The sequence below is a fragment of the Chryseobacterium sp. UNC8MFCol genome (genome assembly GCF_000482305.1).
Classification (GTDB): Bacteria; Bacteroidota; Bacteroidia; order Flavobacteriales; family Weeksellaceae; genus Chryseobacterium; species Chryseobacterium indologenes.
Map to the genome: position 1 here is coordinate 173015 of NZ_AXUZ01000004.1, position 57671 is coordinate 230685.

General features: G+C 38.9%; 56 protein-coding genes and 1 riboswitch (2 of these 57 running past the window's edge). Of the genes, 14 read left to right on the forward strand and 42 right to left on the reverse strand.

What is annotated here, in order from left to right:
* From M030_RS0103945 to M030_RS0103955, 3 genes are all read right to left on the reverse strand, one after another.
* Positions 1-82, reverse strand: partial view of a ferritin-like domain-containing protein gene (locus tag M030_RS0103945; protein WP_027372354.1) — the 5' portion only. 734 nt of this gene lie to the left of the window's left edge; the window shows 82 of its 816 coding nt (coding positions 1-82); it begins with the start codon at positions 80-82; its stop codon lies beyond the left edge, outside the window.
* A 25-nt stretch (positions 83-107) separates the two neighbouring features.
* Positions 108-821 carry a ferritin-like domain-containing protein gene (locus M030_RS0103950; RefSeq protein ID WP_027372355.1) on the reverse strand — a complete coding sequence of 238 codons (714 nt, stop codon included), beginning with the start codon at positions 819-821 and terminating at the stop codon, positions 108-110.
* 64 nt (positions 822-885) lie between these two features.
* Positions 886-1455, reverse strand: a complete 570-nt coding sequence (locus M030_RS0103955; protein WP_027372356.1) for a fasciclin domain-containing protein — start codon at positions 1453-1455, stop codon at positions 886-888.
* Between the two features lie 388 nt (positions 1456-1843).
* Between M030_RS0103955 and M030_RS0103960 the strand changes: the two genes are divergently transcribed.
* On the forward strand, positions 1844-2320 hold the full coding sequence (locus tag M030_RS0103960; protein WP_027372357.1) for an RNA polymerase sigma factor: 477 nt from the start codon (positions 1844-1846) through the stop codon (positions 2318-2320).
* A gap of 1 nt (position 2321) precedes the next feature.
* On the forward strand, positions 2322-3131 hold the full coding sequence (locus tag M030_RS0103965; RefSeq protein ID WP_027372358.1) for an anti-sigma factor domain-containing protein: 810 nt from the start codon (positions 2322-2324) through the stop codon (positions 3129-3131).
* Positions 3132-3316: 185 nt separating this feature from the next.
* On the opposite strand, the gene M030_RS0103970 is transcribed toward M030_RS0103965, so the two are convergent.
* Complete coding sequence (locus tag M030_RS0103970) at positions 3317-4099, reverse strand: enoyl-CoA hydratase-related protein (RefSeq protein WP_027372359.1); 783 nt, start codon at positions 4097-4099, stop codon at positions 3317-3319.
* 47 nt (positions 4100-4146) lie between these two features.
* Positions 4147-5034: a 3-hydroxyisobutyrate dehydrogenase gene (gene mmsB, locus M030_RS0103975; RefSeq protein WP_027372360.1), complete on the reverse strand. Its 888-nt coding sequence runs from the start codon at positions 5032-5034 to the stop codon at positions 4147-4149.
* A 114-nt stretch (positions 5035-5148) separates the two neighbouring features.
* Here mmsB and M030_RS0103980 point away from each other — a divergent pair, with 114 nt between their 5' ends.
* Entirely contained in the window at positions 5149-5508 is a 360-nt protein-coding gene (locus M030_RS0103980; RefSeq protein ID WP_027372361.1) for a four helix bundle protein, read from the forward strand.
* Here the strand turns inward: M030_RS0103980 and M030_RS23695 are convergent.
* From M030_RS23695 to prpB, 6 genes are all read right to left on the reverse strand, one after another.
* Positions 5485-6606: an enoyl-CoA hydratase/isomerase family protein gene (locus tag M030_RS23695; RefSeq protein WP_051584877.1), complete on the reverse strand. Its 1122-nt coding sequence runs from the start codon at positions 6604-6606 to the stop codon at positions 5485-5487. The genes M030_RS0103980 and M030_RS23695 overlap by 24 nt on opposite strands.
* A gap of 83 nt (positions 6607-6689) precedes the next feature.
* Positions 6690-7853: an acyl-CoA dehydrogenase family protein gene (locus tag M030_RS0103990; RefSeq protein ID WP_027372362.1), complete on the reverse strand. Its 1164-nt coding sequence runs from the start codon at positions 7851-7853 to the stop codon at positions 6690-6692.
* Between the two features lie 88 nt (positions 7854-7941).
* Positions 7942-9438 (reverse strand): CoA-acylating methylmalonate-semialdehyde dehydrogenase, encoded by a 1497-nt coding sequence (locus M030_RS0103995; protein ID WP_027372363.1) that lies wholly within the window; start codon positions 9436-9438, stop codon positions 7942-7944.
* Positions 9439-9559: 121 nt separating this feature from the next.
* Positions 9560-11011: a bifunctional 2-methylcitrate dehydratase/aconitate hydratase gene (locus tag M030_RS0104000; RefSeq protein ID WP_027372364.1), complete on the reverse strand. Its 1452-nt coding sequence runs from the start codon at positions 11009-11011 to the stop codon at positions 9560-9562.
* A 79-nt stretch (positions 11012-11090) separates the two neighbouring features.
* Positions 11091-12245 (reverse strand): 2-methylcitrate synthase, encoded by a 1155-nt coding sequence (gene prpC, locus M030_RS0104005; protein WP_228375182.1) that lies wholly within the window; start codon positions 12243-12245, stop codon positions 11091-11093.
* Positions 12232-13140 (reverse strand): methylisocitrate lyase, encoded by a 909-nt coding sequence (gene prpB, locus M030_RS0104010; RefSeq protein WP_027372366.1) that lies wholly within the window; start codon positions 13138-13140, stop codon positions 12232-12234. Before prpB ends, prpC begins: the two co-directional genes overlap by 14 nt.
* A 386-nt stretch (positions 13141-13526) precedes the next feature.
* Positions 13527-13719, reverse strand: a riboswitch (cobalamin riboswitch).
* 454 nt (positions 13720-14173) lie between these two features.
* Here prpB and M030_RS23700 point away from each other — a divergent pair.
* Positions 14174-14437 (forward strand): transporter suffix domain-containing protein, encoded by a 264-nt coding sequence (locus tag M030_RS23700; RefSeq protein WP_051584879.1) that lies wholly within the window; start codon positions 14174-14176, stop codon positions 14435-14437.
* Positions 14438-14509: 72 nt separating this feature from the next.
* Here the strand turns inward: M030_RS23700 and M030_RS0104020 are convergent, their stop codons facing one another.
* Positions 14510-14992: a hypothetical protein gene (locus M030_RS0104020; protein WP_027372367.1), complete on the reverse strand. Its 483-nt coding sequence runs from the start codon at positions 14990-14992 to the stop codon at positions 14510-14512.
* A 165-nt stretch (positions 14993-15157) separates the two neighbouring features.
* Here M030_RS0104020 and aroQ point away from each other — a divergent pair, with 165 nt between their 5' ends.
* The gene (gene aroQ / locus M030_RS23705; RefSeq protein WP_081806290.1) at positions 15158-15724 is read left to right on the forward strand and encodes a gamma subclass chorismate mutase AroQ; all 567 of its coding nucleotides are present in this window, start codon (positions 15158-15160) and stop codon (positions 15722-15724) included.
* Between the two features lie 30 nt (positions 15725-15754).
* Positions 15755-16414, forward strand: a complete 660-nt coding sequence (locus tag M030_RS23710; protein ID WP_185097379.1) for a prephenate dehydratase domain-containing protein — start codon at positions 15755-15757, stop codon at positions 16412-16414.
* Between the two features lie 59 nt (positions 16415-16473).
* Here M030_RS23710 and M030_RS0104035 read toward each other — a convergent pair whose 3' ends face one another.
* The 4 genes from M030_RS0104035 to M030_RS0104050 all read right to left on the reverse strand — a co-directional run bounded on the left by M030_RS0104035 (position 16474) and on the right by M030_RS0104050 (position 20997).
* Positions 16474-17796 (reverse strand): phosphatidylserine decarboxylase family protein, encoded by a 1323-nt coding sequence (locus M030_RS0104035; protein WP_027372368.1) that lies wholly within the window; start codon positions 17794-17796, stop codon positions 16474-16476.
* A gap of 175 nt (positions 17797-17971) precedes the next feature.
* Positions 17972-19366 carry an alkaline phosphatase gene (locus M030_RS0104040; protein WP_027372369.1) on the reverse strand — a complete coding sequence of 465 codons (1395 nt, stop codon included), beginning with the start codon at positions 19364-19366 and terminating at the stop codon, positions 17972-17974.
* Positions 19367-19449: 83 nt separating this feature from the next.
* A complete protein-coding gene (locus M030_RS23715; RefSeq protein ID WP_034722083.1) occupies positions 19450-20652 on the reverse strand; it encodes a GTP-binding protein in 1203 nt (400 codons plus the stop codon).
* A gap of 6 nt (positions 20653-20658) precedes the next feature.
* Positions 20659-20997 (reverse strand): MerC domain-containing protein, encoded by a 339-nt coding sequence (locus M030_RS0104050; protein WP_027372370.1) that lies wholly within the window; start codon positions 20995-20997, stop codon positions 20659-20661.
* Positions 20998-21086: 89 nt separating this feature from the next.
* On the opposite strand from M030_RS0104050, the gene M030_RS0104055 reads away from it, so the two are divergent.
* Positions 21087-21479, forward strand: a complete 393-nt coding sequence (locus M030_RS0104055) for a Fur family transcriptional regulator (protein ID WP_027372371.1) — start codon at positions 21087-21089, stop codon at positions 21477-21479.
* A 176-nt stretch (positions 21480-21655) separates the two neighbouring features.
* Positions 21656-22744 (forward strand): alpha/beta hydrolase, encoded by a 1089-nt coding sequence (locus tag M030_RS0104060; protein WP_051584883.1) that lies wholly within the window; start codon positions 21656-21658, stop codon positions 22742-22744.
* Here M030_RS0104060 and M030_RS23720 read toward each other — a convergent pair.
* Entirely contained in the window at positions 22716-23261 is a 546-nt protein-coding gene (locus tag M030_RS23720) for a GNAT family N-acetyltransferase (protein ID WP_051584885.1), read from the reverse strand. The genes M030_RS0104060 and M030_RS23720 overlap by 29 nt on opposite strands.
* Positions 23262-23418: 157 nt before the next feature.
* On the opposite strand from M030_RS23720, the gene M030_RS0104070 reads away from it, so the two are divergent.
* Entirely contained in the window at positions 23419-23913 is a 495-nt protein-coding gene (locus M030_RS0104070; protein ID WP_027372373.1) for a hypothetical protein, read from the forward strand.
* A gap of 92 nt (positions 23914-24005) precedes the next feature.
* Here M030_RS0104070 and M030_RS0104075 read toward each other — a convergent pair whose 3' ends face one another.
* From M030_RS0104075 to M030_RS0104185, 22 genes are all read right to left on the reverse strand, one after another.
* Positions 24006-24233: a hypothetical protein gene (locus M030_RS0104075; protein ID WP_027372374.1), complete on the reverse strand. Its 228-nt coding sequence runs from the start codon at positions 24231-24233 to the stop codon at positions 24006-24008.
* Between the two features lie 210 nt (positions 24234-24443).
* Entirely contained in the window at positions 24444-24902 is a 459-nt protein-coding gene (locus tag M030_RS0104080) for an NUDIX hydrolase (protein ID WP_027372375.1), read from the reverse strand.
* Positions 24903-24951: 49 nt separating this feature from the next.
* On the reverse strand, positions 24952-25566 hold the full coding sequence (locus tag M030_RS0104085) for a hypothetical protein (RefSeq protein WP_027372376.1): 615 nt from the start codon (positions 25564-25566) through the stop codon (positions 24952-24954).
* Between the two features lie 58 nt (positions 25567-25624).
* Positions 25625-26428 carry a hypothetical protein gene (locus tag M030_RS0104090; protein ID WP_227533078.1) on the reverse strand — a complete coding sequence of 268 codons (804 nt, stop codon included), beginning with the start codon at positions 26426-26428 and terminating at the stop codon, positions 25625-25627.
* A 187-nt stretch (positions 26429-26615) separates the two neighbouring features.
* A complete protein-coding gene (locus M030_RS0104100; RefSeq protein ID WP_027372378.1) occupies positions 26616-28124 on the reverse strand; it encodes a TSUP family transporter in 1509 nt (502 codons plus the stop codon).
* A 7-nt stretch (positions 28125-28131) separates the two neighbouring features.
* A complete protein-coding gene (locus M030_RS0104105) occupies positions 28132-31008 on the reverse strand; it encodes a TonB-dependent receptor (RefSeq protein ID WP_027372379.1) in 2877 nt (958 codons plus the stop codon).
* Positions 31009-31377: 369 nt separating this feature from the next.
* On the reverse strand, positions 31378-33057 hold the full coding sequence (locus tag M030_RS0104110; RefSeq protein ID WP_027372380.1) for an NADPH-dependent assimilatory sulfite reductase hemoprotein subunit: 1680 nt from the start codon (positions 33055-33057) through the stop codon (positions 31378-31380).
* A gap of 39 nt (positions 33058-33096) precedes the next feature.
* Positions 33097-34809, reverse strand: a complete 1713-nt coding sequence (locus M030_RS0104115) for a sulfite reductase flavoprotein subunit alpha (RefSeq protein ID WP_027372381.1) — start codon at positions 34807-34809, stop codon at positions 33097-33099.
* Positions 34799-35644, reverse strand: coding sequence for a uroporphyrinogen-III C-methyltransferase (gene cobA, locus M030_RS0104120; RefSeq protein ID WP_027372382.1), 846 nt, complete (start codon positions 35642-35644; stop codon positions 34799-34801). The genes M030_RS0104115 and cobA overlap by 11 nt, the downstream gene beginning before the upstream one ends.
* A 23-nt stretch (positions 35645-35667) precedes the next feature.
* Entirely contained in the window at positions 35668-36579 is a 912-nt protein-coding gene (cysK, locus tag M030_RS0104125; RefSeq protein WP_027372383.1) for a cysteine synthase A, read from the reverse strand.
* Positions 36580-36606: 27 nt separating this feature from the next.
* A complete protein-coding gene (gene epsC, locus M030_RS0104130; RefSeq protein WP_027372384.1) occupies positions 36607-37437 on the reverse strand; it encodes a serine O-acetyltransferase EpsC in 831 nt (276 codons plus the stop codon).
* A gap of 5 nt (positions 37438-37442) precedes the next feature.
* Positions 37443-38681, reverse strand: coding sequence for a sulfate adenylyltransferase subunit 1 (locus M030_RS0104135; RefSeq protein ID WP_027372385.1), 1239 nt, complete (start codon positions 38679-38681; stop codon positions 37443-37445).
* Positions 38682-38783: 102 nt separating this feature from the next.
* Positions 38784-39692: a sulfate adenylyltransferase subunit CysD gene (gene cysD, locus M030_RS0104140; RefSeq protein WP_027372386.1), complete on the reverse strand. Its 909-nt coding sequence runs from the start codon at positions 39690-39692 to the stop codon at positions 38784-38786.
* Between the two features lie 11 nt (positions 39693-39703).
* Positions 39704-40417 (reverse strand): phosphoadenylyl-sulfate reductase, encoded by a 714-nt coding sequence (locus M030_RS0104145; protein ID WP_027372387.1) that lies wholly within the window; start codon positions 40415-40417, stop codon positions 39704-39706.
* 82 nt (positions 40418-40499) lie between these two features.
* Positions 40500-40916, reverse strand: a complete 417-nt coding sequence (locus M030_RS0104150) for an RrF2 family transcriptional regulator (protein ID WP_027372388.1) — start codon at positions 40914-40916, stop codon at positions 40500-40502.
* Positions 40917-41202: 286 nt separating this feature from the next.
* Complete coding sequence (locus tag M030_RS0104155) at positions 41203-41688, reverse strand: GNAT family N-acetyltransferase (RefSeq protein WP_027372389.1); 486 nt, start codon at positions 41686-41688, stop codon at positions 41203-41205.
* A 290-nt stretch (positions 41689-41978) separates the two neighbouring features.
* Positions 41979-44132: a zinc-dependent metalloprotease gene (locus M030_RS24870; protein ID WP_051584886.1), complete on the reverse strand. Its 2154-nt coding sequence runs from the start codon at positions 44130-44132 to the stop codon at positions 41979-41981.
* 269 nt (positions 44133-44401) lie between these two features.
* Entirely contained in the window at positions 44402-45667 is a 1266-nt protein-coding gene (locus M030_RS0104165) for an NAD(P)/FAD-dependent oxidoreductase (RefSeq protein WP_027372390.1), read from the reverse strand.
* A gap of 8 nt (positions 45668-45675) precedes the next feature.
* On the reverse strand, positions 45676-46674 hold the full coding sequence (locus tag M030_RS0104170) for a 4-hydroxyproline epimerase (protein WP_027372391.1): 999 nt from the start codon (positions 46672-46674) through the stop codon (positions 45676-45678).
* A complete protein-coding gene (locus M030_RS0104175; protein ID WP_027372392.1) occupies positions 46671-48155 on the reverse strand; it encodes an aldehyde dehydrogenase (NADP(+)) in 1485 nt (494 codons plus the stop codon). Before M030_RS0104175 ends, M030_RS0104170 begins: the two co-directional genes overlap by 4 nt.
* 14 nt (positions 48156-48169) lie before the next feature.
* Positions 48170-49075: a dihydrodipicolinate synthase family protein gene (locus M030_RS0104180; protein WP_027372393.1), complete on the reverse strand. Its 906-nt coding sequence runs from the start codon at positions 49073-49075 to the stop codon at positions 48170-48172.
* An 88-nt stretch (positions 49076-49163) separates the two neighbouring features.
* Positions 49164-50048, reverse strand: coding sequence for an AraC family transcriptional regulator (locus tag M030_RS0104185; RefSeq protein ID WP_027372394.1), 885 nt, complete (start codon positions 50046-50048; stop codon positions 49164-49166).
* 185 nt (positions 50049-50233) lie between these two features.
* On the opposite strand from M030_RS0104185, the gene M030_RS0104190 reads away from it, so the two are divergent.
* From M030_RS0104190 to M030_RS0104200, 3 genes are all read left to right on the forward strand, one after another.
* Positions 50234-51637, forward strand: a complete 1404-nt coding sequence (locus M030_RS0104190; protein WP_027372395.1) for an aminopeptidase P family protein — start codon at positions 50234-50236, stop codon at positions 51635-51637.
* A 5-nt stretch (positions 51638-51642) separates the two neighbouring features.
* Positions 51643-53814, forward strand: a complete 2172-nt coding sequence (locus M030_RS0104195) for a S9 family peptidase (protein ID WP_027372396.1) — start codon at positions 51643-51645, stop codon at positions 53812-53814.
* Between the two features lie 94 nt (positions 53815-53908).
* Complete coding sequence (locus M030_RS0104200; protein ID WP_027372397.1) at positions 53909-54127, forward strand: hypothetical protein; 219 nt, start codon at positions 53909-53911, stop codon at positions 54125-54127.
* A 621-nt stretch (positions 54128-54748) separates the two neighbouring features.
* Here M030_RS0104200 and M030_RS0104205 read toward each other — a convergent pair.
* Positions 54749-55081 (reverse strand): lipocalin family protein, encoded by a 333-nt coding sequence (locus tag M030_RS0104205; protein WP_027372398.1) that lies wholly within the window; start codon positions 55079-55081, stop codon positions 54749-54751.
* 210 nt (positions 55082-55291) lie between these two features.
* Here M030_RS0104205 and M030_RS0104210 point away from each other — a divergent pair, with 210 nt between their 5' ends.
* Entirely contained in the window at positions 55292-55897 is a 606-nt protein-coding gene (locus tag M030_RS0104210; protein ID WP_027372399.1) for a DNA-3-methyladenine glycosylase, read from the forward strand.
* A 463-nt stretch (positions 55898-56360) separates the two neighbouring features.
* Entirely contained in the window at positions 56361-56681 is a 321-nt protein-coding gene (locus tag M030_RS0104220; protein ID WP_027372400.1) for a DMT family transporter, read from the forward strand.
* A gap of 91 nt (positions 56682-56772) precedes the next feature.
* On the opposite strand, the gene M030_RS0104225 is transcribed toward M030_RS0104220, so the two are convergent.
* On the reverse strand, positions 56773-56985 hold the full coding sequence (locus tag M030_RS0104225) for a hypothetical protein (protein WP_027372401.1): 213 nt from the start codon (positions 56983-56985) through the stop codon (positions 56773-56775).
* A 283-nt stretch (positions 56986-57268) separates the two neighbouring features.
* A protein-coding gene (locus M030_RS0104230; RefSeq protein WP_034722088.1) for a LytR/AlgR family response regulator transcription factor crosses the window boundary here: on the reverse strand, positions 57269-57671 show its 3' portion. 299 nt of this gene lie beyond the right edge of the window; the window shows 403 of its 702 coding nt (coding positions 300-702); the start codon falls outside the window, past its right edge; it ends in the stop codon at positions 57269-57271.

Below are 57671 nucleotides of genomic sequence, written 5' to 3' on the forward strand. Positions count from 1 at the left end.
TGGTGATAGCGTCTAATCTTGTGGCTTCCGTGGTAAAGAATTTATCATGGGAAAGCTTATCTAGTAATTTAAGAATATTCATAATAATAAGATTTAAGGGTGAATGATTAATTAATACCTCTTTCTTTCCATGTGAAAGGTGTTTTGATAAATCCTCCTGCAGCCATCACGATGTCTTTAGGTTCTTTGGCCAGATCCAGCCCGTTGGCGTCAATGACATCATCTCCGGAAAAATCCGCAGATCCGGGATTGATCAGATTTCTTATAGCTGAAGCGTGCCTTGCTTCTACTGAAACTATTTTTCCGGCAATCACCAGGTAATCCGGATTGGAAATATATTTTCCGGCCCCGTTATAAGCGGCTACTCCCGTGTCTTCCAATGCTTTTGAAGTTGCTAATACAGAATTCCTGTCGTTAAAATTGACGTTAGAATACTGAAATTCCAGTTTAGGAAGTACATTTTGAGTCACACCACTAATGGCTGCCTTAAAGAAATCACGATGCACTACCTCATGATGATAAAGATCTGTAAAGATCTCTTTTTCAATACTGGAAATCCCTGAATAAAAATTATTGACCACTTTCGTATAGAAATCTGCTTCCAGTTGCTCCAGAGCATAGGCATAATTTAATATTGCCACATCTCCTGTTCCGAGGTCGAATACTGCACTGTTGCCCGGATCCTGAAAATTATCATCATCTGTACAGCCTATGATGGTAAGTCCCGCTACAGCCAGACCTATTCCACTTAATTTTAAAAAGTTTCTTCTGCTGGTATCCAGGGTTGCACCCTGATTAGAAACCTGAATTGTTTTTTTCATAATATTTATTTTTTAAGTGTTTGATATAAGAAAAGCAGCATAAACATTATGCTGCTCAAAAAAACTATGGCATTAACACCGTATCTATCACATGAATCACACCATTAGATTGGTTCACATCAGCGATGGTCACTTTTGCATTATTTCCTTTGGCATCTTTGATATAAAGATCTTTACCTTTTGTCCAGAATGTAACATCCTCTCCTTCTACTGTTTTCATCATACTTTTTCCTTTTCCTGCAGCTACCGCAGCCCATATGTCTTTAGCACTGTACTTTCCTGATAAAACATGATAAGTCAGTATTTTGGTAAGCGTGGCTTTATTTTCCGGCTTCACCAGATTTTCTACGGTTCCTTTCGGAAGTTTGGCAAATGCAGCATCTGTAGGTGCCAAAACCGTGAATGGACCCGCGCCTTGTAATGTTTCTACCAGACCGGCAGCTTTTACAGCAGCAACAAGTGTTTTGTGGTCTTTGGAATTCACCGCATTTTCAATAATATTTTTAGACGGATACATGGCAGCTCCACCTACCATTACCGTTTTTTCTTTCATCGTTTGTGCATTTACCTTCCCGCTAAAAGCAAATGATAAAGCTACCATTGCTAAAACTGTGATTTTTGATTGTGTGTTCATTGCGTTGATTTTTTTAATTAATATGAAATTTTGTGTTCTTAATTTCATTTACGAGGAAGGTTTTTATTTAGATTTAAAAAATGCAACTATTTATTTAAATAACTGAAAAACAGTTATTTATTTTTACATCCAACATCCAAAACATTATTTTTTTAATTAACTATTAAAGGTTACGGCATATTTTTATTGTTACTTCAGATAAAAAACACGGGATAGAATTAACATTTTTAATGAAAATGGAATTAAACAAAAGAATTTTTAAAATTTATTGGTCATATCTATAATTTTATTACATTTGGAATGAAAAACAAGAACTATTAAAACAAACTATTCTGAAGAGGAACTTATCGTTTTACTTAAAGAAAAAAACGAGGCAGGTTTTCATCATTTGTATGACCACTATTCCGGGGCATTATATGGTGTGATCCTTCGAATTGTTCAGTCTAAAGAATACACTGAAGAAATCATTCAGGATGTTTTTGTAAAAATCTGGAATTCCATTCACCAGTATGACGCTGCCAAAGGCAGATTTTATACCTGGATGATCAATATTGCCCGCAATACCGCCATCGATTATTTAAAATCAAAAGGTTTTCAGAACGAATTGAAGAACCAACCGCTTCCGGATTTCGTATATAATACCACAGAGCTTTCTACCACCAACCAATCATCCGACTATATCGGATTTAATAATGTGCTTGAAGGACTGGAAATTGATAAACAGGAACTTATCAATCTGGCTTATTATCAGGGATACACCCAAAACGAAATATCCGAAAAACTGAAGATACCGCTGGGAACGGTAAAAACGAAAATGCGGAATGCATTGATGAAATTAAAAGATTTGCTTAAAGATTATCAATAAATTGAACACTAAAGAATACATATCATCCGGAATTATAGAATCTTATATTCTAGGCCATGCTTCTCCTGAGGAAGCGGGGATTTTGGAGTGTGTGATGAAGAATAATGCTGAAGTAAAAGCGGCTTTTGAAGAAGCTCAACTCACTTTGGAACATCTTGCTACAGCGCAGGCTGTAACACCTCCAGGCGATTTAAAATCTAAAATCTGGAATAAAATCCAACAGGAACAGACGACTGAAGAAATAAAACCTGTCGTTTCTACAGATATTCCTGCAGCAAAACCTCAGGAAGAAATTAAAATTCAGGGGAACAGCAACTGGAAAATCTTTGCTATCGCTGCTTCCGTATTATTTTTATTAAGTATTGGAGGCAATCTTTTCTGGATGAATACCCAATCCGAAACAAAAGAGGAAATAGCAAAAATGAAGGCTGAAAAGCAATCTCAGGATATTGCCATGCAAAAGATGAACAGGAAAATGGAAATGTTTTCTAATCCTGACATGCAGATGGTAATGCTCAAAGGCGTAGAAAAACACGCCGATTCAAAAGCGATGGTTTTCTGGGATAAAAAAACAAAAGAGGTCTACCTGAATGCTGAAAATCTCCCAAAAGCACCTGAAGGAATGCAATACCAGCTTTGGGCAATCGAAGACGGAAAACCCGTCAATGCAGGAATGTACACCGAAGAAAAGGATACCAAAATTGCACTGGCCAATATTCCAAAAGCTCAGGCATTCGCCATTACTCTCGAGAAACAAGGCGGAAGCGCAGTTCCTACGATGGAAAACATGTACGTAATGGGCGGAATTTAGCATTGACAAAATAAAAACCCGGAATTTCTTCCGGGCAATCAAATATCGAATGGTAAAAAATGGAAAATCTGTGACCTGCAATCTGGAATTCTATACAATTCCAATAATGTACAAATTTCAGTTTCCATAATTTTTAAGATTTATTTTCTATTTTTTCTACTGTTAAAAAACAAAAAATACTGTATTTATTCTCCTTTAAAATGAGGCTCTCTCTTTTCTATGAAGGCACTTATCCCTTCGTGATGATCTTCTGTTGAAAATAATTCTCCAAACAAGGCGGCTTCCTGTTTCAGCCCGTCGTTAATGTGCAATTCAAACCCGGTATTTAGGGATTGTTTTGCCTTTGCAACGGCTACAGGTCCTCGGGAAGCAATTGTTTCAGCCAATTTCTGCGCTTCGTTCAAAAGATCTTCCGGGGCAATCACTTGATTGACAAAACCAAATTCCCTGCATTGCAGGGCAGAATAAAATTCTCCCGAAAACACCATCTCTCTTGCCTTATAAAGTCCTACTGCTCTTGGAAGACGTTGTGTCCCTCCAAAACATGGCAGCAATCCCAGACTAACTTCAGGAAGTCCGAATTTTGCTTTTTCGCTCGCTAAAATAATATCACAGGACAAAGCAAGTTCACATCCGCCGCCCAATGCAAAGCCATTAACGGCTGCAATCACGGCAAATGGCAGAGATTCAATGGCATTAAATGCTGTTTGGGCTGTGATTGAAAATTCTTCCGCCTGTTGAGGAGTCATCTTCTGCATCGCTTTAATATCGGCTCCTGCTACAAAAGCCTTTTCTCCGGAACCGGTAATGATCAGCACACGGATATTTTTATCAGATTTAATATGGCCGGCCAATAAAGCAAGCTCCTGTAAAACCTTTTCGTTTAAAGCATTTAATGCCTGTGGCCGGTTGATGGTTACAACACCGACATGGTTGTTTTGTTGGTATATTAATGTTTCAAATTCCATGATGTTAAGTTGAAAGTTATATATTGAACATGATGAAGGAAGCTCCTTTAATTCCCAGCTTTATGTAAGAATTGAATGATACTTGAAAAGTCAATTTTCCCGTTTCCGGCATCGCTCCACATTCTGTAAAGATTCAATGCCGTGTTTCCTAAAGGAGTTGATGTTTTGCTTTCCAATCCTGCTTCTGCGGCCAGTCCGAGGTCTTTGGTCATAAGATCTACAGCGAAACCTCCTGAATATTCCCTGGATGCCGGAGCATTTTCCATGACTCCCGGATAAGGATTATAGACTTCCAGAGACCAGTTTTTACCGGAACTTTTCTGCATAATCTCACTTAGAATCTTCGGGTCCAGACCATTCTTGATTCCCAGATTAATTGCTTCTGAAGTGCCGATCATATGAATTGCCAGGAGCATATTATTACAGATTTTAGCCACCTGACCGGCTCCTGATGTCCCGGCATAAAAAATATTTTGTCCCATACATTTCAGAACGGGACGTGCTTTTTCATAATCTTCCTGCTTTCCTCCCACTATAAAAGTAAGGGTTCCGGCCTGAGCACCACCGGTTCCCCCGGAAACCGGCGCATCAATCATTCTGCAACCTTTAGAAGCCGCCAACTGAGCTACAGAACGGGCCGTAACGGCATCAATGGTACTGCTGTCGATCAATAAAGTATCGGGTTTCAGCTGGCTTATAAACTCTTCTGTATACAATTCCGCAACATGCTTACCGGAAGGCAGCATCGAGATTATAATATCTGCCCCTTTTGCTGCAGCCACCGCTGAATCTGCGGTTTGTCCTCCTGCGGAAGCCAGTAGTTGTAATGCTGAATCTGAAAGATCAAAACCAATAACGTGATGCCCTTTTTTTATAAGGTTGGCAGCCATCGGGCCACCCATATTTCCTAATCCTATGAATGCTATATTTGACATGATTATTTAATTGAAAGTTAAAAGTTGAAAATTGAAAATTATAGACTTGAAGTTAATAGTTGAGATTGATGGAAATCATAACGGGTTATTTTTTAAATTTGAGAAAAACCAAATATGAAAGAAAATATTATTTTGAATAAATCCTATTCATTTGCCTTAGAAATAATCAAAGTATATCAATATCTATATTCTGATAAAAAAGAATTTATCCTGTCAAAACAACTTCTACGTTCAGGAACAGCCCTTGGGGCTTTGATACGGGAAGCAGAGCATGCACAGAGTACTAAAGACTTTCTCCATAAAATGAATATCTCTCTCAAAGAGGCAAATGAGACATTATATTGGCTACAATTATTAAAAGATAGTGGCATACTTGATATATCAATTTATCATTCAATATTTCCTAAATCCGAAGAATTGGTCAGGCTACTTGTATCCATTGTAAAGACCTTAAAAGGTCAGTCTGATAATTAAAATTGACCAAAAGTTCTTAAATTTTCCATTATCAATTTTCAATTTAAAATACGAGTTAATCCATTCCTCAGTGATTTCATTCCATGTTGCAGGGTGCCATTTGGGTGAAAGGTCCTTGTCTACCAGTAAAGCCCTCACCCCTTCTGCAAAATCAGGATGAAGACAGCATTGGCAGGAAAGATTCAGTTCCGATTGGAATACTTCTTCCAGGCTTAAGCTTTTTCCTCGCTGCAGCTGTCTGAAAATAACGTGTGCAGAGCTTGGTGAACCGGCCTCAAGACTTTTTAAACCATTATTGATCCATTCATCTTTATCGGAATAATTGGAAAGCAGTTCTTTAAACTGCTCTGCAGAACTTACGTCTTCAAACAAACGGATAAACGGCTCATGAGCCTTTGCCTGAGATTCCGGAATAACAAATTCACGGGAAACGGTGGTAAGAATTCCAGAAACGGTGGTATGAGGGTCATTTTTCCAGTCTGTATGTTCTAAGGCTTTGATAATGGCTTCTTTTGAAGAGGATTCCACATAATAGTCGGCCAGTCCCAGAAAAACACAGTCGGGACCGTCTAATCGGGTTCCGGTCAGTCCCATATACATCCCATAGGCAGAAGGCATTTTATTTAAAAACCAGGTTCCGCCTACATCAGGATAAAGTCCGATGGTAATTTCAGGCATGGCCAGTTTACTTTTTTCCGTTACAATGCGATGTGAAGCACCAACCATCAGGCCTATTCCTCCTCCCATGACGATTCCGTGTCCCCAGACAATTACCGGTTTGGGATAGGTATGAATATCAAAATCTACCTTATATTCCCTGGAAAAGAAATCATAGCAATCTTTGGGAACCTGCGTCGAATCAATACTTCTCTGATGGATAATGGCTTCATAGAGTTTTCGTACATCCCCACCGGCACAGAAGGCTTTCTCGCCTGCTCCCTGGAGGAATATACAGATCACTTCATCGGAAGTTTTCCAGGCAGTCAGGATTTTCTGCAATTCTTTGATCATCGGTAATGAAAGAGAATTGAGCGTTTTCTCTGAATTCAGGGTGATAAACCCTACTTTATTTTTTATCTCGGTTAATACTAAATTCATTTTTTTAATTGAGAGTTGAAAGTGGAACATTGAGTTTTATTGGTCCAAACGATTTCCTAGGCTGCTCATTTTTCCACTATTACTTATCTGATTTGTAAAGTAGCTCCTTCTTCCAGCATTTTACGTGAAATAACGAGCTTCATAATTTCGTTGGTTCCTTCTACCACCTGATGTATCCGTGCATCACGCATCAGCCGTTCTACAGGAAAATCCTGGGTACATCCATAGCCTCCGAGTATCTGCAAAGCTTCATTACAAATATTAAAAGACATATCTGTAGCCAGTCTTTTGGCCATGGCACAATACGTTGTCGCATTCGGATCCTGAGAATCAAGCTTAAATGCTGCAAGGTGCACCATCTGACGGGCAGCGACAAGTTCAGTGGCCATATCTGCTATTTTAAACTGAAGAGACTGAAACTGGGAAAGTGATTTTCCAAACTGCTGTCTTTCATGCATATATCGCTGTGCCTGATTGATAGCTCCCTGGGCTGCTCCTACTGAGCATGTTCCGATATTGATCCTGCCACCGTCCAGACCCTTCAATGCAATTTTGAAACCTTCTCCCAGTTTACCCAGCAGAAAATTTTCATCGATTTCTACGTGATCCAGAAATACGAAACGGGTCGGCTGTGTATTCCATCCTAATTTTTTTTCTTTTTCACCAAAGCTGATTCCTTTTGTCTGTGCCGGTACAATGAAAGCGCTGATTCCTTTGGCTCCCGGTTCATCACCTGTACGGGCCATCACAATGAGGATATCACTTTCTCCGGCTCCTGAAATAAAAGCTTTTGTTCCGTTGATGATGTATTTGTTTCCTTTTTTTACGGCTGTTGTTTTCAATCCGGCAGCATCAGAGCCCGATCCCGGTTCTGTAAGGCAATAGGAACCTAAGAGTCTTCCAGAAGCCAGTTCAGGACATAGCTGCTGCCTTACAGGGTCTTTTCCAAACTGATCAATCATCCATGAAACCATATTATGAATGGTGATGTAGGCTGTAGTGGACGGGCACGCAGCTGCTAATTCCTCAAAAATAATGGCGGCATCTAATCTGGACAATCCCAGCCCTCCGTTTTTCTCTCCGGTATAAACCCCGCAAAATCCGAGCGCTCCGGCTTTGGTAATGGCTTCCCGTGGAAATATCTTCTTCGCATCCCATTCAGAGGCAAATGGAAAGAGTTCTTTTTCGGCAAATCTTCTGGCTGCATCCTGGAATGCCCGCTGGTCTTCATTTAGGTTAAATTCCATCTTTAGGTTTATTGAAATTAAAATATTAGCATTAAAATCCGGCTACGAGCGTTGAAAAACGTGACTATTATTCATTTTAAATTTTCAACTACTTAAGGTTGATTGTCATATTGACATTACCTCCCGGTACGTCTTCTTCAAACCATCGTGCCGTAATGGTCTTGGTTTCTGTATAAAAACGGACTCCCTGCTTCCCGTAGGAATGCAAATCGCCAAAGAATGATTTTCGCCATCCTGTAAATGAGAAAAACGGAAGCGGAACGGGAATAGGAAGGTTCACCCCTATTTGCCCTACTTCAATTTCGTGCTGGAATTTTCTGGCTGCGGCTCCCGAATTGGTAAATATGGAAGTCCCATTGCCGTAGGGATTCGCATTGATGATCCGAATAGCTTCATCTAAAGTTTCTGCTTTTAAAAGCAACAATGCCGGTCCAAAGATTTCTTCTTGATAAATATCCATTTCTGCAGAAACATTATTAAACAAGGTTGGACCTACAAAATATCCGTTTTCATAGCCTTCAACATGGCAGTCGCTTCCGTCTAACAGGACTTCAGCACCCTGATCGTAGGCCGATTTTATTAATCTTAAAACTTTTTCTTTAGATTGTTTATTGATTAAAGGACCGTATGCTGCAGATTCATCCGACCATACGCCAGGTTTGATCGTGCTTAACGCTTTTTTGATATCATCAGCCCACTGCTGTGCCTCACCTACCAAAACAGCAACGCTGATCGCCATACAACGCTGGCCGGCTGCTCCACAAGAAGCTCCCACCAGATTATTGATCACCTGGGTTTTATTGGCATCAGGCATTACCACCATATGATTTTTAGCCCCTCCAAAAGCCTGAACTCTCTTCAGATTGGCAGTTCCCGTACGATAAACATGTTCTGCCACCGGAACGGATCCTACAAAGGAAATTGCTTTGATTTCAGGATGGTTGAGGATATGATTGACCTGGTCTTTCGAACCATGAACAATATTCAAAACGCCCTTTGGAAAACCTGCCTGTAAAAACAGCTCGGCCATTTTCATGGAAGTCATGGGAGTCTGCTCAGAAGGTTTTAAAATAAAGGTATTTCCACAGGCAACAGCCATCGGGAACATCCATAACGGAATCATAGCCGGAAAATTAAATGGGGTAATTCCTGCACAAACACCCAATGGCTGGATGTAACTGTAGGTATCCACTCCCCTTGCTACATTTTCTACGGTTTCTCCCATCATCAGGCTTGGAATATTGCAGGCATGTTCCACTACTTCAATTCCTCTCCAAACATCTCCCATAGCATCGGCAAAGGTTTTTCCATTTTCCTGGGACAGAATTTCAGCAATCTCTTTTTGATGTTCTTTCAAGAGTTGCTGATATTTAAGAAATAATCTGGCTCTTTCCGGTGTGGCTACTTCTTTCCAGGTTTTAAAAGCTTCACGGGCCGCTTCAATAGCTTCGTCTATCTCCTCTGTGTGGGTTAAAGGAACCTCTGCAAGAATCTCCTGTGTAGCAGGATTTTCTACCGGAAGATATTCAGTTGCTTTACTGTCCTGAAAATTTCCGTCAATTAATATTTTTATTTTTTGCGACATAGTTTTTTGAATTGAATGTGGAGAGTCGAAAGTTGAAAATGATAGTAAAATACTATGTTTTTTGTACAGTTCCATATAGATTCATCATTTTCAACCTTCAATTTTCAACTCTCCATTAGTATTAAATTACCAGCAGGTCAACAAATTCATTGACATCAAGGCTGATGAGTTTGTCATATTCCAAAGAATTTTCCAATACCAGTTTCTGTTGCTTTTCCGGGAAAATACGGGCAAGATTGACTTTATATTTTTTGATCAGTTCGGGAATTCCCTCTTCTCTTCTCCGTTTGTGACCGATAGGATATTCTACCACAATTTCATTCAACACCGTTCCGTCATGAAGTTCTACGGTTACCGCATTAGCGATGGAACGTTTTTCAGGATCGTGATAATCTGTGGTAAACTGAGTGTCTTCCACACATTCTATTTTATCACGAAGAAGATCAATTCTAGGATCCGAAGCAATATTATCTTCATAATCTGCTGCCGTCAGTCTTCCGTGAATCATAGGCACTGCTACCATATACTGAATACAGTGGTCACGGTCTGCAGGGTTATTTAAAGGTCCTTTTTTATCGATAATTCTGATAGCCGCTTCGTGAGTACGGATCGTTACTTTTTTAATATCATCTGTTGTTTTTCCAAGGTCTTTTAATTGCTGATGTAATGTCATGGCTGCTTCTACGGCAGTTTGTGAATGAAATTCGGCAGGGAAAGAGATTTTAAATAATACATTTTCCATGACGTAAGAACCGTATTCTCTCTGGAATTTAAATTCATTTCCTTTGAATGAAACATCATAGAATCCCCATGTTTTAGCAGTTAGAACGGAAGGATAACCCATTTCTCCGGTTTTGGCGATGAGTGCCAGACGTACGGCTCTTGAAGTCGCATCACCTGCAGCCCATGATTTACGGGAACCGGTGTTCGGGGCATGACGGTATGTTCTTAATGACTGTCCGTCTACAAAAGCCAATGAAACAGCATTAATCAATTCATCGCGGGTTAGGCCGATCAATTTTCCCACTACTGCTGTAGAAGCCAGTTTTACCAATAACACGTGATCAAGACCTACTTTATTGAAAGAGTTTTCCAGCGCCATCACGCCCTGGATCTCATGCGCCATAATCATTGCTTCCAACACCTGCTTCATTTTTAAAGGGGTCTTTCCTTCCGCAATCTGCGTTCTGGATAACCAGTCTGCTGTGGCCAGGATACCTCCAAGATTATCGGAAGGATGCCCCCATTCAGCAGCCAGCCATGTATCATTAAAATCCAGCCAACGGACAATAGCACCGATATTGAAAGCTGCCTGTACGGGATCTAACTGAAACTGAGTACCGGGAACCTTTGCCCCATGAGGAACCACGGTTCCTTTTACGATAGGTCCTAAAAGTTTGGTGCAGGCTGGATAAGTGAGTGCTTCCAACCCACACCCCAGGGTATCTAAAAGACAGTAATGAGCCGTTTTCCAGGCCAAGTCGTTTTTGATTTCATAGTTTAGTACATAATCCGCAATATCTGCCAATACTTTATCCGGTTGCGGTCTTTCATTTGAAATGTGTGAACTCATTGTATAGTTTTAATTTTATAGGAAAATGGAAGGTTTAAAGTGGTCAACTTTAATGTGCTTCTCATTCTTTATTTTTTAATTATTTTCTGTTGCTGATCGGGACAAATTCTTTGTTTTCAGGGCCTGTATAGTTGGCACTCGGGCGGATTATTTTTCCATCCTGTCTTTGCTCGATAATATGGGCACTCCATCCGGTTACTCTTGAAATAACAAATAATGGAGTGAACATCAGGGTTGGCACTCCCATTAAATGATAAGAAACAGCAGAGAACCAATCCAGGTTCGGGAACATTTTCTTTTCGTCCCACATAATGGTTTCCAGTCTTTCGGCAATATTGAACAGCAGCATATCTCCGGCTTCATCGGAAAGTTCCTGTGCAACCTTTTTAATGACAACGTTTCTAGGGTCTGATATGGTGTAAACCGGATGTCCGAATCCAATGATCACTTCTTTATTGGCAATACGTTTACGGATGTCTTCTTCCGCTTCATCCGGAGAATTGTAACGGCTTTGAATCTCAAAAGCAACCTCATTGGCTCCTCCGTGTTTTGGTCCCCTTAAAGCACCGATAGCTCCTGTGATAGCAGAATAAATATCAGAACCTGTTCCGGCAATAACGCGGCTGGTAAAAGTAGAAGCATTAAATTCATGCTCTGCATACAGGTTTAAGGAAATCTGCATAGCCTTGGCCCACGAATCAGAAGGTTTCTTTCCGTGGAGTAAGTGAAGGAAGTGCCCTCCGATCGTATCGTCATCGGTTTCCACATCAATTTCTTTTCCATTGTGGGTGTAATGATACCAGTATAATAATCCTGAACCGAAAGAAGCGAGTAATTTATCCGCAATATCCCTTGCTCCGGCAATATTGTGGTCATCTTTTTCCGGCTGGATGCTTCCGATCGCAGATACCATAGAACGCATAACGTCCATAGGATGGGCAGCAGCAGGGATACTTTTTAAAATATTTCGTACAGAATGGGGTAAACCTCTTAATGATTTTAGCTTGGCCTTGTAATTTTTCAGCTGGGCTTCTGTGGGCAACTGACCATAGATTAAAAGGTAAGCGACTTCTTCAAACTGTGTTTTTTCTGCAAGGTCCAATATATCATAGCCTCTGTAGTGCAGATCATTGCCGCTTTTTCCGACACTGCAAAGTGCTGTATTACCGGCAGCTACCCCCGAAAGTGCTACGCTTTTTTTTGGTTTAAACGTAGGTTCATTACTTGTTGACATCATTATTCTTTTTAAAAAGGTTATCTAATTTTTGTTCATAATCATGGTATCCGATGCTTGTGTAGAGTTCTTCTCTGGTTTGCATGGTATTGAGTACATGAGCTTGTGTACCGTCTTTGCGGATGTGCTCAAAAACATTTTGAGCCGCTTTATTAGCCGCCCTGAAAGCTGATAGGGGATAAAGAATAAGCTCTACTCCAGCTTTTTTAAGCTCGTCGACCGTATACATCCGGATCATCCCAAATTCTGTAATGTTTGCCAATACAGGAATTCCGGTAGCATCTACAAATTTCTGATACAAACTGATATCAGTAACGGCTTCTGCAAAAATGAAATCTGCACCGGCATCTTTGTAAGCAATGGCTCTTTCAATTGTTTTATCCAAGCCTTCAACTGCAAAGGCATCTGTTCGGGCCCCTATGACAAACTGATCGTTTGTTCGGGCATCGACAGCGGCTTTTAACCTGTCTGACATTTCATCCTTACTTACAATTTCCTTTCCGGGACGATGTCCGCAGCGTTTAGCTCCCACCTGATCTTCAATGTGAAGCGCTGCAGCACCGGCCTTAATAAGAGACTTGACTGTTCTGGCAACATTAAATGCTGAAGGTCCAAAGCCCGTATCTACATCAACCATCAGCGGCAAATCACAAACATTGGTAATGCGCTGAATATCTGTCAATACATCTTCTAGGGTGGTGATCCCCAGATCGGGAATTCCCAAAGAACCGGCAGCAACTCCTCCTCCCGAAAGATAAATGGCATTGAAACCTGCCTGCTGTGCCAATAATGCATGATTGGCATTGATGGTACCTACAATCTGGAGAGGATTTTCTTTTTGCATCGCCTCCCGAAACCGCAGTCCGGGCGACTCTAAGCGTTCATTTTTAGTCATTGTTAATATTTATCATTTAGTTAAATAGGTATTTGTAATGAGGGTTGAGCTATAGCTGCCTGTCGGAAATCCGATGCGTGGAATCAGTTAAAATGCTATGTATAAAACATTTTCCGATCTCTACCTGTTGTTTCAGGTTGAGATAGACGGGATTGTGAATGGGCATATTTGTCAACTTTTTAAGGGTTAAACCATATAAAGTTCCTGTCAGGCTTCACAATACTTTAGGGGAAATAAAAATTAAGGAAAGGAAAATATGTTTATAGGCTAATAGCAGATGTATTGCATCATTCATCTATCTCAACAATAGGATGAGCACATAAAAGTATAATCACACTGTTATCTATATCATATCATACCTGACTATAAGCTTCAGACCGCGAAAGCATCGTCAATTCAAAACAGGCAGGTCTCCTGACTTGTAACAGTTTTTATCTTCCTTCCCATTTACAGAGCAAACAGTGGACATGATGTGATAAAAACCTTGGTGTGTTACTTACAGTTGCGCGACAGTTCGTGATTTGCACACGATTCCCTTTTAATACACAGCTAAGTGTAACCAGTTTTGGTTGATAAAGAAGGTGTTAAGAACTCCTTGGTGGTAAATATAGACATTTTATTGAAACAGCCGCATCTGGAATTGTTTTTTATTTTAAAAAAGCTTTAAACCATTGAAAATATGGGTGATATTTTCAATTAAAGCTTTTATTTTGAAAGGAAATAATAGTTGATTTTAACAATATTTGTAATTTTTTTAACACCAAAAATTATGCTTTGAATAGAAAGCGATTCACTCCTTTTTATTTTACTGATGAAAATCATGTTATCTATTTGTTAAGTTTTGAGACTTATCACAGACTTTATGATGAATGATCTGAAAGGCGGATTTTTCTGTTCTGACTGGCAGCTCATTTAAATATTTTGCTTCAAATCCTTAAAATGACACTTCATGATCCTTAAAATACACTTGATTCACAAAACTGATCGCCTTGATCATTAAAATTTCTTGCTTTGTCCTGAAAAAACCGACAAAATGCCGAAAGAAAAGTTCAGCCTTAAAAACAAACCAGAATATATTTTCCTGGTTCTGGGAACGTTATGCCTGGCAGCAGTTCCTGCTCTTTTTCTTTTGGATTTTCCCAATAAAGCTGCAACAATTCTGATAGTAATGATCTGTGGGGAAATTTTATTTCTGATTACTATTGCCCTTTCCGGAAAAGGTTATACTGATAAAATAAAGGAATCTTTTACCGGTTTTTTTAGAGTAAGACAAAAGTTAAGAAACAAGAAAAACTGAAAATTATAAGAAACAGATGTCTATGCGGGAAAAAAAAAGACAGAAACAACAGTGTTTCTGTCTTGTAAGTCGTTATAAAGAAGAAATGTATACTTCTATTTTTGTTCCATCGTAATTAAAAGTTCCATCTTCATTCTTTTTGCCTAATTCCCACTTGAAATCTACAGGTCTATCCCATCCTGCTCCTAGTTTTCCTCCATTCACGGAGCGGGCGTAATCTATGTTTTCGGTCGTAATTGCAGAATGAAAGAAAGTTTTGTCTATCAGCCTATAGAATCCAAGGGCTTTTCCTTTAGGGATTACGGAATAGCCGTCCCACTTTTCTCCTCCCATGTAGTCGAACTTTCTCAGCCATGCCTGACCTGTAAGTTCTGATAAATCATTGGGACTGATGCTGGCGCCTCTCATATAAAGTGTATACGCTACTACATCATGACAAACTCCGGTGTTGTATTTGCTGATATTCTCAAAGCCTGCAAGAAGTGCATTGGCAACAGTGGCTCTTTCCGAAGGGCCTAATTGAGCTTTCGTAGCTCCTTCTGGTGTTAATGACATATTAATAAAATTTTGTTTTTGGTCTTGTAAAGATAAGTTTTTAAAATTAAAGCGAAAATCATATTAATTTTCTGCATCTGCTGTATTCTCCTATGACGTGGACAACGAAGCGTCAGGGTTTCGATACAATTCAATTAAATTGTTTATTTTTAAAATAAAAAACAGATGATGAAAGTAGTGTTTAAGTTTCTATTAATTATCTTCTGCTTGGGAAGTACTGTATCATGCCTGACCCATTATGATGAGAAGAACAATGCCAAACTATTGCTGAAACTGATTGATAAAAGACTGAAGGTCTCACCTTTGGTTGCGAAAAGCAAATGGAATACAAAAGCTCCTATTGATGATCCCGTGCGAGAAAAAGTTATTCTGGACAGTGTGAAAATTAAAGCCCAGAAAATGGGAATTGATGAAAACCTGGCGGTTCAGTTTTTTCAGGCACAGTTTGAAGCCGGTAAAATAGTACAAAGGCAATTGCATAGCCGGTGGCAAATTCAAAATCAGGCATCTTTCAATCCAGTTCCGAATCTTGCTACAGAAGTTCGTCCTGTCTTGGATCGTCTTACTCCTCTGTTGTTACTGGAACTGAAAAAAAATAACCCTCATACTCTGAATGCTCAGTCAATAAAGATATTAAGAAAAGAAGCAAGAAAGATAATTAGCCCGGAATTTACCGATGACGTTGTGGAAACGGCGATACAACCTCTTGAAATCGCTGTCACATCAAAATAACGGAATAAATTAATGTACAAATATTATCCTTTGACAAAAAATATAACAATCATCGGATCCATCCGATATGTGGTGGGATGGATTATAATGGTAAGTCTTTGGGGAAGCTGCCATTTAAACAAAATCAACCCTTCAGAAAAAATAGCGTATCTCGGGCCTCCGGCATCATTTACTCATTCGGCGGCCGGGAAGAAGTTTCCGTCACAAACGCTGGTATTTCAAAACAGCATTGAAGAGTGTTTTATTTCTGTACGTTCAGGGATCGCGGAAAAGGCAGTTGTTCCTTTGAAAAATTCTATTGGAGGCATTGTAGTGCCCACTGAAAAGGCATTGAAAGTGTTTCCTGATATTATGATCGAAGATTCTCTGGAGTTGCCCATATCCCAAAACTTAATGGTTGTTCCCGGAACGGTTGCTATTAAAAAAATTTATTCTCATCCGCAGGCTTTACGACAGTCCCGTCGACTTATAGACAGCCTTTATCCCGCTATTCCAAGAATTGAATACTCCTCTACTTCGGCAGCGGCAAAATGGGTATCGGAACATCCTGAAGAGAAAGCAGCAGCTATCGCCAATACCGAAGCTGCAAGATTATACAAACTGAAAGTCATTAACACTGATATCCAGGATGATAAAAATAACAGAACAATGTTTATCATTATTTCAAAAAAGAATAAAGAGCTGCACTAGTGTCAGGCAGCTCTTTATTGTATAGTAATCTAAGGTTTGTTTTGATAATTTCCTGATTATTATGAAACTACACCGATTCTCGCTTTTAAAGGGATATTGTAAGTATTTAAGCATGGCGTCTGCCCATGAAAATCAAAATCAATATTGACATCCGGTCTGAAAATCAGGCAATGAGTGGAGCCTCCAAAATGGAAGGTACCGATAGGATCTCCTTTTTTTACTTGTTGACCTTCTGTAACCATAATTTCACAACTCGACACTTCCGCCATTCCAACCGCTACAAAACACATTAATCCTATTTTTTCATTATCGGATTGAATGAAAATCAATGCGCGGGCTGCCAATTCTGTAATATATCCCTGAGAATCATTCGGCCCTGATGGATCATAGCCTTCAACAGGGGCTTCTGCATAGTAAGTTCCCGGAACATTCTGAATGGCTACTATTTTTCCGTCTACAGGGCTATTCCATCTGTGATAGGTTTTGGCGCATAAAAAGGCCTGATAAACTGTGCTGTTATCTCCAAACTGCTGTGCCAGCTCATGATTATTCATAATATCAATCAAAGAATAAGGCTGGCCTTTCATCCAGAATTTATCTTTCATTTTAGCATTGGTAACCACATTATAAGGGGCAGATTCGCAAGCATTAACAATTACTGACGGGTCCTGATCTTCGGGGCTTACCTCCCGTACTCCAGGATTGAACTGTCTGGTAAAAAAATCGTCCCAGCTTTTATATCCGAAATGCGGCTGATCCGGCTGGCATTGGTAATTGTAAATAAAATTTTGTAATGCATCCTGCGGATTATTCCCCTTTCCTCTCAAGGGATCCATGGCTGCAATAGCTTCAAGAGCCGGCTGTGAAAACCATCCGATCGGGTTCGTATAATCCGGCTGTGGCTGGGTGACAGGCCCATTAACCAAAACATATTGTGAGGCCGGAGATTCCAGAAAGGTTTTCCATTCTGCCAGGATAACGCTTAGTTTTTCATTCACTACAGGATGAAGGAAAGTGAGGTATCCTGCCTGAGTACCCATCGCCCAGTCCAGAATTGCATTGATAGGAAAGCCAACCAATCCTATACTGTCTTCTATAGTACTGTAACAGGGAGCTTCGTTCAAGACCTGATTGATGATGAGCAACATAGTTTCAAAGTTTTTAACGGGCTCATTGTAGCCTTGCGGAATTTCATCATACATGCTTGTAAAGCTCATGTATAAAGTAGGATCATTATAAATAGCCTCCCTTAGTGCATTAACTGCAGGGCTGAGAGGAAGTCTGGTATGCTTTACCTGATTTACTTTTTTCTCGATCCAGTTATTGAGAAAACTTCTGTCGGAGGGAAGCCATTTCCCTACCCTGTACTTTACATGATTCATGGTATGAGTCTTTTAGAGGTTATTTTTATACTTTAAAGTTACCTCTGTTCTTCTATACCTGCAATAGTATTTCTACTTAAAGTAAGATACGTAAAACTACTTAAACAAAAAACAAGACGGAAGAAACCCGCCTTGTTACCAAAAAATAATATGATATGAAAAAATATGAATGTTTTTATATTTGTGATGCATTCAACATTAAGTTATGCAGATCTGTATTCTTTATAAAGGGTTGCAACAGTTCACTTCCCGGTCCGAATGCCGCTACTTCCACATAGTCTCCGGAATGATCCATACTGATCCACCCTACGGAGTTATGTTTTTTCTGAATTTCAGAATACAGTTTGAAAGGAAGCTTTTTATAATTGTAAAGCCCTTCTTCCTTCTCCAACCCGTTATAGAACCCCAGAAGCTGCCTGGCTTCATCATCGGTCAGTACGATTTGATTTCCTTCATAGATCCAGTCTTTGATATCTTTCGGTGAATAGTCTTTATGAATTTTATTTAGTATATATTCATTGGTATATTTATAATCTGAAATACTGTTGAAGTTTTTCGTAGCATTACTTCCGTAGATGGTTCCGGGATTGGCATTTCCATGATCTGTTGTGATGATCACCAATGTATTTCCGTCTTTTTCAGCGAAATCAACAGCTGCTTTTACCGCTTCATCAAAAGCGATCTGGTCGTGGATAAGGGCAGCAACATCATTGGCATGTGCCGACCAGTCTACTTTTCCGCCCTCTATCTGGAGTACAAAACCATTCGGATGATCTTTCATCTGGTCAATAGCTGATTTGGCCATTTCAGCTAATGTTGGAGTGTTTTTAAACTCAGTCAGATGCGTTCTGTCTATACTGTAAGGTAAAGCTCCAGTACTGAAAATACCCAGTGTTTTACCACCTTGTTTTATGTTTTTTAAATCGTTCCGGTCCTTAAGAATCTGATAGCCCTTGTTCCGGTAAACTGCATAGAGATCTTTTTTGTCTTCTCTTTTTCCCGGATTAAAAAATTCATCTCCGCCACCCATTAAAACATCAATTTCGAGATCGGCATACATTTCGGCAATTTGTGGTTCTGCATTTCTCTGAGCCGAATTCACACAAAATCCTGCCGGTGTAGCATGAGTGATGGTCACTGTGGTCACACAACCTGTTTTTTTGCCTGCTTTTTTAAATTTCTGCCATATGGGCACATGTTTTTCGCCATTGACCCCGATGTTCAGGACCCCGTTTTTTACGCGTATCCCTCCTCCAAATGCAGAACTTGCCGCAGCAGAATCTGTGACAACAGAACTTGCCGATGCCGTATCCATGAGCGCACGCGAAACTTTCTTTTCATTATACAAACTAATCCAGTTTGTTTCTCTGCCCAATATATTTTTTGAATACAGATTGGCCATCGATAATGTACCCAGACTCATTCCGTCACTGACCATGAATATGATGTTTTTCGCTCTTCGCAGGGTTTTATTAGCAAGAATGTTCTTCGACCGGAAAAGCTCAAAAGGTGATAAAGTAAGGGCTCCGGAAAGTAACGCGGAACCTTTCAGAAATTTTCTTCTATCCATTTCTTTAAAAATATAATGGCAAGGTAGTATATCTTGCTATTTATTGAAACTTTGTTGCATTAATAAATAATTAAATTTCCTCTTTAAATATTCTTTGGAAAAGGATCATAAAAAGATTCCCCATGTTCCAGATATTCTTTTTCTGTATCACTGATAAGACAGTTTTGAAGATCATTCAAGATTTCATCTTTATTCAGGTTCTGTCCTATAAAGACCAGTTCATTGATGCGGTCGCCCCAATCTTTGTCCCACCTGCTTTCAATAAAATCCTGGTTTTCTATAAAGGATGCATATTGTACCCTATGGCTCATAGGCATACTTCCCCACCACACTCCGGCTTTTTCCAGACGGAAAGAACCGCCTGCCTGGGAGAAATTCAACGCATCATCAGGTCTTGAAGCCAGCCAGAACAGCCCTTTTGCCCTGAGAGTTCCCTGCGGATAGCTCTCATTGAGATATTCCCAAAGCCGCATCGGATGGAATGGTCTTTTATTTCTGAATACCAGTGAGCTTATTCCATATTCTTCGGTCTCAGGGGTATGATGCCCGTTTTGTAGTTCTTTTTGCCATCCTGCAGAGGCCTGTGCCTTATCAAAATCAAAAAGCCTGGTGTTGATAATCTCCTGCCAATCAATCTGGCTGAATTCTGACTGCAGGATTTTAGCCTCAGGGTTCAATTTTTGAAGAGCAGCCTTTAAGAATCCCAATGTTTCAGGATCTACCAGGTCGGTTTTGTTTAAAATAATAACATTGGCAAATTCTATCTGATCGGTCAGAAGATTAACAATAGTTCTGTAATCGCCTTCCATATCGGTAAGATCGCGGTCAGCAAGAAGTTCTGCAGAGCCGAAATCTTTAATGAAATTGAAACAATCAACCACTGTTACCATTGTATCCACATAGCTGAAACGGGAAAGATCAATCCCGCTTTCTTCATCCACATAAGTAAAAGTTTGTGCTACGGGAACGGGTTCGCTGATCCCTGTACTTTCAATAAGCAGATAATCAAATCGTTCTTCTTTAGCAAGGCGCTCTATTTCCACCATAAGGTCTTCTCTCAACGTACAGCAGATGCAGCCATTGCTCATTTCGACCAGTTTTTCTTCTGTCCGGGAAAGAGTATTCTGATTTTCCACTAAACGTGCATCGATATTGATTTCACTCATATCATTGACAATAACTGCTACTTTTAAGCCGTCTTTATTATGCAGAATATGATTTAAGAGTGTGGTTTTTCCGGCTCCCAGAAAGCCGCTTAGTACCGTTACAGGAAGTTTTTTACTCATGATAGCTTAGTGTTTATGGTTCTTAAAATTGATAATGTGCGCGATAATGAGCCCGGCAGCTCCTACATAGATTAAAGGAATATGAATTTCAAATAGGAGGTCTACAAATACCGAAATGGAAATGAGCAGAATAGAGAGGCAAAATATAAATTTTAACCATATGTTGGTCATGTGTTTCGTGACTCTATACACTACGGCAGCTCCGATGATAAGAAAAGCCAGATCAATATAAGGATTATGGGATATCCCTAAAGGAATAATCAGTAAAAGCGGAAAGATAATGCAGTGAATCAGACATAATACAGCGGCGGATATTCCTACTGCGTCCAGAATTTTCGATTTCATAAAGTATAGGGAATTTAGATTTGTTATCGTAACTTTGTTGCAAAAGTAAAGATTAATTTTCAAATAACGCAACTTTGTTGCATTAAAAAATGAAACAAGTAAGAAATACGCACGCCAAAACTGAAATTCTGAACCTTATCAACGGGTCTGATGTAGCGCTTACCCATGCGGATATTCAAAAGAAATTAGGAGACCTATGCAATAGAGTTACCATTTACAGGGTGCTTGAAAGACTTGAAAATGAGGGTGAAATTCACAAAATTGTCAATATTGACGGAGTAGTGAATTTTGCCAAATGCAGTGGAAAATGTACCCATGAAGAGCATTTTCATAACCATGTTCATTTTAATTGCAAAGAATGCCATTCCGTAACGTGTATTGAAAATGCGATTCCGGAAATCAGTTTGCCGGAACGTTTTATTCCCCAGGAATATAATTTTATCATCAGCGGAATTTGTCCGAAATGCGGAGAAAAAGAATGATGGCTCTTTCATCAGATTAACCGTTTTTATACTCAGAAGATGTAACCAGAGTACAACTTCTGGAAAATCTGTTTGCAAGAAGACTTGTCATGTAATAGAATATCATGTAAAAGTGTTTTTTATATAGGTATTCAAATTATATTTTTAATTTGGTTACTACATACAGATAAAAAAAGATGGAAAATAAGATTATATCAATCATTGTACTGTTGTTGTCGCTCACACTCACTGGCCAGAATAACAAACCTGGTGATGAGTACGGATCAGCCAGAGAAATTATTAAAGATCTTGATTCTATTGTCAACCCCAATGGCATTCAGGAAAGATATAAAGCGGATATTGGCGGTGTAAAACAATGGGTATATGTCCGCGGGCAGAACAAAGAAAATCCTGTTATTCTATTTGTACATGGCGGTCCTGCCTCTCCCATCTCTCCTGTAATGTGGATGTTTCAGCGACCTGTTGAGGAATATTTTACCGTAGTCAATTATGATCAGAGAGCTTCAGGAAAAACATATAATGCCAATGATACTTTGAAGCTGAAAAACACAATCAATATCAATCAATATGTAGATGACGCGATCCACGTAGCTGAATTAATTAAAGAAAAATATAAAAAGAAAAAGGTGATTCTTGTAGGGCATAGCTGGGGAACAATTATTTCCATGAAAGCAGCTTTAAAAAGACCGGACTTATTTTTTGCCTATGTAGGAATCGGACAGATCATTAATACAAAAGATAATGAACGCTTAAGTGTTGATTTTGCTGTAAGAGAAGCCACCAGATTAAAAAATGATGCAGCCTTAAAAGAACTTGCTTCGATATCACCTTATCCTGGAAACACCGCGATTACGAGATCTCGTATTATTATTGCCAGAAAATGGCCTCAATATTACGGAGGACTGACAGCCTACAGGAATAATTCCAGATTTTTCTTCCAGGCACCTTTACTATCCCCTGAGTATTCCTATAATGATGCAGAAGCTATTGGCAAAGGCAGCTTATATACTCTGGCCAAAGTACTTCCCGAATTTCTGGATACTGATTTTAAAAATATAAAGACATTTCCTATTCCGGTTTTTATGTTTTTGGGAAGACATGATTATACGACCCCTTCAGAGCCTACTGCTGAATGGTTGAAAAATGTAAAGGCTCCGTTTAAAAAAGGGATATGGTTTGAAAATTCTGCTCATTTGATTCCCATAGAGGAGCCCGGAAAGTTATTGGTTACTTTAATTACTGACGTGGAACCTGTTTGTAAATAACGGGGTCTTCTTCCTCAACTTCCAGCTGGAAAAGCTCCATTATGGCATTTTGATAATGCGCTGGACGTCCTTCGGCATCAGTTATTTTTTTTGGGCCAAGATGTGAAAATCCGCATTGTATGTAATAATCATTAAGTCGTTGATTTCCAGCCGTGGTATCCATCCTCACATAGAGTTTATTGTTGTCTGCAGCATAATTTTTTGCCCAATCTACGATCTGTTCAACGAATTTCTGTCCTCTGAAGTTGGGATTGGCTGCAATCCTGTGAATATAAATGGAAGGGTCAGCGTTTCGGTCTTCCCAAACCTGATGATCATCGAAAGTAATACTCCAGACACAGGCGATAGCACCATCAACCATAATTTTCCAGTGACGTTTTTCTTTGATTTCTGTTTCGATCATGTTTCGGTCAAATACCGGCCATTGTACGCCGGAGATTTTTTTCTTAAAATCTGAAGCTATGGTATAAACTTCAAAAACCTCATCTGTATCCTGTAAAGAAGTGTTTGCGATCATTATTCCTTTCTTATCCTCAAAAATACGGAAAATAAACGGACGAGCGTTGGCGATCGTTATTCAGAATCGGTATAAATACGGCCCTATTCACCCTATACCGTTGGGAAAAGTAAATAAAAATACTATTTTTATCGGCTGATTAAGAATAGATTCCATTATGCCTACTGACGCTTCTCATAAGCTGATCCCGATGACCACCTTCGTCATTGAATATTATTCAAATGAAGGATATGCCGATCTTCAAATTTTACATTTGATGAATAATTATGCGAACTTTTTAAAAACGCCGCTTACGTTGGGAATGTTTGTTCCCGTAGACCCTCAGGGAAATGTTCTGAAGGAGCCTAAAAACTATGCTGCATGGAAATCTCTTGAGCATAATGACGGAAACAGAACGGATATTGCAGGATTTGAGGAGTATGCTCAATACCAGAGCGCAGAATCTTATTGTATGTTTGAAGGTTTCAGAGTAGATTACAACGGGTATTCCAAAGTGAGAATCGTGGCTGATTATGACACTTCCATCGAATTGTCTTTTAATAAAAACGACCTGCTTCCGTCAGGATTCAATGATGTGGAATCATTGATTGTTTTTGATGATATATTCCTGACTGTTCACGCCTTAAAAACAATCGGGATTAAGATCAAATAAGTTCCTTCCCCAAAAGTAAGATGTTAAAGTCCGGTATTTTATAAAAAAACAAACCTCTTTATGAGTTGATAAAGAGGTTTGTTTTTATGTTTTTATCTGACACATTCGCCGTTGTGACAGGAATAGCCTGCCGGACACATCCCGTTGATACAAGGGCCTGCAACATCAGGATAACATCTTTCATCTGCACGGCAATGGGAATGAGGAGGGCAAAGAGAAATAAGATTTCCCAAGCAAACTCCGACAGGAAGAGGAAGATTTATTTCTATTCCAAGTTCTCCTGCGATTTTTTTCAAGTTTTTTCTGTTTAATTTTTTCATGGCTGGTCAATTTTAAATTAAATACATATCGATTTGATAACAACTAATATATCAAATATAAAAATATTATATAAATAACAACATATTTTACATATTATTTAAAAATCAACTTAAATATAGCCATATAATTTATCATTTCACAAACGATTTAAATATCATACCTCCTTTGTGTATTAATAAAAGTTTAAACAAACTTAATAAGTTATAATTTCAATTATTGAATAACGATTCTGTTTCGGTTATGAATGCAGCCTGCGCTGAATTGATCTTTTTCAAAGCTTCTTCCGCGGTAAACCATTCCCATTGGTCAACTTCCGGGACATCAATGGTTTTGCCGGATTTTGGAGGCCATTCCAATGCAAAGGTGTTGCTGTACAGTCCGGATGCGTCAATACTTCCTTCTACAGCCCATGCATACACTATTTTTCCTCCTTTTTGTTTGATAGGAGTAAGTTCAATAAATTCTCCCGTTATTGTTGTTCCTGTTTCCTCTTCAAACTCTATTAAAGCTCTTGATAATGGATCTTCATCAGGTAGTATTTCTCCTTTTGGAATAGACCATGCGCCAAGGTCTTTATTTTTCCAGAACGGACCTCCCGGATGTACAAGAAAATAATGGAATTCGTTATTTTCTCTTTTAAACAATACAATACCTGCACTGGTTTTCATAGGCATAGCGGTTGAATTTTGCGATTATCAATAAGATTTCCGGAGTTCTTTATTTTGCTTTTGAAGTTGCAAGAACTTCTGAAAGTCTGTTATTTTTGTAGATAAAACTGACCGGAGTACTTTCCCCATCAGGATAATGAAATCCCGGTTCAACAACTCCTTTTACCACTCCGTTTTCTATGCTTTTAAAAAAAGTCTGTGTTTCAGCAAGATCAGCTCCTCTGTTGAAAGAATACTGATAGCTGAGCTTCCCGCCCTTATTAATAAAAATAGCATAATGGGCGTCCCAGTTATTTCCCCCGTCACGTCCTTCAATGGTAAAAGGCATAATAGCATCATCGAGTTGATCTCCGTTAAGATCTCCTATAAGAATAGGGCGTTCCGAATCAAAAATAGATCCTGAAAGCTCGTCCTTTATATCGTAATATACGTCTTCACCAAATTGTTTTGTTTTGGTGGCATTCTTAAAGGCATGCAATACCGCTGTTGTATCGATGGGCTCAACTCTTTTCTCTTTTGTAAGACTGTCTGAAACCTTTTTTATACCTGGAACAACACGAATTGTATCCTGAGGTTTTGTTTCCGCAACAGATTTTTTCTCAGGTTTACAACTTATAACTGCTGAAAAACCCAGCAATGAAAAATATATTTTCTTAAAATGCATATTATAAAAATTGAATATTGACCAAAGGAATTATTGTGAAAGAACTTTGCATCTCCACTCAATGTCTTTTTTCCTTTTCCACTTCTTTTTCCAGACCTTCCTGGAATTCTATCAAAGCTTTGGTGGATCCTGATTTTAAGCTTCCCTTCTTTTCCCCTTCTTCCCATGTTTTAAAAGCCCTTTCTCTTAAGCCTAAAGTAAAATAATAACTTCCCAGGACCGTATATCCTTCAGGCTCACCAAGATCAATAATTTTCTTTGAGAGGGCAATGAGCTCCGGATGAGGCTTTATCTTTTTTGAAGGAATTTTTGTTGCGTCCGTTAGCAGCCCCGGGGTATATTGCATCATTTTTAATCCGAAAAGATTCATACATGCTTTTGCAAGGCCTTTATTGCAAAGTTCTTCATTGATGCCTGAGGTTTTTCCGGATAATAATGCTTCAAAATCTAGATCAGAACCATTGGAGTTCTTTGTCCTGTCATAATATTCGGCTAAGAGCTGTGCTTTCTTTTTAGCGGCCGCCGGATTATGTCTGTTATTGATTTCGGAGCTGTCTTTTTTACGAATCCACATCCCTTTCTCTACCCAGTCTGAAATTCCGGCTATTTTTCCTTTTTTGATTTTGAAAATGAATATACTTTTATCAGGATAGACGATCAGGCTGTCATTTCTTGTAAAATAATCTCCATAATCCATTCCTGCTATTGAAACTTTTCCATTTCCGTCAAAATTGAAATGATCGTATAGTGTTTTATCGGTAGATGCCTTGTAATATCCCTGTAAAGAATTGTCCGCTTCCTGGGCAGATAAAATGTATCCTGAGAATGACAACAAGGTTAAAAGTAATCTCTTTTTCATCATGTTCTACTTCCTGGTATTATTAAAATGATTTTTTACAAAGCTATTGAATAGAAAGGGGAATTTCAATAGTCAATTTCAGCTATTTTATTCATTTAAACCACAGCCGGGAAATCAGCTACATACTAAGGCCCGCGAAGGAAGGATCTATTCTGTTTCAAAAGGAAAAGCCCTCGGAGCAGAGAGCTTTTTAATGAAATAAAGATTTAATAATCGTGACCAGACTCATGGCAATAACCACTATTCCTACAACGACAAACATCTTTTTAGTAGGAAGCTTTGAAGTCAACATGGCAGAGAATGGCGCTGTAAAAACACCTCCCAGTAATAAACCTAAAACGATATTCCAATGATGAATGCCAATTGTAAAAATAAAGGTGATGGCACTAGTTATGGTGAGTAAAAATTTAGCCACCGTAGAACTTCCAACTACATAACGGGGAATTCTGCCTTCTTTGATCAGAGTTCCGGTAACCAATGGTCCCCAGCCGCCGCCGGCAAAAGAGTCTATAAAGCCTCCTACCAATCCCAATATTCTTAAATTGGTTCTGTGCCTGGGTTTTCCCTGAACTGATTTCTTTATTTTAAAAGCATTTCTCAAAATGTTCACTCCCAAATATAAAGTATAACAGGCAATAATGGGTTTTACAATATGAGCGTAGTATTCTCCATAATGAGAAAGAGTCAATGCTCCGATAACAGATCCCACAATTGCTAACGGGAATAATACCAAAACCATTTTTTTATTAACATTTCCCAGTTTATAATGACTGAAACTTCCTGCAGCAGTTGTAAATGATTCTGCCGAATGGATGCTGGCACTGACGACAGGTGGCGGAACATTCAACAATAAAAGGATCGTCGTACAGATAACACCATAGCCCATGCCCATAGATCCTGCTACAATTTCTGCCATAAAACCGGCAAATAACATCCAGTAAAAAATATGACCATCTTTGTTTAAAAAAGTCTGAATATCACCGGAAAGATCAAACTGATACACCACAAGCCCCAATATCGCGAATAAAAGCAGAATTCCGATAATCGCCAGATAGATATTGGCTCTTCGCTGAGCGATTTTGGTAATGCTGATCAGTTTTTCGATCTCCATATCATTCTTTTTCCCTTCAGAAAGATATTCGGTGGTGATTTTATTGAGTTCTTTTACTTTATCATTGAAATCTCCTTGCAGCTGACGGCGGATGTTCTGCATATTATCCAGCACATGATCCATTTCATCAGGAATAATTTCTGTAAAGGTTTCTCTTAAACGCTTAGCGATTGTGGGAGACTTTCCGTTGGTTGAAATAGCGATTTTCAGGCTTCCTTTTTTGACAATGGAACCCAGATAAAAATCGCAAAGTTCAGGTTTGTCTGCAATATTAACCAGAACATTCTTCTGATGGGCCTGATCGCGGATTTGTCCGGCCAATACAAGATCATTGACGGCTATAATGGCAAGGTCTGTATCATTAAAATCGTGGTCTTCGTAAGGTCTTTCATGTAAAATAATATGAGGATACTGATTTTGTAAACTTCTGACCTCTGGAATGATTTCTTTAGCGACCAATTTTATAGGTGTTCCCGGTGAATTACCGAGCACTGATTCTAATTTTTCAAGAGAAACCTTGCCACCGCCAATAATGAGCAGTGACAACGTTTCAAGTTTTAAGAATATGGGGTATAACGAATTACTCATATCTTGATTACAGTTTTAAGTCATACGTAAAAGCGACATAATACAGACCTCCGATCTCAGGGCCGGCTGCATATTGAAAATACCGGCGGTTCAGTAAATTGGTGGCGCCAATTTTTACATTTGCATTGATCTGTGGAATCTTCCAGGTAGCCTGAGCATCGATGGTATAGTAAGCTGGAATTTCACCTGAAGCTAAGGGACTTTCCCACATAAAACGGCTCTGCCATCTTGCAACAAGCGTAAACCCGATGTTTTTGACAATTTCCCTGTTTCCTATGCTGACATTAACCATCCATTTAGGAGTGTTGAAAGCGGTAATAAAAAGATCAGAATTGGTATTGGATGCGAGATCATTATAGGAAACGTTGGTGTTGATATTATAATTTCCCGTTACATTATAACGGATTCCCAGTGAAGTTCCGTAGCTTTTATAAGTATTGTTGCTGTTGGTGTACACCCTGTAACGATCCTGTTTACTTCTGTCCAGCATAGCAAGAACCGCTGCATTGCTTCCTACTTCGCTGTTTTTAGGAACGGCCACTTCCACCTGCCCGAGAAATCCTTCGTAGATATTGTAATAAAAATCCCAATCCAGAACCAGTTTATTATTGAAGATCACGGATTTGTATCCTACTTCAAATGAGTTGATCTTTTCAGGTTGCAATTTTTGAAGGCTCGCTACCACCAAAAGCTGTTTATTGTCCTGTGCAGCCTGAGACTGGCTTTTTCCTCCGTCAACATCGGTATTTACAGCAGAAGTAAACCGGTCGATAGAGGCAAGGGTGTACGAATTTTCAAGATATCCCAATCCTTCATTGACTTTGGATAAGCCTCCTACTCTTCTTACATTGCCGTTATTCACAAATGAAAGAGCCTCAAATAAGGAAGGAAAACGATAGCCGTTCTGGAAGGAAGCCCTGAAATTATGCTGATTGACCGGAGAATAAACAATGCTTATTCTCGGATTCAATTTGGCTTCAAACTCGGGATTCCTGTCAATCCTTAAAGCAGCATTTATTTTTAATTTATCATCGAAAAAAACTTTTGTAATCTGCGCAAAAGCTCCATATTTCCGGTAAATCACATCTTTCCCGAAAGTACCGTTGGCCAGAGGAATATTTCTTTCATTAACCGGCCTGTTGAAGTCGACAAAATTATTTCCGTCCGGAGTGATGCTGTACAAACGATAATCGATCCCTGCCAAAAGGTTAAATATTTTCACAAACCTGCTGAAATCATACGTAAGCTCTCCCTGGTAAAACCTTGATTTTTGCTCAAGCTTAGCACCTCCTGTTGCCGGAGCCCCTGCAACTCCTGCATTGGCAGAATCCCAGTTATTGATTCCGATAATGGTATTTTTTAACTGTTCAAATGCAGCTGTTCCCGGTGCTGCACGATTTTTATCAGCTTCTCTGCGGGCAAGAATGAAAGCGTCATTTAAATTTACACCTGCATTAATGCCATTTTGTAAAGAAGTCTGAAATATACTTTTCCAGTTGTTATTGGAAAGATTGGTAAGATCCAGGTTGTCGGCAAGAGGTTTAAGATTATAGGAATCTCCTGTGTTTTCTAAGGATACATAAGCTCTGAAAGTAAGTTCTTTCCCTGTCAGTTCCACTTTATGATTCTGAACGGTGGCATTCTGTAACCGGATTTTATTCCCTCTCTGAAAAGTTCCGTCCAGCAGACCGTAGCGATATACATAAGAAGCTCTCCACTGATCTCCAAACCGGTAATACAGCCCTGCATCAAACTTGATGTTTTTAACTTCAGGGCTTACCAGATCTTTTTCAAGATATCCCGTCCTGGATACATTGAATGTGGTTGGTTTTCCGTTGTAATCTACTTTTACAGCAACTCTGTTGTTCCTTTCATCGCCATATTTGTTCCAAAGATCTTCTGCCGGATTGTTGACCAGTGCGAAGTTTGGATTTGCAGTGACCAATGAACCCGGATTCTGATCCGTTTGGTTGTTGGAAATCCAGTCTGTACCTGTGAAGTAAGAAGCATTTACCTTAACCGCCCAATTTTTATTGAAAACTTTAGCAAATCTAAGGGCACTTTCTCCTAAAGAACTGATTTTGTGATTGACATTGTCAACGTGGTTCACCCCGCCTCTGAAATACACGCTTAATCCCTGAGAAGTAAACGGATCTTTGGTCTGAAGGCTGGCCAGTCCGTTGATGGCATTCATTCCATACAGTGCAGAAGCAGCACCGGGAGTAACTTCCATAGACTGAATGTCGAGTTCTGTAGGTCCAATGGCATTTCCCAGAGGAACTCCCAATGTAGCCGATTGTACATCTACTCCATCTACGAGCTGCATAAACCGGAAATTATTGGGAGAATTGAATCCCCTGGAATTGGGAATTTTCAACGTCAGACTGGAGGTTAACAGCTGCAGCCCTTTTACATTTTCCAAGGTTTCATAAAAAGAAGCTGCCGGACTTTCTCTGATCGTTTTGATGTCAATCTTTTCAATGGCGATCGGAGACTTTAGTATTTTTTCAGGAACTCTGGATGCTGAAATAACCACCGCATCAATAATGGTGTTCTGCGGGTTTAAACCAACCGTAATTTTATTGGAAGGAGAAAGAACTTCAACCGTCTGTCCTGAAAACCCCTCTTTGTTGATCACCAACCGGAAAGGAATGGTAACTCTGGTCCGTATTTTAAAATTACCCAGCTGATCGGTTACAGCAATATCTTCCGTATTCTCAATCTGTACTTTTACAGAATCAAGACCTTTGTGGGTTCCTGTATTTTTTATACTTCCGCTTAATTCAATAAGCTGTTGCTGTGCTTTTGCTGCGTTGAAAGAGAGAAAACTAATGGCGACGATACCCGCTTTGGGCAGAAAATTTCCCTGTTTTTTGTTTTTCATTTTTTCTTCATTTTTTAAGGTTGAGAATGAGACTGCCTGAACTTTTTTACCCTTAATGATGAAAATCTTCAATATGATTTCATATTACAATGGAAGGGCTTAAGATTCCCCTCCTGTGGAGGGGTGGCGAAAATTCAAAGAATTTTTGACGGGGTGGTTTAAACCGTTAATATAATCCTGAGATTGCTTCTCCTTTGGCTCGCATTGACAGGATGTAATATTAACTTTTCCTCGTGGTTCAAAAAGTTGAAACAGCTTTGTATATATTGTTATTTTGAAAAGCAACAACACATACACATTCGTTCACCTGAAAGAAGAAGTTGAGTTTTTATATTTTTTTTCAGATTATCAAGAAAATAAGCCATATAATCAGTTTAAAGTTTGCAAATAACGGTAAGAAAAATCACCGAATGTTTCTTCCGAAAGTCTTTTGTGTACGTAAATCCCGAAAAGTTCATCCAGTGTGGCAAGAATTTCTTCTTCCCCTATATTTTCTTTAAATTTTGTATTCAGACGCATGCCCAGGCGGTCTCCACCGATGTGAAGATTGTACTTTCCGTAAGCGGTACCCACAAATCCTATTTCAGCATTGGGAGATCTTCCGCAACCGTTAGGACAACCGGTCATACGAATGGTAATATCTTCTTCCAGAAGACCATATTTTTCAAGGATAGGTTCTATTTTAGTAACCAGAGACGGTAGATAACGCTGGGCTTCGGCTAATGCTAAAGAACAGGTATTTAAAGCCACGCAGGCTACAGAATTTTTACGAAGTGCACTGGCACCATCCGTATTCCCTGAAATGCCATATTCCTGTAGAAGATTTTCGATTTCAGCTTTATCCTCTTCATGGATGTCTGCCAGAATAAGATTCTGATTACAGGTAAATCTGAAGTTGACCTTTCCGGTTTGAGCAATTTTTAATAAACCTGATTTTAAAGGATATTCCGGTGTATCAAGTACTCTGCCATGCTCCACAAATAAGGTGTAGAACCATTTGCCTTCGTGATTCTGTATCCAGCCGTACCGGTCTTTTCTCTGTTCAAACCTGAAATCTCTGGCCGGCTCAAAACTGAAGCCGGTTCTTTTCTCAACTTCGGCTCTGTACTGGTCAATTCCCAGTTTATCTATGGTATATTTTAACCTGGATAGTTTTCTATCGCTTCTGTTTCCGAAATCTCTCTGTACGGTAATAATTTCATAGACTGCTTTTAACACTTTTTCTTCCGTATCCACAAATCCCAGTACTGAGGCAAGACGGGCATAAGTAGATTCATTTCCGTGGGTAGCACCCAATCCGCCACCGGCAGCAATATTATATCCTGCAATCTTTCCGTTTTCAATAATAGCAATCAATGCAATATCATTGATGAAAACATCCACATCATTATTGGGAGGAACGGCAATCCCTATTTTTAATTTTCTGGGAAGATACCGGTCCTGATACAGCGGATCTTCTTCGGATTTCCGGTCTACAACAAGCTCATCATCAATCCAGATATCATAATACGACTGGGTTTTTGGAAGACACATTTCACTTATTTTACCTGCCAGTTCATAAGCCTCATGTTGCAGCGGTGATTCTGACGGATTGGCTGTACAGGTTACATTTCTGTTCACATCACCACAGGCGGCAATAGAATCAAGATGTTGCAGGTTAAAGCTTTGGATGGTAGGCTTTAAATGAGATTTTAAAATACCATGCAGCTGGATCGTTTGTCGGGTTGTTATTTTTATGGTCCCTGTAGAATGATCTTTTGCCGTTTCGTTGAGCCCTACCCATTGTTCAGAAGTTAAAAAACCTCCGGGCAGTCTCAGACGGATCATATAAGAATATAACCACTCCAGTTTTTTGGCGACACGTTCTTCCCTTCTGTCTCTGTCGTCCTGCTGATACATGCCGTGAAATTTAATCAGCGTCTGATCATCTTCTCTGATGGCTCCTGTAAAGTCATCCGAAAGACTTTCCTTTAAAGTTCCTCTCAGTCCGTTGCTTCCGGTTTTAATTCTTTCTACCGGTGAAAGATTATCTTTATTATCGTTGCTCATAATTTTTTCCTTTAATTTTTGCTACTACTTCAGGGAGTTTTAATACACATCTTTGGCGTATCTGCCGCTCAGTTCCATTTCTTCAAGATAATGCAGGGCTTGCTCTTTGTTTTTTTTTCCTTCGTTCTGAATAATGTTCAACAAGGTTTCTTCTACATCCCGGCTCATAGGTTCTTTGGCTCCGCATACATACACAGATGCGCCTCCTTCGAGCCAGTAAAAGACTTCCCGAGCTTTTTGTTCCAGTTTATGCTGAACATAGACTTTCTCTGCGGTATCTCTGGAAAAAGCAAGATCTAAATGCGTAAGACTTCCTGTTTTAAGAAAATCCTGAAGTTCAGCCTGATAAAGAAAATCTGAAACAAAATTCCTGTCTCCGAAAAACAACCAGTTTCTTCCTTCAGCTCCTACCGCATCACGCTCCCAAAGGAAAGACCTGAACGGAGCAATTCCTGTTCCGGGCCCGATCATAATTATATCTTTATCATGCTCAGGCAGTTTGAAATGACCGGCATTCTGGATATAAAATTCAACCTCCTGTCCTTCACTGAATTCACTAAGGAAACCGCTGCAAAGCCCGTTATATTTCTGGTGATCAATAAAAAACTCCGATTTGGCTACGGTAATATGAATTTCAGTATCACCATGAGCTTCCAGTGAAGATGATATCGAATACAAACGCGGAGCCTGTCCTGTGAGGATCTGAAGGACCTCTTCAAATTCTTCTGCATGTTTTACCGGATAAATTCTCAGGAGATCCAGCAGGCCCAAACGTACTTCAGGAATAGTATGTCCTGTGATTTTAGCGTACTGGGCAACTACGGATTTCAGCAAATAACTGATGTTAAGATGTCTTTGTAGAAGCTGTTCCACAGAATCAGTTACTTTGTGGGTTTCTATTTGTTTTTGAGAATCAATACCGGTCAGGGCAATGATTTCTTCAACTGCCTGCTTTGAATTATATGGTAAAATCCCCAATGCTGCACCAGGTTGATAAGCGAGTGCTTCTTCCGTTTCTATTTCTATGTGATAAGTTTCTTTGTCGGAAGTAATATCGTTGAGATTGATAATTGATGATACTTTTCCGTGGTATTTTTTTCGTCCTGCCGAAACTTTTGGAGCGGAAATATTTTTGGAGGAAGTTTCAGATGTTTTATGGACCGTTTCAAATACATGCTCGATCCAATGGCTGGCTTCCTGCTCATAGTCGATGTCACATTTTTTTAATGGAATGATACGTTGGGCACCCAGGATTTCAAAACGGTAGTCAACCTCTTCTCCTGTTTTGCAAAACTGAGGATAGCTGCTGTCTCCCAACGCTAAAATTCCAAATTTAAGATGGGTAAGATTGATTTCATTTTCATGAATATAATCATAGAATTTTTTGGCTAATGCCGGCGGTTCTCCCTCTCCCTGTGTACTGATTACCACAAAAAAGAATTCTTCTTTGGCCAGATCTTTAGGTTTGTATTGTGAAAGGTCTGACAGTTTTACCTGAACTCCTTTCTTTTTTATAATAGTGGCTAAACTTGTCGCCAGTTTTTTACTGTTTCCGGTTTCTGTACCATAAGCCAGTGTTATTTTTTTTACAGCATTTGAAGCAGTAATTTCTGTTTGAAGTGGTGGCAGTACGGTAGCAGACAGACTTCCTCCGGCCAATCCGGCAAGGTATCCGCTCGCCCATATGGCTTCATCTCTGGAAAAATCACCGGATATTTGTTTAAGGACGTTTAATTTAGTTTCAGACAGCATATTCAAAGAAATTTTGATGATTAGGGATTAGACTTCCGTTTTCTACAGATTTGAAATAAAGACCTTCCTGCTGTGCATTTTCAAGCCACGAAAATTCTTCATGAAGGTTAACAATTTTACCTATGACCACTAATGAAGGGGAAGCAAAGTTTTGGGTTCCGAATTTTTCATTAAACTCCTCAAATAAAGAGGTGTATACCTTTTGGAAAGGTGTTGTGGCCTGTTCAATGACCGCGATTTTTTTATCGGCAGAAATTTCAAGGGTCTTCAGTCTTTCAACAAGACCGTTAAGTGTTCCCTTTGACATATAAAATACCAGTGTATCATTCGTAGCAGCCAGTTCTTTCCAGTATTCCTCACTTACAATTTCGGATGTATAATAGGTCAGGAAGCGAACCGAGGTTGAATATCCTCTTGCCGTCAAAGGCATACCTGCAAACGCAGCAGCTCCGAGTGCGGCAGTAATTCCGGGAATAATCTCGTAAGGAATATGATTGCTTTTTAAAGCCTGTAATTCATCCAGAATATTGGAAAATATGGAAACATCTCCCCCTTTAAGTCGTACAATGGTTTTGTTCTGAAGGGCATACTCCACCATCAAAGTATTGATATGAGATTGAGGAGTGGATGCATTTTTACTACATTCTTTACCTACATAAATAACTTCAGTATTCGGGCTGACATAGGTTTCCAGGATTTCAGGACTTACCAGGCGGTCGCATAAAATAACGTCTGCTATGGCAATGGCTTTTACGGCTTTTACAGTGATCAGTTCAGGGTTGCCGGGTCCTGCACCGATAAGGTAAACCTTTGGTGATTTTATATTTGTTTTCATTGAAGTAGGTGTTAGTTAAGGATTTAGAAGAGTCCTTCTACTGACAGATACCTTTCCCCGGTATCATAGTTGATGGTAAGAATTTTAGCGTTAGATGGTATTTCGGGTAAATGTTTTGCAATGGCAGCCAGAGCAGCTCCTGTAGAAACGCCTACAAAAAGTCCTTCTTTTTTAGCCGCATTAAGAGCATATTCGTAAGCTTCATCTTTGCCTACCGTGATCACTCCGTCTAAAAGAGTGATATCAAGGATAGATGGTACAAAACCGGCTCCCAGCCCTTGCAAAGGGTGTGGTGCAGGACTTCCTCCGCTTAGGACAGGAGATAATTCCGGCTCTACGGCAAATACTTTAACATTCGGGAATTTTTCCTTCACTGCTGTGGCGATACCTGTGATATGCCCTCCCGTTCCTACTCCTGTGATGATGTAATCAAGGCCGTCCGGGAAATCATTGATAATTTCCTGTGCTGTGGTTTCGGTATGAACCTTTACGTTTGCAGGGTTATCAAACTGTCTTGGAATCCATGAGTTGGGAGTTTCTTCAGCCAGTTCATTGGCTTTTTCGATGGCTCCTTTCATTCCCTTTTCTCTTGGAGTCAGTACGAATTCGGCTCCGTAGGCTTCCATAATTTTACGACGTTCAATACTCATGCTTTCCGGCATTACCAGAATAAGTTTGTATCCTTTAACAGCAGCCACCAGTGCCAGACCTATTCCTGTGTTTCCGCTGGTAGGTTCTATAATGGTGCTGTCTTTATTTAATAATCCTTTTGCTTCGGCATCTTCAATCATTGCCAGGGCAATTCTGTCTTTAATGCTTCCTCCGGGATTGGATTTTTCAAGTTTAATCCAGACTTCATGATCTGAACTGAATAGTTTATTGATTTTTACGACGGGTGTATTTCCTATCGCTTCAAGTGTGTTCTGAAATTTCATATCAATATATTTTTACTTTTTGTTTTTTTAAATCACAAAGGTTAATGACTCCGGTAATGAAGTGTTATCCTTTATTTTTATTTCACTTTTATGATACACCAGAGAATTGGCGGGTACATTCTGTGTAATCCAGACATTTCCTCCGATAATGCTTTCTCTGCCTATGGTTGTATTTCCTCCCAGAATTGTGGCCCCTGAATAGATGATCACATCGTCTTCAATAGTAGGATGCCTTTTCTGATGGGCTTTTTCTTTGGAAACATTCAATGCACCGAGAGTAACTCCCTGATAGATTTTCACATGATTCCCGATAATGGTTGTCTCTCCGATGACGATTCCGGTTCCGTGATCAATGAAAAACGATTTTCCGATTTCTGCCCCGGGATGGATATCAATTCCGGTTTTGCTGTGTGCATACTCGGAAATAACCCTTGGTAATATTTTTACTTCCTGCTTCCATAGCTGATGAGAAATACGGTATACATAGGTGGCAAAAAAGCCGGGATATGCAAGGTATACTTCTTCCAGCGAATCTGCAGCCGGATCAAATTCCATAATAGACTGCGCATCCAGAACCAGAAGATCATAAAGTTCCGGTAAAGAGGCGAAAAACTTTTGGGTATGAGTCTCTGCCAGCTTTTGATTTCCCGTTACTACATGAGTCAGTTCAAAAAGGGTATTGTGAAGTGTTTCAAAATTCTTTTTCAACTGATCTTCACTATGATCTTTTTGAGGAAGGAAAAGTGTTTCGTACAAATCCTTTACCCATTTTTTGGTTTTTATTTTGTCAAAGAATCCATGAATATTATTTTGTTTGCTGCGATGAATTCTTTCAATTAAATGATTGGAAATAGCCATTGTTTCTATTGAATTATACAGGCTGCAACAGTTGAATTAGAAGTTTCATCCACCAAAATTGCAGACCCTGTTGTTTTATTATTGATAAAACTATCATAGACCAAAGGCTGTGCCGTTCGAAGGGTTACTTTTACAATTTCATTAAGTTTAATATCGCTGTCTACCTGCTCACGATTAAGGGTATTGACATTGATTTTATAATCCACTTCTTTTACGATCGTTTTTACCAGTCTGCTGTTTTGTTGCAACAGGTATTTATTACCCGGCTGCAAAGGTTTCTGATCCAGCCAGCATAGCAAAACTTGCAGGTCTTTTTCAACAGCCGGAAGCTGATCTTCAGTGGCAAAAATATCTCCTCGGCTGATGTCCAGATCATGTAAGGTATGGATTACTGCGGGTTGTCCTTCCAATGCTTCCTCCTTTTCTACTCCGTTGATTTCTATTTTGGAGATTTCCGTGGTTAATCCTGCAGGAAGAATCTGAATGGTGTCTCCTGTTTTGAATGTTCCGCTTACGATCTGGCCTGCATATCCTCTGTAATCATGCAGTTCTTCTGTTTGAGGTCTGATGACATACTGTACTTGGAAACGATTTCCGGTATTGGATTCTTCATTCAATGTTACCTGTTCCAGGTATTCCAGAAGAGAATTTCCTTCGTACCATTCGGTTCTTGATGATTTGGAAACGATATTATCTCCTTTCAGAGCCGAAATCGGGAAATAACTTACCTCCTGTAATCCCAGATTATCTGCTATTTTGGAATAGTCTGATTTTATAGCTTCAAAAACATCTTCCGAATAATCTACCATATCCATTTTATTGATGGCTACGGCAACTTTTTTCAGTTTTAGTAATGAAGCAATGATAGAATGTCTTCTTGTCTGCTCAATCACTCCCTTCCGGGCATCAATAAGAATGACCATCAATTCGGAGTTGGATGCACCGGTGATCATGTTACGCGTGTATTGAACATGACCCGGAGCATCGGCAATAATAAACTTTCTTTTGGGAGTAGAAAAATACCTGTAGGCAACATCAATCGTGATTCCCTGTTCTCTTTCTGCACGCAATCCGTCTGTGAGAAGGGCGAGATCTACCCCGTCTTCATTTTTGTTTTTAGAATGTTTTTCAAGGACTTCAAGCTGATCCTGTAAAATACTTTTGCTATCGTAAAGCAGTCTGCCGATAAGGGTGCTTTTCCCGTCATCTACGCTTCCTGCCGTTATAAATCTTAATATATCCATCCGATTTTGTTTATAAGTAATGAGTAATTGGTAATGAGTAATTTATGGTTGAAAGAGAAAAGCCCTTTGTGTATTGCTGATTACTCATTATTGATTCCTTATCTAAAAATAGCCTCCTTTTTTTCTGTCTTCCATTGCTGCTTCGGTTACCCTGTCGTCTATTCTCGTTTCGCCACGTTCTGAAATTCTGGTGGCAACTATTTCTTCAATAACGGCATCAATGGTTTCTGCGTGAGATTCAACGGCTGCGGTACAGGTCATATCACCCACCGTTCTGTAGCGTATTTTCCGGGTGGTAATAATATCCTCCGGTTCCAGAAATACATGCTCGGAATTGGCCAGCCATTGCCCGTTAAAATCTACCACTTCCCTCTCATGCGAGAAGTAAATAGAAGGTAAAGCAATTTTCTCTCTGCGGATATAGTTCCAGATATCGAGCTCTGTCCAGTTGCTGATCGGGAAAATTCTTACGTTTTCTCCTTTGTGGATTTTTCCGTTGAAAATATTCCACAACTCCGGGCGCTGAAGTTTAGGATCCCATTGTCCGAATTCGTCACGCACGGAGAATATTCTCTCCTTTGCTCTGGCTTTTTCTTCATCTCTCCGGGCTCCTCCGATACAGGCATCAAATTCAAATTCTTCAATTGTATCGAGTAAAGTATAAGTCTGAAGCCAGTTTCTGCTTGGAAATTTACCTTTAGCCTCTGTTAATTTTTTAGCTTTGATGGTATCTTCTACTTTTCTGGCTACCAGATCTACGTGTAACCGGGCTACCAGTTGATCACGGAATTCCAATACCTCCGGAAAGTTATGTCCGGTATCAACATGTACAAATTTGAAAGGGATTTTTCCATGAAAAAAAGCTTTTCGCGCCAGATGAGCCAGAACAATACTGTCTTTCCCACCACTGAATAATAAAGCGGGACGTTCAAACTGTCCTGCGACTTCTCTTAATATATAAATAGACTCTGCTTCCAGCTGATCTAAATAGTTTAATTGATGTATTGACATTTTTATCTTTTTTATTGATGAATATGCAAACCGCACTCTTTTTTATTGGCATCTTCCCACCACCAGCGGCCTGCCCTGAAATCTTCCCCCTCTTTAATTGCTCTTGTACAAGGCGCACATCCGATGCTTACGAATCCTTTTTTATGAAGCTGATTATATGGTAAATGATGGGTTTGTACATAATCGGTTACCTGCTCCGATGTCCAGTGAAGAAGCGGATGGTATTTTATGATCTGATTATCCGGGTCCCACTCCAGCTGGGGCATATTTTGTCTGTTGGCAGAATGTTCTGAACGTAATCCTGTAATCCAGACTTTATAGCCTTGGAGTGCTTTTTTTAACGGATGTACTTTACGAATGGTACAGCAGGTTTTTCTCTGCTCCACGGACTGATAAAATGAATCGGGTCCGTTTTGGGTAACAAATTCTTTGATTTCTTCGGTATCCGGATAATAGGCTTTGATGTTCTTCTTGAAAAAAGCTTTTGTATTCATCCATGTTTCATAAGTCTGTTCGAAAAGTCTTCCCGTATCCAGAGTGAAGATTTCGATATCCAGATTTTTGATGAGATGAGTAATTACCTGATCCTCATAACTGAAACTGGTTGAGAAAATAAGCTTACCGGGAAATTTTTCTGCTAATATCTCCAGTGCATGAGCTTGTGAAGAGTTCTCAGAGAGCTCTGTCAGTAGTTTTTCAAATTCATTTTTCAGATTGTTTTCCATATCCAATTGAAATTAAGTATTGCAAATATATACAAATTTCTATAACTCCTATCAAAATAGTAGGATTTAAATTAAAAAAAATTTATTTGTTATTGATAAACTTAGTCAGAGTAGCTTCCATCATGCTTGTTCTGGTCTTTTCACGAACGATCATTAATTCTTTTCTGAGGTAACAAACTGCTTCATCCACACAATCATCACAAGCTTCGTAAAAGTTTAAAGAGACACAAGGAGTCAGGGCAATAGGTCCGTCAAAGATGCGGTAAATATCTGCTAATGAAACCTCATCAGGTGATTTTAACAGATAATACCCTCCTACTTTACCTTGCTTACTGTTAACAAGTTTAGCTCTTTTAAGTTCGAGAAGAATCTGTTCTAAAAATTTCTTAGGAATGTTCTCGTCCTGTGCAATAACGGAAGTGGGCAGAAAGCCTTGATTGTAATTTCTTGCTAATCTGACCATTGCTTTTAGTGCGTATTTGCAGCGTTTCGACATCATAATTCCTGCAAGTTATGATAAATTATTGATAAATGAAATGTTTTGCGATGAGAGGGTAATTCTCTTTTGACTGATTTTTAATGCTAAAATAGTTTAACCACAAAAGTTCTTAAACACTTAAGTTTAATTTAAGTTACACGCAGACTGCTGAAAAGTTCACTTAAGTTTTGAAAACCAAAGATTTTCATCGTGCACTCTCTAAACGTTATAGGTTTTTGAAACCTATAACGTTTTTATTTTTTGGAAAATTCAAAATATGTTTTGAATACATCATATTTTCATGAAGTTACAAAATAAAATAAGCCAGTTCCCTATCGTCTCTCAACAGATTATCTACCCTTCTAAACCCTGTTTTTGTAAGGACTTTCTGAGATCCGATATTATCTAAGTCAGTAACGGCAACAATGTTTTTGTCCGTAGCTAATGATCTGCAATACTCTACCAAAGCTTTACAAACTTCCGTTCCAAGACCTTTTCCCCAGTAATTTTCCCCTAATGTATAACCTATTTCTATTTGTTCAGGATTATCAAGGAAGGTTCTGGCCAGACACATTCCGACAAAATCTTGATTCTGGGCATTGAAAATTCCCCATCTGCTGAAAGGGCCTTCCTTATAATCTGCCAGGGCTTTTTCAAACATTTCTTTATATTCATCAGGGGTTTTGTAAGGCAGATAGCGGGTTACATTTTGGTTTTCAAAGAGATTTAGAAATAAAATAAATTCTTCAGGGGTGAACTCTCTTATGATGATTCTATTATTATTGTACTGCATATATAAATGGAATATCGCTGTGGTAGCGGTTAAATGATTGATAAAAGTACGAAATAAACTAATATCTTGTCATACTAAAAATGGGCTTAAAAAATTAAGCCCATCTGTTATTCAACAAGTGAATAACTAATACGTCAATACTAAATTATTTTATTAATTGCATCTGTTTAAAAAATTTTAAACCAGTTTGTAACGTTTTAAAGTACTAATAAGGAGGTTGATGGCCAAGAAGGATTCCATTTCCAGAATACTGCCCACCTTCAATATGGTACCGATATAGCGTTTTGATTCTATTTTTTAATGAATTTTTGAGAAGTTTTCCCTAAAGAAGTTTCAATATCAATTAAATAAGTTCCGTTTAGGAAGTGTTTAACATCAACCTTATCACCCATAACTTTTACATTAATTTTTCTTCCAGACATATCATAAACAGAAATTGATTTGATTTCCCCTTTTGCTTTAATATTCAACACATCAGATACTGGATTTGGATAGATGGATGTTTCTGAGTTTGTTGTATCAATGTCTGAAGTGGATAGTGATGATGATAATGCACAAGGCGTTGTAATACTGCCAGATGGTTGTGTATTGTATGCAAACTCAGTTACAGAATAACCTGAACCATTGGTCCCAACAATCAGTTTGAAATAGCCGTTAATATTGTAGCCTTCGAATTGGTTTCTAAAACCAACATAAGCGGTTTTGCCAGACCAGTTAGTGTATGTAGGGGTGTACACGTCAAGTTGTCCGGGAGTACCCGTTGGGTAACCTATATTATTTGCATTAGTTATAGTGGTACAGGCTGGAATTAAACTGATATTTCGTGTTCCTGTTTGGCAAACCAATCCTTTCCAATAGGTTTCCAATTTTAATTGATTGGCGCCATAGTACCAGGCGCCATACCCTGCATCATCACTAAGCTCCGGATTAATGATAAAATATTTCCAAGTTGCCCCGGAGTTGGTGGTTACTGTTGTCGGTGTTGGATTGGCATAACTTTCAAGAGGAGTTCCTGTAACTATTTTATAGGGATCTTTGTAAGAAAAAGTTAATGCCAAAGCTGTAGTCGATCCTAGTGAAGTTACACCTCCTGTTATAGCCGGATTCAGGAACGTAATTGATGAATTCAGCACCTGACTCTTAGGATGACTGGCTGCCGCGCCATTTATGGTAAGTGTGGCAGTAGTAGGGCTTGTAACTGCTATAGCTGCTGTTAGTCCTGCTGGCAATGAAGACGTGAAATGTGTCCCTGTAGTAAGAGTTGTTCCATTGGGTACGGCAAATGTTGCTCCGTTTAGGGTAATGGTTGATGTAGGGGCAGATGTTACTGTTCCATCTAATGACACGGCTCCATTATTGTTTAAGTTCTCTGTAAAGGTACTGTTGCTAAGGGTTAATTTAGGTGGAGTATTGGCAACTCCGGTTGCGGCTAAGTTGGCAGGCTGCCATAAATTCATTCTCGAAGGATGGTTTAATGCGGCTAACATTCTATTAACTTGCCCATTGGTAAACATTTTATAACAACCAGCGGAACCGTTGTACCCCATATAGTTTTCAACGTTCACTTTTTGTCCAAGGCAATTGTTTCCGGCTGTGCATCCTAATCCGGAAGAATTATTTTCTACAGGGGTGTCAGCGACTCCGTCACCGTCATTACCAGGGTTTGCCGTTGAACAAAGAACATTGAAGGTGTGTTGAAGATTTAACCAATGCCCGAATTCGTGAGTGAATGTGTCAGAAAACTCGTTTGAAGCCAAAGTTCCTGCAGCATCATATATATAACGGCCATTATAAACAACTCTTGCTGTATTTACTGAAGTCATGTATGAATCCGGATACCAGGCAACTCCTGATTGATAAAAATCTTTATTAGCATACAGATCATTTTGTATATACACATTCATATACTTTGTATTATCCCATGCATCTGTTCCAATTTGTGCATCATATCCACCACCGTTGCCATATCCGCTTTTGAAAGGATGAAATACCACTCCGCTTGTTGCTTTTCCGGTTGGATCAATTTTAGCTAATCGAAATTCAATACTTAACGCCCCTCTGATAGATTGGAAGTCAGGATCCACAGTATTTGAATCAGTGTTAATTCCATTGAAATTTAAGTTGATTTGTTTCAGTAAGTCAACTACTTTTTGGTAATTTACTTTTACATTACTCTGAGATTCTCCATACACATGGAAAACCACTGGGATGATGTAGGTGGGCGCATTGCCTTTTTTGTTCAATGGAGTTTTGTTTGATTCCATTTTTTTTACAAAATCTTTGGTGAATTTTTCAAAATTTTCATATTCAGCCTTAGATTCCGGGTGCAGTTCAAAATGTTTTTTCATCATTTCATCTGCTTTACACTCATGAGGTCTATTTTCCTGAGCCAAACCTATTATTGGAAATAGGGAAACAAGTAGTAGTAATTTAAATTTTTTCATGATTTTTTGGATTTGTTTGTTAATAAATTATTTGAATAATCCAATTGTTTGGGGCTTAATCAACCTATTGAATTGGATCTAGAATGATTTTAACTTGTCTGTAAATTTTGATAGCCAATATCTCCCATGCTTCTGTCTACAACTTTGCCATCCATTATCATAAAGTTCTGTGGGATGCTTATCCCATGATTGTTAATTTTCTGGAAACTCTTTCTTTAAAAATTTTAAACAGGTTGAAATAATAATTTGGGGTGTTAAGTGATATTTTTTTAATTAAATCTTTCGGGGTTGAAGATCTTTATCTCAACCGTTGGCTTTTGGTCATTGGCAAGTTCTGACACTGTTTTTCCAAAAATGGGTCCTAAACTTAACCCCATCATACCACCGCCGCCTGCGATAATCAGGTTTTTCAATTGGGAAGATTGTCCCAGATAAGGCAGTCCATCCGGTGCGCACGGCCTGTAACCAAACCAGATTTCAGATTCCTTTTTATAATGCATCTGAAAGTCAGGCAAATATTGAGGAACAGACCGGACGATGCCTTCTACTCTTTTCATGTTAATTTTATCATGATGGGAAGCCAGTTCCATAGTCCCACCGAAACGGATCTGCCCGTTCATAGGAGTGACAGCTACTCTTGCTTCCAGTAATAAAGCAGCATGATTCAGGGTATTGACCGGATTTTCTGGGGTATGCATGAAAGAATATCCTTTTCCGGGCATTAATTGAATTTTGATTCCTGCCTTCTGAGCCAGTTCAGGAAGAAATGAACCTCCGGTCATGACGAAACGGTCTGCTGTAAACTTTTTATCATTGGCAATTATGGCTTTAATCCTGCTTCCTGATGTTTCAAATCCGGTTACTTTGTGATGAGTATGAAAAACGGCACCATTATTTTTAAGATAAGAGATCATTTGTTTCATCAGTTTCATCGGATTCATATGGCCGTCACATTTGTAATTGATCCCTCCTATGACATCCATCCGGATATAAGGCTCAAGTTCCTGAATTCCTTTTTGATCCAGAATATCAACTGATAATCCCAGACTGATCGCTTTCTGAGCAAGCTCTGTTTCTTCTTCCCTTACTTTTTCGGTCTTGTAAAGCATCAGAATACCATTCTGATTAAGCTCAAAATCAAATTCATCCTTTGAGGCAATCTCGTTGTAGAGGATGCTGCTCGCCAGATTAAGGTCTCTGATGGCTGATGCTGAACGATCCACGTGATTCTGGTTGGAATGTTTTAAAAACTTCAATCCCCATGATATCAGGTTGGAATTCAATGAAGGTTTAACATAAAACGGACTTTTGCTGTCAAACATCCATCGTATTCCCTGGGCAACGACTCCCGGGGCAGCTAACGGAGTAAAGTGGCTGGGTACAATCATTCCTGCATTGCCATAAGAACAATTGTTGGACAGATCATTCTGTTCCAGGATTTCAACCTGCCAGCCTTTTTGTAAAAGATAATAGGCGGAGCTTAGTCCTGCTATACCTGCACCAATGATAAGTGCTTTTCCTTTATTGTGTGCCATATGTTTGTTTATATAACCTGAAATCCCTGCCAATAAGGATCTTCATCATCAATAATAATATGATTATAACCTGTGATTCTTGCCCAGCCTTCTACTGAAGGGATAATTGCCGGTTTTCCGCCAACAGTAGCCGTTCCTTCAATTCTCCCGATAAACTGCGATCCGATATAGCTTTCATGGATAAACTCTTCGCCTTCTTTTAATTTTCCTTTAGCATACCATTGCGCCATTCTTGCAGAGGTACCTGTTCCGCATGGTGAACGGTCCAAAGCGTTCTCCCCCACTAATACAGCATTTCGCCCGCTTGCTTCAGGATCTGTAGCATTGCCTGTCCATTGAATATGGCTTAATCCGGTAATGTGTTCATTTTCAGGATGAATAAATTCATACTTGTCATTGAGTAATTTTCTAATGATCTTTCCATAATGAATAAGCTGGCTGGCTGTAAAATCGGAAATATCTCTGAAATTTTCCTGAGGATCTATAATCGCATAGAAGTTCCCTCCATAAGCTACATCCGCTTTTATTACCCCGAGATCCGGACAATCAACTTCCAGATTTTCAGCATACAGAAAGGATTTCACATTGGTCAGTTTTACAGACGTTACTTTTTTGCCTTCCTGTACATAATCAATAAGAATAAGTCCTGCCGGTGTTTCGAGGCGCAGCTTGCCGGGAATTTTAGGAAAAATCAACCCTTCTTCTATAGCAATGGTTACTGTGCCTATCGTTCCGTGTCCGCACATGGGAAGACAGCCGCTGGTTTCAATATATAAGACTCCGATATCGTTTTCTTCGTCAATAGGCGGATACAAAATACTTCCGCTCATCATATCATGACCACGGGGTTCAAACATGAGTCCTTTCCGGATCCAGTCGTATTCTTTCATGAAGTGAAGCCTGCGCTCCATCATAGAATTTCCTTTCAAAATAGGTCCGCCACCTGCCACAAGACGTACAGGACAGCCACAGGTATGAGAGTCTACACAAAAAAATGTTCTGTTCATACAGTTTCTAATTTTAATGATTCTGAATTAATTTCACCATCTACCATTCTGTTGATTTGTAGTGGATTTTCATTTTTTAATTCCTCCGGTAAGAATTCATTTGGCCAGTTCTGAAAAGAGATAGGACGAACAAAACGTTTGACAGCATCCGGTCCTACGGAAGTAAAACGTGCATCAGTTGTAGAAGGAAAAGGACCTCCATGCTGCATGCCATAAACCACTTCTACGCCTGTAGGCATTCCGTTGAATAACAATCTTCCACATTTATCTTTCAAAATATCAATCAGCTCTGAGTTTTCATGGATATCGTCTGACGTTGCCGCTAAAGTAATAGTTAATTGTCCTTTTAACTTTTGAGCAATCTGTATAAGTTCTCCCTGGTTTTCGCAAGTAACAATAATACCAAAAGGACCAAATACTTCTTCGCTCAATACAGGATTATTGATGAAGTTTTGAGCATTGGTTTTTATCACAGCAGCACTTCCTTTCCCTTCTTCCGTTTCGGTTGATGCAATTACTTCAACATCTGCCTGTGTTATGGCAATAGACTTATCCTTTTTAAAACTCTCATATATTCCTTTGTGAAGCATTGGAGCAGGGGAAATTTCCTGAATTTCATTTTTTACTGCAGAGATAAACGTGTCCAGTGATTCGCCTTTACGTGCAATAAATACTCCCGGATTGGTACAGAACTGTCCTACCCCTAATGTTAATGAAGTAACATACTCCTTTGCCAAGGCTTTTGCTTTATTTTCAAGTAATTGCTGTAGTGCAAACACAGGATTGATGCTTCCCATTTCTGCAAATACAGGAATAGGATTTTCCCGACGATTGGCTGTATCAAACAAAGCTTTTCCACCATTAAAAGAACCTGTAAACGCTACGGCGTGGATATCTTTATGTTGGGTTAAAAAAGCACCGATCTCATGCGATGTTCCGGTAATATGACTGAAAATTCCTTGCGGCCATCCGAATTCTTTTACTGTATCTGTGATCACATCAGCCATCATTTGAGAGGTCTGAGGATGGGCAGGATGTGCCTTTACAATAACAGGGCAGCCTGCTCCTATCGCACTTGCCGTATCACCTCCTGCTGTGGAAAAAGCAAACGGAAAATTACTGGCACCGAAAACAACCACAGGCCCTAATCCTATGTTGTACTTTCTGATATCACTTTTCTGTTTTTCAGGTTGGGCAAGATCAATTCTTGACTCTGTATATATTCCTGAGGCTACCGCTTTTGCATAACTTCTCCATTGGCCGGCAGTTCTGGCTTTTTCACCCGTGAGTCTTGCCAGAGGCAAAGAAGTTTCAGTGTGGGCTGTTGTCAAAAGCTCTTCACCTAAAGCTTCAATCCGATCCGCCACCGCATTCATAAATGCAGCCCTTTCTTTTACCGTTGTTTTCTTCAGGAATTGATATGCTTCGGAAGCCATCTGAATTCTTAACTCAATATTTTGTTTTGATGTTTCTTCAATCATAGCTTTCTTTGGTATTAATCTAATATCGGACGATTGTTTCTGCCTTCTTCAATAATCTTATTGATTCTTTCAGCTTCTTCACCTTGAAGCTCCAGACGTGGTGCTCTTACATATGGATTGCTGATTCCTTCTGCAGTGGCGGCCAGTTTGATGTATTGAATAAGCTTAGGATGAATATCGAGTTCCAATAATGGCATAAACCATCTGTAGATCTCTACCGCTTTATCGTATTCACCTGATTTAACATAGCGGTACATTGCCATTGTTTCGTTGGGAAAAGCATCTACAAGACCTGCAACAAGTCCATCTGCACCGAGCATGAGGGTTTCAAGGCAAATAGTATCTACACCGCCAAGAATTTTGATTCTTTTTCCAAAGCGGTTGATCATTCTGGTTACATTGGCAAGGTCTCTTGTAGATTCTTTAACAGCCTGAATGGTTGGATACTCAATAAGTTCTTCAAACATTTCAAGGGTTACATAAATTCCGTAATCAACAGGATTATTATAGATAAGGATAGGAAGATCTGTAGCCGAAGCTACTGCTTTAAAATATTCTACTACTTCATGACGATCCGCTTTATAACGCATGGGGGGAAGAAGCATTAGTCCGTCAGCCCCTGATTCTTTTGCTTTTTTAGCGAAATGTATAGCATTTTTGGTTGTATTTTCAGCAAGGTTTAGGATGACAGGAATTTTTCCTTCTGTAATTTTTTTTGCATACTTCAGCAATTCAAATTTTTCTGCAGTTTCCAAAGCACTGGCCTCTCCTAATGTTCCGGCAAGGATAATTCCCTGAACTCCGGCTTTAATCTGGGCTTCTGTATTGACTGCAAACATTTCAAAATCAATCTCTCCTTCATTTGTAAAAGGAGTTAATACAGCAGGATAAATACCTTCCCAGTTTAGTTTTGTACTCATATCAAATAATATTTATTCAAAACTAAGTGAATTTCACAACGGTAAATGTTAATATTTTAATATATTCTAACCGTATTTTAACATGTGATTATTCGTGGTCTATAGTAGCCTCTTTATAATGCTTCAGATATTCTTTTGGAGAATACTTCATGATGGATTTAAATACCCGGTTGAAGTTGGTAAGACTGGTGAATCCGCTGTTAAAGGCAACAGAAGAAATACTGTATCTGCTGCTGGATGTCAATAATCTGCAGGCCCTCTGTACTCTTAATTCATTAAGATATTGAATATAAGTAATTCTGGTATGTTTTTTAAAAGATCGGCAAAATGCCTGAGGAGTCATACAGGCTTCTTTAGCAATGGTATCAAGAGTAAGTTTGTGCTGGGTGAAATTCTTCTTAATATAGAATTGGGCATCTATAATTCTCTGGTCATTGTCAGAAATATGATTAGGAAGATTTTTTTCTGAAGACAACGGAACATGCAGATGTCTATTCAGCATCAGATAGTTTAAAATTTTTATAAAATCTAGGATCTGTTCTACTCCTTGTGTCTTTTGCAAGGCAGCCATGCTATCTCCTACACTTGATTTCAGTTTTGAAGCAATTTGAAATCCTACTTTTGAGTGTTCAATGAAGTTTTTCAGTTCTTCAAATTCCGGTAAATCAAAAAAAGCGGCTATTTTTTTATCTGGATCGAAGAAAATAGAAATAGCATGAACGTTCTGTTTTTCGTTTTTATTAAAAGATCCTTTAAAAACATGTGATTGGTTGGCTCCCAGGTAGAAAATATCACCTGGTTCAAAGGTAAAAAGGTTCTGTTCTATGGCCAAAGTACCATGCCCTTTAAGAATCCACATGATCTGAGTTTCTGTATGTCTATGAAAATAAGGATAGAAATTGGGCATAATATCTTCCTGTATGCGGATGCTTTTGTTGGTGTCGGCAGGAACTGAAAACTGAAGACTCTTCATACGATCAATATTTTAAAGGAATGATGATTAAGAATGTTAAAATATTGCCGAATTTAAGCAAAATATGAACATTAACTGTCATATTAAAATCCAAACTTTACATCTTCATTATTTTAATGAATGAAGTGCTTCAAATAGTACAAAATTGTAACTTTAAACTTTTAAAATAAAACTTTCATAAATATATGTTTTCAGCACAAACTTATCAAGACAGAAGAGGTGTATTGCAGAGCAATGTAGCCGGTGGAATTCTGTTATTTTTAGGAAATATAGAGAATCCTGTAAATTTTGAGCATAATCCTTATTATTTCCGTCAGGACAGTACCTATCTATACTATTTTGGAATTCAGGAACCAAAAATTGCAGCCATAATTGATATTGATGAAAATAAAACCATTGTTTTCGGAGATGAACTAAGCATTGATGATATCGTCTGGATGGGCAGGCAGGAAACCTTAAAAGAGAAAAGCCTGAAGTCTGGAGTACACGAAACATTACCTTATAAAGAGTTGTCTCAATATGTACTTAAAGCGAAAGCTGCCGGCAGAAAAATACATTATCTTCCTCCTTATCAGTCTTCCAATAAAATTATAATGGCTGATCTTCTCGGGATTAGAGTAGCAGAATTGCAACCTTCAGAAGAAATGATCAAAGCGATTGTAAAACAGCGTTCTATCAAAGAGGCGCAGGAAATCGTACAAATTGAAGAAGCTGTGAATGTTTCCAACGAAATGCATCTGCTGGCTATGCGTATGGCCAGACCGGGCATAAAGGAATATGAAATTGCCAATGCCATTCAATATTTTGCAGCCAACAAAGAATGCCAGATGTCTTACCCACCGATCGTAACTATCAATGGAGGAATTCTTCATAATCATTACCGACTCAATACCATGAAGGAAGGAGATCTTTTCCTGAATGATTCCGGTGCAGAAACAGCTATGGGATATGCAGGAGACTTAACGCGAACATTTCCTGTAAGCAATACTTTTACAACAAAACAAAAGGAAATTTATGAGATTGTTCTGAATGCTTTTAATAATGCTCAAAAATTGCTGAAACCGGGAACCCGCTTTAAAGACATCCATTTGAAAGCCGCTCAGCACCTCGTGGAAGGCCTTGTAGATCTGGGACTAATGAAAGGAAACCCTGAAGAAGCTGTAAAAAACCATGCACATACCCTGTTTTTCCAATGCGGATTGGGACATATGATGGGACTTGACGTGCATGATATGGAAGATCTGGGCGAGCAATATGTAGGCTACACCGAAGCAGAACCTAAGGATACCAAAACATTCGGGCTTAAATCTCTCCGGTTAGGAAAAGCCTTGGAAACCGGATTTGTATTAACGGTTGAACCGGGTATTTACATGATTCCTGAACTGATTGATATGTGGCAGGCAGAAAATAAAAATGCGGAGTTTATTAATTATGATAAAGTGAATGAATACCGAAACTTCGGAGGCGTACGTATTGAAGATAATTTCCTGATCACGGATGACAGCTATAAGCTTCTGGGGAACGGGTTGATTAAAACGGCAGAAGATATTGAAAATTATCGCAAAGAGCATTTAGCAGACATCAAATAAGCGCTATGAAAAATATAAAAAAACTGGGAATTGTTGCATTGTATTTCCTGTGTTTATCGCCATTGGCTGCACAAAAGATGCAATGGACTCCTGATGGGAACGCCTATTATTCGTTTACTAAAAAAGGGGTTCAAATTGTTGACGTTTTGCATCCGGGAACCGAGCAGACACTGCTGAACAGCAACGAACTGATTCCGTCCGGAAGTTCCGAGCCCTTACAGGTTCAAAGCTTTCAGATATCTCCTGCAAATAAAAACTTATTGCTTTTCACCAATACCAAAAAGGTGTGGAGAGATAATACCCGCGGAGATTACTGGATCTTTGATAAGAATACCAAAAAGCTTACACAGCTCGGAAAAGGATTACCTGCTTCATCATTAATGTTTGCCAAATTTTCTCCCGATGGTAAGAAAGTAGCTTATGTGTCAAAGCATAATATTTACTTGGAAGATCTTTCAGACAATCAGATTACTAAAATTACTACAGACGGTAATGACGGAATGATTAATGGTACTTTTGACTGGGTATATGAAGAAGAATTCGGTGCAAAGGACGGTTTCAGATGGTCTCCAGATGGAAGTAAAATTGCCTACTGGAAACTGGATGCCAGAGGTACTAAAAACTTCCTGATGATCAATAATACCGACAGTCTGTATTCGTTTACCATTCCTGTAGAATATCCTAAAGCGGGAGAAGATCCTTCAGGTTGCAGCATCTGGTTTTATGATCTTGCCTCCAAATCTTCAAAGAAAGCTGATATATCAGGAGATGAAAAACAACATTATATTCCAAGAATGGAATGGGTACAGGATTCAAAATCCGTTATCCTACAACAATTGAACAGAAAACAGAACCAAAGTAAGATTATCGTAGCAGATGCAGGTTCTGGAACCGGGAAAGCCATTTATACCGAAACAGATCCCGCATGGATCGATATCAAATCTATGTGGAATAACAACGATCCCAGCGGCTGGGACTGGATTAATAACGGCAAGGAGTTTTTATGGCTTTCAGAAAAAGACGGATGGAGGCATATTTATAAAATAGATATGAATGGCAAAGAAACCCTTATTACAAAAGATGCCTTTGACGTTATCAAACCTGAATTTTTTGATGTTCCTAATCAATTGATTTATTTCCTGGCCTCTCCCGGTAATGCTACTCAGAAGTATTTGTATAAAGTAAATATGAAGGGAGGAAAAGCAGAAAGACTGACCCCTCAGGCTTATTCAGGTTCTAATGAATATACGATCTCTCCCAATGGAAAGATAGCTTTGTTTACGAATACCAATACCGATAGATATTCTGCAGGAGCGGTAGTGTCTCTCCCGAACCATAAAGAACTTGTGGCTGCCACAAAATCAGAGAAAGCAGATCCTGCAAAAGCTAAAAAAGAGTTTTTCCAGATTACCACTGAAGATGGGGTTACGCTGGATGGCTGGGTCGTAAAGCCTAAAAATTTTGATCCTTCTAAAAAATATCCTGTTCTTTTCATGGTGTATGGTGAACCTGCGTTACAAACCGTGACAGATAGCTTTTACGCCAATTGGGATTATTTGTATACAGGTGACATGGCCCAGGACGGATACCTTTATGTTTGCCTTGAAAACCGCGGCACACCCGCTCCTAAAGGACGCGAGTGGAGAAAATCTATCTACCGGAAAATAGGCCAGCTGAATATACGTGATCAGGCTATGGGGGCAAAAGCATTATTTGCAAAATGGCCATATGCAGATACTTCCAGAGTGGCCGTTTGGGGCTGGAGCGGCGGCGGTTCTTCCACGTTGAATCTTCTTGGTCAGTATCCGGATATTTACCAAACAGGAATAGCCATTGCTCCTGTAGCCAACCAGTTGTTTTATGATAATATCTATCAGGAAAGGTATATGGGACTTCCACAGGAAAACAGAGAAGATTTTGTAAAAGGTTCTCCCCTTACATATGCTAAAAACCTTAAGGGAAACCTGCTGTTGGTTCATGGTACAGGTGATGATAATGTACACTATCAGAATACAGAAGTATACATCAATGAGCTGGTGAAGTACAACAAACAGTTTCAGCTGATGTCGTATCCTAACAGGTCCCACTCTATCAGTGAAGGAGAAGGAACATTCCTGCACCTGGCGACCATGTTTACAAAATATTTAAAACAACACTGCCCTCCGGGAGCAAGATAATAAAAACGAAAAAGTCTTACATAGAGTAAGGCTTTTTTATTATTTGAGTTTGTTTACGCTAGGAAGAAAACGGCAAACTTTGTATCTTTACTCCATGGAAAATCAGGAAGAAATTGAGAAGCAGATACTGGATATTGTACGGGCACAATATGAAAAGGATGGTGGCAATAACGGCGTTACTTTTGGTGCTTTTGACCATATTCTCAATATGTCTATTGAAGACCGAAACGCATTTCTTGAAAGAATGGCAAAAGAAAAAAAAATATTTATTTTTAACAGCCTGAATATGAGACGCATTATTCTGCCGAAATAAAACCTCTGTTGAACAGGGGTTATTTTTTTTAGAACACCTCATCAATAGGATCTGTATAAAAGGAATTCTGCAACCCCAAAACAGAGTATAAAAAAGATTGAATAAAAAAACCTCCCGTAGGAGGTTTAGAATGAAATTTATAAACTATATGACGTGGTGTTAAAAAAAACTTGTAAATAAAAACTTGTTTTAAAGCCATCAATGGATATGCCAAATAGATCACTGCTTAAGGAAATCTTAACTTTTGTGGTAGCTTTTTTCTAAAAAAATAAAACCTCCCGCATCAACGGAAGGTCAAGTGTAATTTGTCAGAAATATGAAATTTTCAAGGGGTTCAAAAATAGAAAGTAATTCTGTAGACAAGTATGACTGCAATCATATCTAAATTCCAAAAATAAAATAAAAATCCCCGGATTTCTCCAGGGAATAAAGTGTCAAAACCTATATTTTTATATAGTGGTATAAAATGATGTTCTGTTGTAAAAACAGCAAGACACGTGCCAAATTAATCACTGTTTAATGATATGCGTGTTTTTGTGGTATCTATTTTTAGGTATCCGTATATCTCCGGAAGCTTTGCCAGATTTTAGCATAACGAATTCACACAGAATACTATATGATTCATTTTCTTTTAAAAACAATGGTCCACGTTATCCGAAAAGGTTCTCCGTGATACTGATCATTATCCCGGCTGACAATTTTCATAGTGGTTTTATCCAATTGAACAATTTCAAATTTTCTTTCATCATTAGTATTCCCGAACAGGGATAAGGTCTTATCATCAGGATCTATTGAATATGAAAAATAAATCTGCCCGCTGTCTATAATAGAACCATCTGCATTAAACTGCATGACATCATTTCTGCTTAATGTAGAATGGTTTACAGTTCGTTTTCCATTGGCTTCCACTCCCTCAGCAGTGGAGCTTACAGGCTGCCATTTGCCGACAATCATTTTTTATAAGACTGCTGGGAAGAAGTCCTGAATGATACTGTAGCCAGGCAAAAAGTGAATAAAAACAGCACCAGATTAAAGGATTTCATTGTATTTTGTTTTTGATGAAATAAGGATCATTAATTTCCAAAGGTAGCAACAATCTGTTGATCTGTGTGGAAATTGTTTTTATATCCTTAATTTTGATCTGTAACACATAAAACAATCAGTTTGAAACTACCACTCTCCTACTATTCCAATCAGGATGTTCTTTTTCTCGCACAGGATCTCTTAGGAAAAGTGCTTTTTACGAATATAAACGGTGAGGTAACAGCCGGAATCATTGTAGAAACGGAAGCTTATTTCGGGATACAGGATAAAGCTTCTCATGCTTACGGCGGCAGGCGTACACACAGGACGGAAACGTTATATGCTCACGGCGGAGTTTCTTATGTCTACTTATGCTACGGGATTCATCATCTTTTTAATGTGGTCACTTCCGTTAAAGATGAGCCTCATGCAGTATTGGTAAGAGCTATTGAACCTCTAATCGGAAAAGAAATTATGGAAAAAAGACGCCAGATGCCGGTTTCCAGAACAGCCATTTCCTCCGGTCCCGGTTCGTTGGCCAAAGCATTGGGTATTAATCAGGCTTTCAATAAAAAAGATCTCATCGGAAATGAGATCTGGATTGAAGATCATGGTATTGCCTATAACCCTGATGAAATAGCAGCGGGCCCGCGCATAGGAGTTGCTTATGCAGAAGAAGATGCCCTTTTGCCGTGGCGTTTCTTTGTGAAAGGAAATAAATATGTGAGTAAACCCAATAAAGTTTAGTTATAGAATAAAAAATTAACGTTATTCCTGAATCGCCATGTAAAATTTTCTGTAAAAACCTTCCAAAAACGATTGCTTTTTCCTGAAAAATGATGGCCGTCACCTGCTGACTTTAAGCCGGTATTTATTCTACAAAAAACGATACTCAGATTGATGAACATTATATCTGTTAGCATGAAAAGAATTGATTTATTAAATAACCCGGATATCCGTACCCGTATTTCAAAGCAATTTAATATTATTTAATTCAAATTACGGTTTGGAATCATTTTATGAAACACATTACGTTTCGTTGCTTTTATACTACGTTCCACCCTTCAATTTTACCGGATCGCTTTGACAAGTATATTTATTACAATAAGATAACAATAATTTTACAGGATGAATAAAGGTAAGGAAAATCGAAAATGCCTTCAGAATAGATTGATTTTTCCCTCACTACTATTTAAAAAAAATAAAATGTATGAATTGGATTGCACTAATTATTGCAGGAATTTTTGAAATCGGATGGCCATTAGGACTTAAATTATCCCAGCAACCCGAAAGTAGTAATAAATGGTCATGGATTATGTTTTCTGTGGCTTGTATGGCTGTAAGCGGCCTGTTTCTATGGTATGCACAGAAAAGTATTCCTATTGGAACCGCCTATGCAGTCTGGACAGGAATAGGTGCAGTAGGAACTTTATTGGTAGGTGTATTATTCTTCCAGGATTCCGCAAATGTATTCAGATTGTTGTCGGCATTACTGATCGTGATCGGCATTGTGGGACTTAAAATATTTTAACGAAAGATTGTTATCAGAAATAAATTGGCTTAAGTGTATCCACGTAACCTTAAGCCAATACTAAACCAACCACATTCTGTATATTATTTGTTTAATAGGTATCTAACATGGCAACTTTTCCTTCAATAACTCCTTTCCTATCGGTATGGGTAGAAATTCTGTCTGCGGTATTAAATACACCAGCAGAAAAATCTTTCTTAACAGGAACAGAATAAGAATTGCCATGAAATCCTTTATATCGGAAGGCGAAACCTGCCGTCATCAGAAGCAAGAAAATCGCGTATATTACTTTTTTAATTTTCATTATTTCAGTGTTTTTTGTCAATTTATAAATCAAATCTGGGAAACGAGCCACCCAATGAAATTAACAGGTACCCATAAACAGCTTCTCCATTTAAAAGCTTACTGATATTTCATAATTATGGATGTTTTTAGCTTGTTGTCATTCAAAATTCGGCAATTGGTGAATTGTATGATGACATCTATATATCAACAACAGAATACGGTCTACTAAAAATAATAATCAGCATAATGATTAGATATTCCGGGAATGATCAATCATTAAATAGCTCTATACCGGAACGTAATCAGAGTTCCAAAAAAGGTTTGTAGGTTCTTCCAACCGGAAGTTTCTTGCCATTGATCTGAATAATATTGGCTGATTTCACTTCGATTTTTGAACGGGAAATAATATATGATTTATGAATACGGGTAAACATCCCGGGATGTAAACTTGCTTCTATTTTGCTGAGAGGCATTTTAAAGGTCAGGGTCCCAGTTTTAGTATGAATACTAATGTATTCCCTTAAACTTTCAATATAAAAAATATCCTGCAAAATAATCTTTTTTTGTTTTTTTCCACTGTTGATAAAGATATAGTCACGTTCAGCGATTTCCAGCAGTGCATCTTCCGCTTCCATAAGGTACTTAAACTTTCCGATAGCTGTTACAAAACGATCATAAGGAATGGGTTTCATGAGATAATCGGCA

Bases quoted from the DNA above. Each gene is read 5' to 3' on its own strand.
- M030_RS0104225 (WP_027372401.1), bottom strand. From the start codon at position 56,985: ATGAAAATTAAAAAAGTAATATACGCGATTTTCTTGCTTCTGATGACG.
- M030_RS0104180 (WP_027372393.1), bottom strand. From the start codon at position 49,075: ATGAGTACAAAACTAAACTGGGAAGGTATTTATCCTGCTGTATTAACT.
- M030_RS23695 (WP_051584877.1), bottom strand. From the start codon at position 6,606: ATGAATTTAGTATTAACCGAGATAAAAAATAAAGTAGGGTTTATCACC.
- M030_RS23700 (WP_051584879.1), top strand. From the start codon at position 14,174: ATGCCGAAAGAAAAGTTCAGCCTTAAAAACAAACCAGAATATATTTTC.
- prpB (WP_027372366.1), bottom strand. From the start codon at position 13,140: ATGACTAAAAATGAACGCTTAGAGTCGCCCGGACTGCGGTTTCGGGAG.
- M030_RS0103950 (WP_027372355.1), bottom strand. From the start codon at position 821: ATGAAAAAAACAATTCAGGTTTCTAATCAGGGTGCAACCCTGGATACC.
- mmsB (WP_027372360.1), bottom strand. From the start codon at position 5,034: ATGTCAAATATAGCATTCATAGGATTAGGAAATATGGGTGGCCCGATG.
- M030_RS0104185 (WP_027372394.1), bottom strand. From the start codon at position 50,048: ATGAAGAGTCTTCAGTTTTCAGTTCCTGCCGACACCAACAAAAGCATC.
- M030_RS0104020 (WP_027372367.1), bottom strand. From the start codon at position 14,992: ATGTCATTAACACCAGAAGGAGCTACGAAAGCTCAATTAGGCCCTTCG.
- M030_RS0104190 (WP_027372395.1), top strand. From the start codon at position 50,234: ATGTTTTCAGCACAAACTTATCAAGACAGAAGAGGTGTATTGCAGAGC.
- M030_RS23715 (WP_034722083.1), bottom strand. From the start codon at position 20,652: ATGAGTAAAAAACTTCCTGTAACGGTACTAAGCGGCTTTCTGGGAGCC.
- M030_RS0104135 (WP_027372385.1), bottom strand. From the start codon at position 38,681: ATGGATATATTAAGATTTATAACGGCAGGAAGCGTAGATGACGGGAAA.
- M030_RS0104000 (WP_027372364.1), bottom strand. From the start codon at position 11,011: ATGAGTTCACACATTTCAAATGAAAGACCGCAACCGGATAAAGTATTG.
- cysD (WP_027372386.1), bottom strand. From the start codon at position 39,692: ATGTCAATACATCAATTAAACTATTTAGATCAGCTGGAAGCAGAGTCT.
- M030_RS0104150 (WP_027372388.1), bottom strand. From the start codon at position 40,916: ATGATGTCGAAACGCTGCAAATACGCACTAAAAGCAATGGTCAGATTA.
- M030_RS0103990 (WP_027372362.1), bottom strand. From the start codon at position 7,853: ATGGAATTTAACCTAAATGAAGACCAGCGGGCATTCCAGGATGCAGCC.
- M030_RS0103980 (WP_027372361.1), top strand. From the start codon at position 5,149: ATGAAAGAAAATATTATTTTGAATAAATCCTATTCATTTGCCTTAGAA.
- M030_RS0104170 (WP_027372391.1), bottom strand. From the start codon at position 46,674: ATGAACAGAACATTTTTTTGTGTAGACTCTCATACCTGTGGCTGTCCT.
- M030_RS0104085 (WP_027372376.1), bottom strand. From the start codon at position 25,566: ATGCATTTTAAGAAAATATATTTTTCATTGCTGGGTTTTTCAGCAGTT.
- M030_RS0104195 (WP_027372396.1), top strand. From the start codon at position 51,643: ATGAAAAATATAAAAAAACTGGGAATTGTTGCATTGTATTTCCTGTGT.
- prpC (WP_228375182.1), bottom strand. From the start codon at position 12,245: ATGTCAACAAGTAATGAACCTACGTTTAAACCAAAAAAAAGCGTAGCA.
- M030_RS0104100 (WP_027372378.1), bottom strand. From the start codon at position 28,124: ATGAGTAATTCGTTATACCCCATATTCTTAAAACTTGAAACGTTGTCA.
- M030_RS0104220 (WP_027372400.1), top strand. From the start codon at position 56,361: ATGAATTGGATTGCACTAATTATTGCAGGAATTTTTGAAATCGGATGG.
- M030_RS0104165 (WP_027372390.1), bottom strand. From the start codon at position 45,667: ATGGCACACAATAAAGGAAAAGCACTTATCATTGGTGCAGGTATAGCA.
- M030_RS0104070 (WP_027372373.1), top strand. From the start codon at position 23,419: ATGCCTACTGACGCTTCTCATAAGCTGATCCCGATGACCACCTTCGTC.
- M030_RS0104040 (WP_027372369.1), bottom strand. From the start codon at position 19,366: ATGGATAGAAGAAAATTTCTGAAAGGTTCCGCGTTACTTTCCGGAGCC.
- M030_RS0103955 (WP_027372356.1), bottom strand. From the start codon at position 1,455: ATGAACACACAATCAAAAATCACAGTTTTAGCAATGGTAGCTTTATCA.
- M030_RS0103970 (WP_027372359.1), bottom strand. From the start codon at position 4,099: ATGGAATTTGAAACATTAATATACCAACAAAACAACCATGTCGGTGTT.
- M030_RS0104060 (WP_051584883.1), top strand. From the start codon at position 21,656: ATGGAAAATAAGATTATATCAATCATTGTACTGTTGTTGTCGCTCACA.
- M030_RS24870 (WP_051584886.1), bottom strand. From the start codon at position 44,132: ATGAAAAAATTTAAATTACTACTACTTGTTTCCCTATTTCCAATAATA.
- M030_RS0104175 (WP_027372392.1), bottom strand. From the start codon at position 48,155: ATGATTGAAGAAACATCAAAACAAAATATTGAGTTAAGAATTCAGATG.
- M030_RS0104055 (WP_027372371.1), top strand. From the start codon at position 21,087: ATGAAACAAGTAAGAAATACGCACGCCAAAACTGAAATTCTGAACCTT.
- M030_RS0104200 (WP_027372397.1), top strand. From the start codon at position 53,909: ATGGAAAATCAGGAAGAAATTGAGAAGCAGATACTGGATATTGTACGG.
- M030_RS0104205 (WP_027372398.1), bottom strand. From the start codon at position 55,081: ATGATTGTCGGCAAATGGCAGCCTGTAAGCTCCACTGCTGAGGGAGTG.
- M030_RS0104110 (WP_027372380.1), bottom strand. From the start codon at position 33,057: ATGAGCAACGATAATAAAGATAATCTTTCACCGGTAGAAAGAATTAAA.
- M030_RS0104050 (WP_027372370.1), bottom strand. From the start codon at position 20,997: ATGAAATCGAAAATTCTGGACGCAGTAGGAATATCCGCCGCTGTATTA.
- M030_RS0104155 (WP_027372389.1), bottom strand. From the start codon at position 41,688: ATGCAGTACAATAATAATAGAATCATCATAAGAGAGTTCACCCCTGAA.
- cobA (WP_027372382.1), bottom strand. From the start codon at position 35,644: ATGAAAACAAATATAAAATCACCAAAGGTTTACCTTATCGGTGCAGGA.
- M030_RS0104035 (WP_027372368.1), bottom strand. From the start codon at position 17,796: ATGAATCATGTAAAGTACAGGGTAGGGAAATGGCTTCCCTCCGACAGA.
- M030_RS0104075 (WP_027372374.1), bottom strand. From the start codon at position 24,233: ATGAAAAAATTAAACAGAAAAAACTTGAAAAAAATCGCAGGAGAACTT.
- epsC (WP_027372384.1), bottom strand. From the start codon at position 37,437: ATGGCTATTTCCAATCATTTAATTGAAAGAATTCATCGCAGCAAACAA.
- aroQ (WP_081806290.1), top strand. From the start codon at position 15,158: ATGATGAAAGTAGTGTTTAAGTTTCTATTAATTATCTTCTGCTTGGGA.
- M030_RS0103995 (WP_027372363.1), bottom strand. From the start codon at position 9,438: ATGTCGCAAAAAATAAAAATATTAATTGACGGAAATTTTCAGGACAGT.
- M030_RS23720 (WP_051584885.1), bottom strand. From the start codon at position 23,261: ATGATCGCAAACACTTCTTTACAGGATACAGATGAGGTTTTTGAAGTT.
- M030_RS0104115 (WP_027372381.1), bottom strand. From the start codon at position 34,809: ATGCTGTCTGAAACTAAATTAAACGTCCTTAAACAAATATCCGGTGAT.
- M030_RS0104105 (WP_027372379.1), bottom strand. From the start codon at position 31,008: ATGAAAAACAAAAAACAGGGAAATTTTCTGCCCAAAGCGGGTATCGTC.
- M030_RS0104090 (WP_227533078.1), bottom strand. From the start codon at position 26,428: ATGATGAAAAAGAGATTACTTTTAACCTTGTTGTCATTCTCAGGATAC.
- M030_RS0104080 (WP_027372375.1), bottom strand. From the start codon at position 24,902: ATGAAAACCAGTGCAGGTATTGTATTGTTTAAAAGAGAAAATAACGAA.
- M030_RS0104145 (WP_027372387.1), bottom strand. From the start codon at position 40,417: ATGGAAAACAATCTGAAAAATGAATTTGAAAAACTACTGACAGAGCTC.
- cysK (WP_027372383.1), bottom strand. From the start codon at position 36,579: ATGAAATTTCAGAACACACTTGAAGCGATAGGAAATACACCCGTCGTA.